Source organism: Streptococcus sanguinis (assembly GCF_050234405.1).
GTDB lineage: Bacteria > Bacillota > Bacilli > Lactobacillales > Streptococcaceae > Streptococcus > Streptococcus sanguinis_W.
Genome location: NZ_CP092117.1, coordinates 2,017,460 through 2,074,228, shown reverse-complemented (window position 1 = coordinate 2,074,228; position 56,769 = coordinate 2,017,460). Strand labels below are relative to the sequence as shown.

Annotated in this window: 54 protein-coding genes, 1 pseudogene and 1 riboswitch (2 of these 56 only partly in view); of the genes and pseudogenes, 41 read left to right on the top strand and 14 right to left on the bottom strand. The window is 45.2% G+C overall.

What is annotated here, in order from left to right; all coding sequences use genetic code 11:
• From tsaB to MFP28_RS10035, 7 genes are all read left to right on the top strand, one after another.
• Positions 1–199, top strand: the 3' portion of a protein-coding gene (gene tsaB / locus MFP28_RS10065; RefSeq protein WP_002907340.1) for a tRNA (adenosine(37)-N6)-threonylcarbamoyltransferase complex dimerization subunit type 1 TsaB. It extends 488 nt beyond the left edge of the window; the window shows 199 of its 687 coding nt (coding positions 489–687); the start codon falls outside the window, past its left edge; its stop codon occupies positions 197–199.
• Positions 196–648 (top strand): ribosomal protein S18-alanine N-acetyltransferase, encoded by a 453-nt coding sequence (gene rimI / locus MFP28_RS10060; protein WP_002907339.1) that lies wholly within the window; start codon positions 196–198, stop codon positions 646–648. Before tsaB ends, rimI begins: the two co-directional genes overlap by 4 nt.
• Complete coding sequence (gene tsaD / locus MFP28_RS10055; protein ID WP_002907338.1) at positions 638–1,648, top strand: tRNA (adenosine(37)-N6)-threonylcarbamoyltransferase complex transferase subunit TsaD; 1,011 nt, start codon at positions 638–640, stop codon at positions 1,646–1,648. The genes rimI and tsaD overlap by 11 nt, the downstream gene beginning before the upstream one ends.
• 9 nt (positions 1,649–1,657) lie before the next feature.
• A complete protein-coding gene (locus MFP28_RS10050) occupies positions 1,658–2,353 on the top strand; it encodes an AzlC family ABC transporter permease (protein WP_002907337.1) in 696 nt (231 codons plus the stop codon).
• Positions 2,343–2,681, top strand: coding sequence for an AzlD domain-containing protein (locus MFP28_RS10045; RefSeq protein ID WP_002907336.1), 339 nt, complete (start codon positions 2,343–2,345; stop codon positions 2,679–2,681). Before MFP28_RS10050 ends, MFP28_RS10045 begins: the two co-directional genes overlap by 11 nt.
• 121 nt (positions 2,682–2,802) lie before the next feature.
• Positions 2,803–3,549 (top strand): class I SAM-dependent methyltransferase, encoded by a 747-nt coding sequence (locus MFP28_RS10040; RefSeq protein WP_002907334.1) that lies wholly within the window; start codon positions 2,803–2,805, stop codon positions 3,547–3,549.
• Positions 3,550–3,653: 104 nt separating this feature from the next.
• Complete coding sequence (locus tag MFP28_RS10035) at positions 3,654–4,394, top strand: MerR family transcriptional regulator (protein ID WP_002907333.1); 741 nt, start codon at positions 3,654–3,656, stop codon at positions 4,392–4,394.
• 108 nt (positions 4,395–4,502) lie between these two features.
• On the opposite strand, the gene MFP28_RS10030 is transcribed toward MFP28_RS10035, so the two are convergent.
• Entirely contained in the window at positions 4,503–5,678 is a 1,176-nt protein-coding gene (locus MFP28_RS10030; protein ID WP_002907332.1) for an NAD(P)/FAD-dependent oxidoreductase, read from the bottom strand.
• Between the two features lie 300 nt (positions 5,679–5,978).
• On the opposite strand from MFP28_RS10030, the gene MFP28_RS10025 reads away from it, so the two are divergent.
• A complete protein-coding gene (locus MFP28_RS10025; protein WP_002903414.1) occupies positions 5,979–6,473 on the top strand; it encodes a DUF536 domain-containing protein in 495 nt (164 codons plus the stop codon).
• Positions 6,474–6,563: 90 nt separating this feature from the next.
• Complete coding sequence (locus tag MFP28_RS10020) at positions 6,564–8,318, top strand: glycerophosphoryl diester phosphodiesterase membrane domain-containing protein (protein WP_002907331.1); 1,755 nt, start codon at positions 6,564–6,566, stop codon at positions 8,316–8,318.
• A 116-nt stretch (positions 8,319–8,434) separates the two neighbouring features.
• Here the strand turns inward: MFP28_RS10020 and MFP28_RS10015 are convergent, their stop codons facing one another.
• On the bottom strand, positions 8,435–8,734 hold the full coding sequence (locus MFP28_RS10015; RefSeq protein WP_002919734.1) for a YbaB/EbfC family nucleoid-associated protein: 300 nt from the start codon (positions 8,732–8,734) through the stop codon (positions 8,435–8,437).
• 169 nt (positions 8,735–8,903) lie between these two features.
• On the opposite strand from MFP28_RS10015, the gene MFP28_RS10010 reads away from it, so the two are divergent.
• Positions 8,904–9,317 carry a hypothetical protein gene (locus MFP28_RS10010; RefSeq protein ID WP_002907330.1) on the top strand — a complete coding sequence of 138 codons (414 nt, stop codon included), beginning with the start codon at positions 8,904–8,906 and terminating at the stop codon, positions 9,315–9,317.
• Between the two features lie 38 nt (positions 9,318–9,355).
• On the opposite strand, the gene MFP28_RS10005 is transcribed toward MFP28_RS10010, so the two are convergent.
• A complete protein-coding gene (locus MFP28_RS10005) occupies positions 9,356–11,644 on the bottom strand; it encodes a Xaa-Pro dipeptidyl-peptidase (protein ID WP_002907329.1) in 2,289 nt (762 codons plus the stop codon).
• Between the two features lie 104 nt (positions 11,645–11,748).
• Here MFP28_RS10005 and gla point away from each other — a divergent pair, with 104 nt between their 5' ends.
• The 8 genes from gla to fni all read left to right on the top strand — a co-directional run bounded on the left by gla (position 11,749) and on the right by fni (position 19,718).
• A complete protein-coding gene (gene gla, locus MFP28_RS10000; RefSeq protein ID WP_002907328.1) occupies positions 11,749–12,654 on the top strand; it encodes an aquaglyceroporin Gla in 906 nt (301 codons plus the stop codon).
• Between the two features lie 63 nt (positions 12,655–12,717).
• Positions 12,718–14,001, top strand: coding sequence for a hypothetical protein (locus MFP28_RS09995; protein WP_002907327.1), 1,284 nt, complete (start codon positions 12,718–12,720; stop codon positions 13,999–14,001).
• A gap of 95 nt (positions 14,002–14,096) precedes the next feature.
• Entirely contained in the window at positions 14,097–14,831 is a 735-nt protein-coding gene (locus tag MFP28_RS09990) for a CppA N-terminal domain-containing protein (protein WP_002907326.1), read from the top strand.
• Positions 14,828–15,763 (top strand): serine hydrolase domain-containing protein, encoded by a 936-nt coding sequence (locus tag MFP28_RS09985; RefSeq protein ID WP_002907325.1) that lies wholly within the window; start codon positions 14,828–14,830, stop codon positions 15,761–15,763. Before MFP28_RS09990 ends, MFP28_RS09985 begins: the two co-directional genes overlap by 4 nt.
• A 150-nt stretch (positions 15,764–15,913) precedes the next feature.
• Positions 15,914–16,792, top strand: a complete 879-nt coding sequence (gene mvk, locus MFP28_RS09980) for a mevalonate kinase (RefSeq protein ID WP_002907324.1) — start codon at positions 15,914–15,916, stop codon at positions 16,790–16,792.
• Positions 16,774–17,721 (top strand): diphosphomevalonate decarboxylase, encoded by a 948-nt coding sequence (gene mvaD / locus MFP28_RS09975; RefSeq protein ID WP_002907323.1) that lies wholly within the window; start codon positions 16,774–16,776, stop codon positions 17,719–17,721. Before mvk ends, mvaD begins: the two co-directional genes overlap by 19 nt.
• Positions 17,711–18,730, top strand: a complete 1,020-nt coding sequence (locus MFP28_RS09970) for a phosphomevalonate kinase (protein ID WP_002907322.1) — start codon at positions 17,711–17,713, stop codon at positions 18,728–18,730. Before mvaD ends, MFP28_RS09970 begins: the two co-directional genes overlap by 11 nt.
• Complete coding sequence (gene fni / locus MFP28_RS09965) at positions 18,711–19,718, top strand: type 2 isopentenyl-diphosphate Delta-isomerase (protein ID WP_002907321.1); 1,008 nt, start codon at positions 18,711–18,713, stop codon at positions 19,716–19,718. The genes MFP28_RS09970 and fni overlap by 20 nt, the downstream gene beginning before the upstream one ends.
• Positions 19,719–19,757: 39 nt before the next feature.
• Here fni and MFP28_RS09960 read toward each other — a convergent pair whose 3' ends face one another.
• From MFP28_RS09960 to pflB, 5 genes are all read right to left on the bottom strand, one after another.
• Positions 19,758–21,032: a hydroxymethylglutaryl-CoA reductase, degradative gene (locus MFP28_RS09960; protein WP_002907319.1), complete on the bottom strand. Its 1,275-nt coding sequence runs from the start codon at positions 21,030–21,032 to the stop codon at positions 19,758–19,760.
• Positions 21,029–22,207: a hydroxymethylglutaryl-CoA synthase gene (locus MFP28_RS09955; RefSeq protein ID WP_002907318.1), complete on the bottom strand. Its 1,179-nt coding sequence runs from the start codon at positions 22,205–22,207 to the stop codon at positions 21,029–21,031. The genes MFP28_RS09960 and MFP28_RS09955 overlap by 4 nt, the downstream gene beginning before the upstream one ends.
• 144 nt (positions 22,208–22,351) lie before the next feature.
• Positions 22,352–22,819 (bottom strand): threonine/serine exporter family protein, encoded by a 468-nt coding sequence (locus tag MFP28_RS09950; RefSeq protein ID WP_002907317.1) that lies wholly within the window; start codon positions 22,817–22,819, stop codon positions 22,352–22,354.
• Positions 22,820–22,823: 4 nt separating this feature from the next.
• Complete coding sequence (locus MFP28_RS09945) at positions 22,824–23,600, bottom strand: threonine/serine exporter family protein (protein ID WP_002907316.1); 777 nt, start codon at positions 23,598–23,600, stop codon at positions 22,824–22,826.
• 159 nt (positions 23,601–23,759) lie between these two features.
• Positions 23,760–26,075 carry a formate C-acetyltransferase gene (gene pflB, locus MFP28_RS09940; protein WP_002896602.1) on the bottom strand — a complete coding sequence of 772 codons (2,316 nt, stop codon included), beginning with the start codon at positions 26,073–26,075 and terminating at the stop codon, positions 23,760–23,762.
• 369 nt (positions 26,076–26,444) lie between these two features.
• Here pflB and dinB point away from each other — a divergent pair, with 369 nt between their 5' ends.
• From dinB to MFP28_RS09920, 4 genes are all read left to right on the top strand, one after another.
• On the top strand, positions 26,445–27,509 hold the full coding sequence (dinB, locus tag MFP28_RS09935; RefSeq protein WP_002907315.1) for a DNA polymerase IV: 1,065 nt from the start codon (positions 26,445–26,447) through the stop codon (positions 27,507–27,509).
• Positions 27,510–27,723: 214 nt separating this feature from the next.
• Positions 27,724–28,038 carry a hypothetical protein gene (locus tag MFP28_RS09930; protein ID WP_002907313.1) on the top strand — a complete coding sequence of 105 codons (315 nt, stop codon included), beginning with the start codon at positions 27,724–27,726 and terminating at the stop codon, positions 28,036–28,038.
• Between the two features lie 329 nt (positions 28,039–28,367).
• Positions 28,368–29,114 carry a CPBP family intramembrane glutamic endopeptidase gene (locus tag MFP28_RS09925; protein WP_032916292.1) on the top strand — a complete coding sequence of 249 codons (747 nt, stop codon included), beginning with the start codon at positions 28,368–28,370 and terminating at the stop codon, positions 29,112–29,114.
• Positions 29,115–29,189: 75 nt separating this feature from the next.
• Positions 29,190–29,828, top strand: coding sequence for a TetR/AcrR family transcriptional regulator (locus tag MFP28_RS09920; RefSeq protein ID WP_002907310.1), 639 nt, complete (start codon positions 29,190–29,192; stop codon positions 29,826–29,828).
• A gap of 51 nt (positions 29,829–29,879) precedes the next feature.
• Here the strand turns inward: MFP28_RS09920 and recD2 are convergent, their stop codons facing one another.
• The 3 genes from recD2 to rnhC are packed head-to-tail and all read right to left on the bottom strand — an operon-like array spanning position 29,880 to position 33,829.
• Positions 29,880–32,246 carry an SF1B family DNA helicase RecD2 gene (gene recD2, locus MFP28_RS09915; RefSeq protein WP_002907309.1) on the bottom strand — a complete coding sequence of 789 codons (2,367 nt, stop codon included), beginning with the start codon at positions 32,244–32,246 and terminating at the stop codon, positions 29,880–29,882.
• Positions 32,247–32,305: 59 nt separating this feature from the next.
• Positions 32,306–32,935 (bottom strand): signal peptidase I, encoded by a 630-nt coding sequence (lepB, locus tag MFP28_RS09910; RefSeq protein WP_002907308.1) that lies wholly within the window; start codon positions 32,933–32,935, stop codon positions 32,306–32,308.
• Between the two features lie 3 nt (positions 32,936–32,938).
• On the bottom strand, positions 32,939–33,829 hold the full coding sequence (rnhC, locus tag MFP28_RS09905) for a ribonuclease HIII (RefSeq protein WP_002907307.1): 891 nt from the start codon (positions 33,827–33,829) through the stop codon (positions 32,939–32,941).
• A gap of 188 nt (positions 33,830–34,017) precedes the next feature.
• Here rnhC and MFP28_RS09900 point away from each other — a divergent pair, with 188 nt between their 5' ends.
• From MFP28_RS09900 to MFP28_RS09875, 6 genes are all read left to right on the top strand, one after another.
• Positions 34,018–34,308: a hypothetical protein gene (locus tag MFP28_RS09900; RefSeq protein WP_002896593.1), complete on the top strand. Its 291-nt coding sequence runs from the start codon at positions 34,018–34,020 to the stop codon at positions 34,306–34,308.
• Positions 34,309–34,318: 10 nt separating this feature from the next.
• Positions 34,319–34,870 (top strand): CvpA family protein, encoded by a 552-nt coding sequence (locus MFP28_RS09895; protein WP_002907306.1) that lies wholly within the window; start codon positions 34,319–34,321, stop codon positions 34,868–34,870.
• 54 nt (positions 34,871–34,924) lie between these two features.
• Complete coding sequence (locus MFP28_RS09890; RefSeq protein WP_002907304.1) at positions 34,925–37,258, top strand: endonuclease MutS2; 2,334 nt, start codon at positions 34,925–34,927, stop codon at positions 37,256–37,258.
• Between the two features lie 78 nt (positions 37,259–37,336).
• Positions 37,337–38,755, top strand: a complete 1,419-nt coding sequence (locus MFP28_RS09885; RefSeq protein ID WP_032916090.1) for a C69 family dipeptidase — start codon at positions 37,337–37,339, stop codon at positions 38,753–38,755.
• 84 nt (positions 38,756–38,839) lie between these two features.
• Positions 38,840–39,154 carry a thioredoxin gene (trxA, locus tag MFP28_RS09880; protein WP_002907302.1) on the top strand — a complete coding sequence of 105 codons (315 nt, stop codon included), beginning with the start codon at positions 38,840–38,842 and terminating at the stop codon, positions 39,152–39,154.
• Between the two features lie 165 nt (positions 39,155–39,319).
• Positions 39,320–39,412: riboswitch (glycine riboswitch) on the top strand.
• An 85-nt stretch (positions 39,413–39,497) separates the two neighbouring features.
• Positions 39,498–40,835 (top strand): alanine/glycine:cation symporter family protein, encoded by a 1,338-nt coding sequence (locus tag MFP28_RS09875; RefSeq protein WP_002907301.1) that lies wholly within the window; start codon positions 39,498–39,500, stop codon positions 40,833–40,835.
• A 64-nt stretch (positions 40,836–40,899) separates the two neighbouring features.
• Here the strand turns inward: MFP28_RS09875 and sstT are convergent, their stop codons facing one another.
• The gene (gene sstT, locus MFP28_RS09870) at positions 40,900–42,117 is read right to left on the bottom strand and encodes a serine/threonine transporter SstT (protein ID WP_002907300.1); all 1,218 of its coding nucleotides are present in this window, start codon (positions 42,115–42,117) and stop codon (positions 40,900–40,902) included.
• A gap of 143 nt (positions 42,118–42,260) precedes the next feature.
• On the opposite strand from sstT, the gene MFP28_RS09865 reads away from it, so the two are divergent.
• From MFP28_RS09865 to MFP28_RS09850, 4 genes are all read left to right on the top strand, one after another.
• Positions 42,261–43,124 (top strand): mechanosensitive ion channel family protein, encoded by an 864-nt coding sequence (locus MFP28_RS09865; protein WP_002907299.1) that lies wholly within the window; start codon positions 42,261–42,263, stop codon positions 43,122–43,124.
• A gap of 21 nt (positions 43,125–43,145) precedes the next feature.
• Positions 43,146–43,799, top strand: a complete 654-nt coding sequence (locus tag MFP28_RS09860) for a DUF4352 domain-containing protein (protein WP_002907298.1) — start codon at positions 43,146–43,148, stop codon at positions 43,797–43,799.
• Positions 43,800–43,950: 151 nt separating this feature from the next.
• Positions 43,951–44,853: a DUF2268 domain-containing protein gene (locus tag MFP28_RS09855; protein ID WP_002907297.1), complete on the top strand. Its 903-nt coding sequence runs from the start codon at positions 43,951–43,953 to the stop codon at positions 44,851–44,853.
• Between the two features lie 62 nt (positions 44,854–44,915).
• The gene (locus MFP28_RS09850) at positions 44,916–45,284 is read left to right on the top strand and encodes an EXLDI protein (RefSeq protein WP_002907295.1); all 369 of its coding nucleotides are present in this window, start codon (positions 44,916–44,918) and stop codon (positions 45,282–45,284) included.
• Positions 45,285–45,494: 210 nt separating this feature from the next.
• On the opposite strand, the gene MFP28_RS09845 is transcribed toward MFP28_RS09850, so the two are convergent.
• Entirely contained in the window at positions 45,495–45,980 is a 486-nt protein-coding gene (locus tag MFP28_RS09845; RefSeq protein WP_002907294.1) for a GNAT family N-acetyltransferase, read from the bottom strand.
• 31 nt (positions 45,981–46,011) lie between these two features.
• The gene (gene gdhA / locus MFP28_RS09840) at positions 46,012–47,358 is read right to left on the bottom strand and encodes an NADP-specific glutamate dehydrogenase (protein ID WP_002907293.1); all 1,347 of its coding nucleotides are present in this window, start codon (positions 47,356–47,358) and stop codon (positions 46,012–46,014) included.
• A gap of 352 nt (positions 47,359–47,710) precedes the next feature.
• Here gdhA and MFP28_RS09835 point away from each other — a divergent pair, with 352 nt between their 5' ends.
• The 9 genes and pseudogenes from MFP28_RS09835 to MFP28_RS09795 all read left to right on the top strand — a co-directional run.
• Positions 47,711–48,649: a dihydroorotate oxidase gene (locus MFP28_RS09835; protein ID WP_002907292.1), complete on the top strand. Its 939-nt coding sequence runs from the start codon at positions 47,711–47,713 to the stop codon at positions 48,647–48,649.
• Between the two features lie 177 nt (positions 48,650–48,826).
• Positions 48,827–49,216, top strand: coding sequence for a DUF1310 family protein (locus MFP28_RS09830; protein ID WP_032916089.1), 390 nt, complete (start codon positions 48,827–48,829; stop codon positions 49,214–49,216).
• Between the two features lie 220 nt (positions 49,217–49,436).
• Positions 49,437–49,826 (top strand): DUF1310 family protein, encoded by a 390-nt coding sequence (locus MFP28_RS09825; protein ID WP_002907290.1) that lies wholly within the window; start codon positions 49,437–49,439, stop codon positions 49,824–49,826.
• Between the two features lie 199 nt (positions 49,827–50,025).
• Entirely contained in the window at positions 50,026–50,961 is a 936-nt protein-coding gene (gene msrB / locus MFP28_RS09820; RefSeq protein WP_002907289.1) for a peptide-methionine (R)-S-oxide reductase MsrB, read from the top strand.
• Between the two features lie 158 nt (positions 50,962–51,119).
• The gene (locus tag MFP28_RS09815; protein WP_002907288.1) at positions 51,120–51,992 is read left to right on the top strand and encodes a MetQ/NlpA family ABC transporter substrate-binding protein; all 873 of its coding nucleotides are present in this window, start codon (positions 51,120–51,122) and stop codon (positions 51,990–51,992) included.
• 247 nt (positions 51,993–52,239) lie between these two features.
• Positions 52,240–53,307 (top strand): annotated as a pseudogene (locus tag MFP28_RS09810) (methionine ABC transporter ATP-binding protein).
• Positions 53,307–53,999, top strand: a complete 693-nt coding sequence (locus MFP28_RS09805) for a methionine ABC transporter permease (protein ID WP_002898357.1) — start codon at positions 53,307–53,309, stop codon at positions 53,997–53,999. The pseudogene MFP28_RS09810 and the gene MFP28_RS09805 overlap by 1 nt, the downstream one beginning before the upstream one ends.
• Before the next feature lie 139 nt (positions 54,000–54,138).
• Complete coding sequence (locus MFP28_RS09800) at positions 54,139–55,410, top strand: TRZ/ATZ family protein (RefSeq protein ID WP_002907285.1); 1,272 nt, start codon at positions 54,139–54,141, stop codon at positions 55,408–55,410.
• Between the two features lie 216 nt (positions 55,411–55,626).
• Positions 55,627–56,769: the 5' portion of a CapA family protein gene (locus MFP28_RS09795; RefSeq protein WP_002907283.1), read on the top strand. The gene runs 240 nt beyond the window's last position; 1,143 of the gene's 1,383 nt are visible here — the first part of the coding sequence; the start codon lies at positions 55,627–55,629; its stop codon lies off the right edge, out of view.

The following is a 56,769-nucleotide window of genomic DNA, read 5'->3' as shown; positions in this document are numbered from 1 at the left end:
GCAGATTGAAGCTGCTCTTCCTGGGGTATCGGTTCAGCCGACTTTACCAGATGCGGCAGCTATTGGTCGTCTCGGTTTAGACCTGCCAGCCCAGTCTATTCATGACTTTGTTCCTAACTATCTCAAGCGGGTAGAAGCCGAGGAAAATTGGCTCAAGACCCACCAGGAATCCAGTAATTCTTACATTCAGCGCCTATGATTAAGTTGAGAAAATGGAGCGACAGCTCGGATGTGGACGTGGCAGTTCTAGCAGAAGAGCTGGAACAGCTCTTACTTGCAGTCTATGCGGTCAGCCCTTGGACTGTGGGTCAATTGGAAGAGATCCTGCTCTCGAATGTGAATAGATGTGCGCTAGCAGAAGATGTGAGTCAGCTTGTCGGCTTTTTAGTCTGGCAGGATACAGACTTTGAAGCAGAAGTTCTGCAGATTGCTGTATTGCCTAACTATCAGGGGCAGAAAATCGCGACAGCCTTGTTTGACTTTTTGCCTTCCGACAAGGAAATATTCCTCGAAGTGAGAGAGTCAAACAGGCCAGCTCTGCTATTTTACAAAAAAGAAAGATTTGAAGAAATTGCGCGGCGAAAGGCCTACTACCATGCGCCGGTGGAAGATGCGATTGTCATGAAAAGAGAGATCCATGAAAGATAGATATATTTTAGCTTTTGAGACTTCCTGTGATGAGACCAGTGTGGCGGTTCTGAAGAATGAGACGGAGCTTTTGAGCAATGTCATTGCCAGCCAGATTGAGAGCCACAAGCGTTTTGGCGGAGTGGTACCGGAAGTGGCCAGCCGTCACCATGTGGAGGTCATTACGGTTTGCATTGAGGAAGCCTTGGCAGAAGCAGGGATTAGCGAGGAGCAAGTCACAGCGGTGGCGGTCACCTATGGTCCTGGTCTAGTCGGGGCGCTTCTGGTCGGCTTGGCAGCGGCTAAGTCCTTTGCTTGGGCTCATGATATTCCCTTGATTCCGGTCAATCATATGGCTGGACACCTGATGGCAGCCCAGAGCGTGGAGCCCTTGGAATTTCCCTTGCTGGCTCTCTTGGTCAGTGGCGGCCATACTGAGCTGGTCTATGTCAGTCAGGCTGGTGACTATAAGATTGTGGGGGAGACCCGCGATGATGCGGTCGGTGAAGCCTATGATAAAGTCGGGCGAGTCATGGGCTTGACCTATCCAGCAGGTCGAGAGATTGATCAGTTAGCTCATGAGGGACAGGATATTTATGATTTTCCGCGGGCTATGATTAAGGAAGACAATCTGGAATTTTCTTTTTCCGGCCTCAAGTCGGCCTTTATCAACCTGCACCACAATGCCCAGCAAAAAGGAGAGGTCTTGTCTAATCAAGACCTGTCAGCAAGCTTTCAGGCGGCGGTCATGGATATTCTCATGGCCAAGACTAAAAAAGCGCTGGAAAAATATCCAGTCAAGACTCTGGTCGTGGCGGGCGGTGTTGCGGCTAATCAAGGCCTGAGAGAACGCTTGACAGCTGAGATTCAGGATGTGAAGGTGGTTATTCCGCCTCTTCGCCTCTGCGGTGACAATGCTGGTATGATTGCCTATGCTAGTGTCAGTGAGTGGAATAAGAAGAATTTTGCCAGTTTGGACCTCAATGCTAAGCCGAGTCTGGCTTTTGAAACGATGGAGTAAGGGAGAAGAATGCGCGGACAGACATTTAAACAGGGAGCACAGGCGGCAGTGCCAACGGCTCTGGGCTATATTGGGATTGGTCTAGCCTGCGGCATCATGGCGGCGCCCTATATGAATCCTTTGGAGATGGGACTGATGAGTATTCTGGTTTATGCCGGCAGTGCCCAGTTTGCCATGATTGGTTTATTTGCTCAGCAGGCGCCTGTCTTGGCCATCGCACTGACTGTTTTTCTTATTAATATCCGACATCTTTTGCTCTGTCTGCATGCATCGACTCTTTTTCGTAAGTCTAGCTTGACTCAGAATATTGTCATTGGTTCTTTTTTGACAGATGAATCTTACGGAGTCTTGATGGGAGAGCGGGCACATACAGAGGAAATCGCTGCTAGTTGGATGATGGGCAATAATTTCATGAGTTACGCTTCCTGGATTTTGGGTACTGTTTTGGGAACAGCCCTCGGTGCCCTTCTGCCCAATCCTGAGAGCTTCGGCCTGGACTTTGCCCTAGTCGCCATGTTTATCGGCATTTTCTCTTCTCAGTTTACAATCATGCTGCGCCGGGTCAAGATAAAGAAGCTCTTTTTGGTCTTGGGCGTGGTGGGTCTTGCCTACTTGCTCCTGACCATGCTGCTTCAAAATTCGCTGGCGGTGCTTTTTGCAACCTTGCTAGGCTGTACAGTGGGGGTGATTTGGGATGATAAGTAAGTATATTTTACTGGCTATTCTTTTGTCAGCCCTAGTCACTTGGATTCCGCGGGTTTTACCCTTTATCCTAGTCAAGTACAAGGGCCTTCCGCCCATGGCAGAGCGTTTCCTCAAATATCTTCCAGTTTCCATTATCTTTGCCCTTATCCTGTCCAGTGTCACCAATGCTAAAACAGGTCAGCTGCCGAGTTTTAAATGGCTGGATTTAATGGTCGTTTTTCCGACTAGCTATGTGGCTTTTAAGTATAAAAACTTGATTGCAACTGTTGTGTTTGGTGTAGTCTTGGTGGCCTCGCTGCGCTATCTGGTTGGATTTCTTGGCTTGTAAATAAGATACAAGACAGATTGAATCGGTCGATTCGGTCTTTTTTTGCTAAATTCTAAGAATTATCTGAAAATACAATATTTTATGCTATAATGGAAGCAATCAAAATCATGGAGGTTCGGAAATGGCAGAAGCAGGTCATAAATTTTTAGCAAAATTAGGAAAGAAACGTCTTCGTCCCGGTGGTAAGCTGGCAACAGACTGGCTGATTGAGCAGGGACAGTTTTCCAGCGACAAGAAGGTTCTGGAAGTCGCCTGCAATATGGGGACCACAACAATCGAGCTGGCTAAAACATATGGCTGCCAGATTACTGCAGTTGATTTGGATAAGGCTGCGCTGGCTCAGGCTAAGCTTAATGGAGACAAAGCTGGTGTTAGTGAACTTGTCACATTTGAGCAGGCTAATGCCATGAAGCTGCCTTATGATGACAATTCTTTTGATATTGTTATCAATGAAGCCATGCTGACCATGCAGACGGATAAGGGGAAGGCCAAATGTATGGATGAGTACTACCGGGTGCTGAAGCCAGGTGGAGTGCTCCTCACACATGACGTCATGCTCAAACAAAAAGATGAGAATGTCCGGGAAGAGCTATCTCGTGCGATTAATGTCAATGTGGGGCCTCTGACAGAGGGTTCTTGGATTCAGCTAGCGCGCTCTCACGCTTTTGATCGTGTAGACACCTTTGTCGGCGAAATGACCTTGATGAGTCTTCGAGGTATGATTTATGACGAAGGACTGGGCGGCACACTGAAAATCTGCTTCAATGCCCTTAAAAAAGAAAACTACAGTCAATTTATGAAGATGTTTAAGATGTTCCAAAAGAATCAGGAAAAACTGGGCTTTATTGCCATGGTTTCTCGCAAATAAATACTAGCCGCTTTGGAAACTCTAAGGCGGTTAAAAAAATTTCTAAAAAAGCTTGACCCTGACCTTAGGTCAGGGCTTATACTATAGTGGTAAGGAGGTCTATCATGTACCATATCAAAGAAGCTGCGCAGCTTTCAGGCGTCTCTGTCAAAACCCTGCATCATTACGACAAAATCGGACTTTTAGTACCCGCCAAATCAGAAAATGGCTATCGGACGTACAGCCAAGCTGATTTAGAGCGGTTGCAGGTTATCCTTTACTATAAGTATCTGGGTTTTTCTTTGGAGAAAACAGCAGAGCTACTGAGTCAGGACGATCAGGCCTTATTGCCGCATCTGGTTAGGCAGTTAGAGTATTTGCAGCAGGAAAGAGAGCGCTTGGATATCTTGATTTCCACCTTACAAAAAACCATCCAAGAAGAAAAAGGAGAAAGAAAGATGACAATGAAAGAAAAATTCGTAGGCTTTACCTACGAAGATAATCACAAATACCATCAAGAAGCTGTCGAAGAATACGGTCAGGAAGTCATGTCGGAAGCATTGACTCGTCAAAATGGACGGGAAGAAGAATCTGCTGCAGCCTTCAATCAAGTTTTTCAAAGTCTAGCAGAGAATATGCAGCAAGGCTTGCCAGTTGAAGCCGTAGAAAATCAAGAGCAGGCAGCGCGTCTCTTACAAGCCATTCGCACTTACGGCTTTGACTGCTCACTGCAAGTCTTTGCCCACATCGGTCAGGGCTATGTCCACAATCCAGAATTCAAGAAGAATATCGATCAATTTGGATCAGGAACTGCCCAGTACACAGCAGATGTGATTGCTGCTTATGTTCGGACAAATGCAGAATAAAAACTGGTGAGAATATTCTGCACTGCACCCCAAAAGTTAGTTAACTTTTAGGGTGCAGTGCAATGTTCCTCGACCAGTTTTTTCAATTACTTTAAAATATTTTTCTAATCACTCATAATGCAAGCTTCCTGCCACCCAGCCGGTGCAGAGGGCGGAGGTGATGTTAAAGCCGCCCGTGTGAGCATTGATGTCTAGGACCTCTCCAGCGAAGTGGAGGCCGGGAACCAGCTTGCTTTCCAGAGTTTTAGGATTGATTTCTTTGAGGCTGACACCGCCCTTGGTGACAAAGGACTTGGCCAGGGACATTTTGCCAGTGACAGGGATGGGCAGTTCTTTGACTTGCATGATGAGGTCCTCTTTTTCACTGATATGGAGTTGTTTGACTTTCTCGGGAAAGGGCTGGGCAAAAAAGTCTGCCATTCGTTCGGGTAGGAGGATTTTCAGACAGTTCTTCAGAGATTTTTCCCGATGTTCTTCTAAAAAATCTGCCAAATCCTGCTTCCTCATCTGCGGCAGAAGATCCAGATAGATAGTTTCGCCGCCTTTGACAAAGCTAGACAAGCGCAGGGCTGCCGGACCTGATAGGCCAAAGTGGGTAAAGAGCAGGTCGTGGGTAATGACATGCTTTCCGTAGCTCAGGGTCACATCGTCTAGCGAAATCCCCTGAAGCGCTTTGTGAGGAAAGTCAGTCAGAAGAGGACTTTCAGCAGCTTCCAGGTCAGTCACTGTGTGCTTGAAGTGTCGGGCAATATCGTGGCCAAATCCTGTCGAGCCAGTTGAAGGGTAGGACTTGCCGCCAGTCGTCACAATCAATTTCTGGCAGGTCCAAGTCTGGTCGCTGGATCTGACAGTAAAAAGCTCATCAGTTTTTTTGACGGAGACAATTTCAGTATTGGTGATGACAGTGCCGCCCAGCTCTGCAATTTTCTTTTCCAAAGATTCGATAATGGTGCGGGACTTGTCTGTCGCTGGGAAAACACGGCCGTGGTCTTCGACCTTGAGTTTGACACCGTTTTCTGTAAAGAAGTTGATGATATCATGGTTGTTAAACTGGGAAAAGACGCTGTAAAGAAAGCGCCCGTTACCGGGAATTCCGGCCATGAGGTCATCTAGGTTTCCGTTGTTGGTCACATTGCAGCGCCCGCCACCTGTACCAGCTAGTTTCTTGCCCAGTCGTTTATTTTTTTCGAGGAGCAGGGTCTTCTGCCCGTGGAAAGAACTGGAAATGGCAGCCATCATGCCAGCCGGTCCTCCTCCGATGATGATTGTGTCGAAATACTTCATTGGTCTTTTCCTTTCGTGGAGAGTGGTTTCTATCAGTTAGTCAGAAATCTTGTGCTTCCTTGGTGAGCAGGATTTGCTATCTTGTAGACGTTCTTGGAAGGTTGTAGCTGAACATCTCTAGGCTTCTAAATTCATTTGATTTTTTCATTTCTTTTACTAGACTAATTTGTCTCATTGTATCATAAAAAAGGGCTAAAAAGATAGGAGTCAGGCTCAAAAAATATTGTGAAATTTGACAGTTAAGGCTTGATATGATAAGATTTAGGTATCTACAAACTAGAAAAAGTTTTTGAGGAAATTATGGCAATTGAAAAGACAGTCAGCGAGTTAGCCGAGATTCTTGGAGTTAGCCGCCAGGCGATTAACAATCGTGTCAAGGCACTGCCGCCAGAAGATACGGAAAAGAATGAAAAAGGAGTCACGGTGGTGACCCGCAGCGGCTTGATTAAGCTGGAAGAGATTTATAAGAAAACTATTTTTGAAGATGAACCTGTCAGTGAAGATGTGAAGCAACGCGAGCTGATGGAAATCTTGGTGGACGAAAAAAATGCTGAGATTGTGCGTCTCTATGAGCAGCTTAAGGCCAAGGACGGCCAACTGGCTAAGAAAGATGAGCAGCTGCGCATCAAGGATGTCCAGATTGCTGAAAAGGACAAGCAGTTGGACCAGCAGCAGCAGCTAACAGCTAAGGCTATGAACGAGCGTGAAACCTTGCTGTTGGAGTTGGATGAAGCCAAGGAAAAGGTGCAGGAGCAGGAAAGCAAGGGCTTCTGGGCACGTTTATTTGGAAAATAAAAATAAGGTTGGGACATCTGTCTCAACCTTGTTTTAAATAAGAATCGCTTTTTAGTAAGCTTTGTATTGTTCACAACATAAAGGAGGAAAATGAAATCACAAAGACTGGGACTTTTACGTCTCTATCGCAATCTTGATAAAATTCTGCTGCTCTTTTTCACGGTCTTTATGCTCATGGAGCTGGCCTGGGTGCCTTTCAACTCCTTTGCAGCAGAGACTCTGCTCAAGCAGACAGGCTACCTCTTCTTGTCTTATACGAATGCCCTGAAGGTTCTGACTTCAAATGTCTGGGTTGGCTTAGCCTTTCTAGCGCTTTTTGCAGCTAATCTCTTTGTCGCTTATTTTCAGATTGGACTGATATTTATGGGTCTCCGCAATCTTCTGGACGAGGAAGAACGCAGCGCCTTTCAGTTTATTAAGAAAAGTTTCAAAGACAGCGGCTCGCTGATTCGCTACGCTAGACCCAGCAAGGTCCTCTTTATTGCACTGTATATGGGCTTTATCTTTCCCTTTCTGCGGCAAATTCTCAAAATCTACTACTTGAATAAAATTCTGATTCCAGAATTTATCGTGACCTATCTCAAGACGGTCTTATGGATGAAATTATCAATCTATGCTTTAGGTTTTCTGTTTTTTTTGATAGCTGTCCGCCTGATGTTTGCCCTGCCAAAGCTCTTTTTTGAGCATTTCCGCCTACGAGATGCGATTAGGTATAGTTTGGAGAAGACCAAGGGGCACCTGATTCGCTATACTTGGCAGCTCTTTTGGATACTGGCTAAGAGCTTTCTCTTCTTTCTTTTAAGCAGCATTCCGATTTTAGTGTTGCAGCAGTATGCGGATGGCCAGTCCAATCAGATAGCCTTGACAGCAGCGGTTGTCAATTACTGCCTCATCAAGCTGGTTTATTACTTCATGGTAGCCTACTTTTTGATTAAGTTTGTGGCTTTTCTGACAGATAGCAAGCTATCTGAGTATCGCTACAGGAAAGGCCTGCCTCTCATGCGCTGGTTTATCCTTTTGGTCACTAGCTCTGCCTTTGCCCTTGAAGGATTTGTCTATCTCAATCTGCCCTTGGAAAATGTCCCTCTGACCATCTCTCACCGTGGAGTTTCGCAGGGAAATGGTGTCCAGAATACGGTTGAGTCGCTAGAGAAAACAGCCTTGCTCAAGCCAGATTATATCGAAATGGATGTACAGGAGACCAAGGACGGCCAGTTTGTCATGATGCACGATGCCAATCTAGAAGTCTTGGCCGGCGTTGATGCTAAACCGCAAGAGCTGACTCTGAAAGAGCTGACGGCTTTAGATATTTCAGAAAATGGACACACCGCCAAAATTTCCAGCTTTGATGCTTATATCAAACGAGCCAATCAGATGGGGCAGCGACTCTTGATAGAAATCAAGACCAGCAGCTTGGACTCAGACGATATGATGGACCGTTTTCTGAGTCAATACGGAGCCAATATCAAGGTTTATGGCCACCAGATTCAGTCTTTGGACTATCAGGTTATTGACAAGACAGTCCAGTATGATGAGAGCATACCGACTTTCTTTATCCTGCCCTACAATACTATTTTTCCACGGACACAGGCTTCTGGCTATACGATGGAGTACTCGACCCTCGATGAAAACTTTGTCGATAAGCTATGGATGACGGATAAGAAGCTTTATGACTGGACCATCAATGATGCAGACAGCATTGGCAAATCCTTCCGTCTGGGTGTTGATGGCATGATAACTGATGATTTGGAGCTGGTGCAGAGCTCTATCAAGGAACTGCAGAACAATCCCGACTATGCCCTGCTTTTGATGAGTAAGGCAGCAGATTTGCTTAATTTTGTGTAGTGGACTAGTGAGGAAACGACTATAAATCAAAAAAGACTGAGATTCTTCAGTCTTTTTTGCTGGTTCGAGTAGCTCTTGACTTATGTTTAGTCAAGAGGTAAGGTTATTTATCTTGCTTAAAAAGGCAATTTGCCTGCGAAAGCGCCCATTTTCTTCTGAGTAGCATCATCAATCTGAGCCAGCGCGTGATTCAGGGCCTGCGCAGTCATCTCTGACAGAGTTTCCAAATCTTCAGGATCAACAACGGCTGGATTGAAGTCAATGCTGACTACCTTTTTATCGCCTGTCAGCTTAGCAACGACTAAATCTTGGGCTGATTTGCCGGTAAATTCTGTTGCAGCTAGTTCCGCTTGGCCTTTTTCCATTTGCTTTTGAAGCTTTTGCGCTTGCTTCATCATGCTTTGCATGTTCATCATAAGATTTTCTTTCCTTTCTCTCGCAAGGGCTAAGCCCTCGGTAATCTTCACTCTTCAAATTATATCATTTTTTGGAAAAGTGGCAAGAAGAACATTTCTAAGAGGTTTGACAAAAATTTAGCATTTATAGTAGAATGGTCATGAATCTATATATCAAGGAGAAGACAACTTGAAAAACAAGAAGATAAAAGGTTTGCTGTTGGTAGTGCTCTCATCTCTCTTCATCCTAATTGGCTGCAGCGGCAGCCCAAAAATTCAGGGAAAATGGAATGTACAGGATGCTAGCGGTGAACAAAAGACCATTGAAATAAAAGACAAGACTATCATTGTCAACGAAGAAGAGTATGAGTACACTCAAATTGCAGTTGGTTTTAAGAATGGGGTGAGTTATTATGGCCTGACTCGGAAAGATAATGGCGGAACATTTTCTATCGTCTTTCCTGAGAAAGATAAAAATATTGCTATTATGCTAATTCCTGATTCAGACGATGACTATCTCACAGGCAGTATGCTCTTTGCTATGAACCGCAAGGAAAAGCCAGATTATAAAAAATATGCAGAGGAATATCTCAATCTACGATAAAAGAAAAGGCGCTGAATTTCAGCGCCTTTTAGGTTTTATTAATGTGATGTCATGGTCGGCAAATCCAGACTAGATTTCTTCAAATCTACCGTCAGCTGATAGTCGGTTTTATCACGAACGGTATGCTCAAAGTCCGTAGTGTAGAGGACGAGGCGCAGTTGGTCGCCTTTTTTCATCTTATAGATGGTTGGTTGCAATTCAAAGGAAAATTCCAGCCATTGGTCAGGAGTGACTTCTTCGACTGTCAGTAGATTGGTTCGATTTTGCAGATTGAGAAAACCTTTGGTGATGACGCGATGAGGCGTTTCGGCAAAGGGCAGCTCAAGCAGATTGTCCAGCATATAGTAGCGGCCGTTGTCCATGACTCTAGGCTCAATAGGCGTAGGAATCGGTGTGAGACGCTTAGCTGGTCCGAAGTCCAGTAATTGAGCAGAAATCAGTCCCTTATCGGTGCTGGATTTGAGGCGAAGATTGAGCTGGCTCGCTCCGTTGAGGAAGAGGTCTTTTTCCAAGGTCCAGTCCAGAGTAATCTGGTTGACCTTACCGTCAAAGAGCTCAGTCTTAAAGCTTTGGTAGTTTTTGGCAAAACGATTATAGTCTTCTTCTGGATATTGATTTTGGATAGATTGGCAGTCTTGGCCTAGTTGGAGCTGAAGTTTCTGCTCTTGTCCACCGAAGTCTTCCAAGGTCAGCCAGCTTTGAGCCTGGCTGTTGTCCTGCCAGATGACTGCTGGAAGTTCAAAGTCTGATTCATACCCCAGCAGTTTCTTGCTCAGCAGAGCATTGATAGACTCACGGAAGTCGATGGACTGCCAATTGTTTATGTAAACATGGGCACCGTTATGGAAGAAGAGATGTTTTTTGATGTGGTGCGGTAAGGCTCGAAACATATTATAGACATGGAGGGGCTTGACATTCCAGTCTTGAGAGCCATGGGTGAAGACGACTTCGGCCTTGACCTTATCTGCATGGAGCAGGTAGTTGCGGTCATGCCAAAATTGGTTGTAATCTCCGGTTTGCCGGTCTAGTTCTTTGCGCTGTTGCTCTAGGCTTTGCTGATAAGCATCATTATGACGCAGGTAGTCACCAGCCCTCAGGTTGCGGGAGTAGGTCAGTTCGGTCAGGGATTCAAAATCCTCTCCTGGATAGCCGCCAGGACTAGTGACAAGGCCGTTTTCGCGGTAGTAGTTGTACCAAGAAGAAATCCCAGCTTCAGCGATGATGACTTCCAGACCATCTACACTGGTTGTTGCCAGTCCGTTGGACATGGTGCCCAGATAGGAGATACCGGTCGTAGCTACTTTTCCGTTGGACCAACTAGCCTTGATTTCCCGTTGGCGGGTGTGGTCGGTGAAGGCTCGGCAGCGGCCGTTGAGCCAGTCAATAACGTTTTTATAAGCCTCAATCTGCTGATAGTCACCGCTGGTCATCAGCCCTTCAGAATCTTTGGTTCCTACACCAGACACATAGAGATTGGCAAAGCCGCGGGGCAGCAAGTAATCATTGAGCGTGTAGGTACCGATATGGCCTAATTTTTCCTCGGATTCAGAGACTTCTTGGGCAGAATCCGGCGAATCAAGCTGGAGCAATTTGAGCTCAGGATTTTGGACTGTGATTTGATGAGGCTCTTTTTTTACTAAGTCCACATTCATATCGTGGAGAGCCTTGTCGCTGGCGGGGTCATTGGTTCCTTGATGATAAGGAGAAGCGGTCATGACAGCAGGGACTTGTCCTTGATAGCGGGGCCGAATAATGCTGACCTTGATGAGATCCGGACGACCGTCTTGATCAGTATCCACGCGTGATTCCACATAAACCACCTCTCGGATAGCATCATGGCTGGAAAAGGTTGCCAGGCTCTTACCGTTGAAGTAGTGGTGGGTATTGTCCTCAGGAATCAAACCCTCGCTGACTAGCTTATCAATCAGCAAATTACCATTTTTTGTTCGAGTGTTGAGCAGCTGGTAGAGGTTTTCCAACAAGTCTCCAAATGTAATGGGAAAGCCTGTTTCTTTGCGAAAGGCCTCAACATCTGTAAAATCAATAAAGGGCGAGAACTCAAGCAGCTGAAAGGCCACAGTGTAAAAGACAGACGCCGTCAGTTCTCTGTCAGACTGGAAAAAGCTCAGCAGGTCTATTTGGCTGTCAGCAGCCAAGGATTTCAAGGGATAATCTGTATTTTTATAAGTGAAAAAGCTGGTGCGGAGAAAATCTTCAAGATTTTCCTTATCAGAGCGATTGCTGTCATAAAAAAAGCCTAATTCCGCTAATTCTGTCAACATATTTTCCCGTTTCGTTCTTGCATAACTATACTGATTAAAACGCATATTCTTCCCTCTTTTTCTTATTTTTATTAAAAATGACCTTTACATTATCCATTATACTTGATAAAATAGACTTTGTCTAAAAAATATTTAAGGAGTATCACTAAATGGATTTCGAATGGGTCGTTAAATACGCCACAGAATTTTTAGGAACAGCTATCCTCATTGTCTTGGGGAACGGAGCTGTTGCCAACGTTGAATTAAAAGGAACTAAGGGACACCAGAGCGGTTGGTTAGTCATCGCTGTCGGATACGGTATGGGGGTTATGATTCCAGCTTTGATGTTTGGTAATGTGTCTGGCAACCATATCAACCCTGCCTTTACTTTGGGACTTGCTGTCAGCGGTTATTTCCGTTGGGAACAGGTTGCACCATACATTGCAGCCCAGCTTTTAGGAGCTATTTTCGGACAGGCCTTGGTCGTTGCGACTCATCGCCCTTACTATTTGGGAACAGAAAATCCTAATAATATTTTGGGTACTTTCTCTACCATCTCTAGTCTAGACCATGGCACGCCTGAATCACGTAAAGCAGCCTTGTTCAATGGTTTTATCAATGAATTTGTTGGTTCTTTTGTTCTTTTCTTTGCTGCTATGGGTTTGACCAAGAACTACTTTGGGGCAGAATTGTTGAGCAAAGCTGAAGCAACTATCAATTCGCAAGCTGCTCAGATGGCAGCACAAGGGACTTCAGTTCCTAAAGAACAGATTGCTGCTGCAATATCTCAGGCTAAAGACCAAGTTGCACCATTCCAAGTTGGTAGCCTTTCAGTCGCTCACTTGGCACTTGGTTTCTTGGTAATGGCTTTGGTAACCTCACTGGGAGGCCCTACTGGACCAGGACTGAACCCAGCTCGTGACCTCGGACCTCGTATCCTCCACTTCATCCTGCCAGAATCTATTTTGGGCAAACACAAGGGTGATTCAAAATGGTGGTATTCTTGGGTTCCAGTTGTGGCACCGATTCTTGCAGGTATCACAGCGGTCCTCTTGTTTAAAACAATCTACGGATAAGCACATAAAATCAGAGTTGGGGGATTTCCCCAACTCTTTTTTCGAACGATAGAGAAGGTAAAGATGGAGATGCAAGTATCAAAATATCATAAGATCAGTGGCCGCAGAACCTTACTCTTTGGTTTTTTAGCCCTTATTTTCGGCCTGATTATCATTGTCAATGGCTTCAGATTTACCAAGCTGGCCTTCGATTTTATTTCGCTTTATCTTACAGTTGTTGGCTTGGTAAATATTGTTCTTCATGTTTTTACGCGCAAGAAAGAAGGGGCTGTCTGGCATAGTCTGCTTCAGATTGCAGTCGCTATGGGTATCAGCTGGCTCAACCGAATCAGTGATGTGCCTGTCAATATCGTGATTATTAGTTTGGGTAGCTACCAGCTCTTGACGGCCGGTATTTACGGAATGACCTATCTGCTTTATCGGCAAAATCATGTCAAGGGCGGCTTGCGCTATCTATTTGATACCGTTCTCTATGGTGGAATTGGGCTGACCAGTATTCTTTCGCCTGCGACTGACGGACACTTGCAGTTTTTGATTTTGGGAATCTATTTGATGATGCTGGGAATGTCCAATATCCGGGATGGCCTCTTTTTTGATAATGACCGTGAAAAACATCGGCTGCGTAGGCAAATTCGTATTAACCTCCCTATTATTTTTGCAGCCTTTATTCCGGTAGAAAATCTGGAACACTTTAATCGATTGATTCAGGGAGATACAGCTTCTGATCGTAAAAATGTTTATAGTCTTGTTAAGAATAGAGAGAAAAAGGCAGACTTAGAGGTCTTGGTCCATACTTCAAAGACAAGTTTATTAGGTGGCATTGGTCATGTAGATATTTGTTATCAGGGACAAGTGATTTCTTATGGCAGCTATGATGTTTTTTCTGAGCGATGCAAGGGCATGATTGGAGATGGTGTTCTCTTCAAGGTTCCTAAAGACGCCTATATTGAGCTTTGCAAAAAAGAAAGCAAGAAAACACTCTTTGGTTATTCTCTGGCTTTGACAGATAAGGAGAAAGAGGCGGTTGAGAAGCGCCTAGCTGAAATTGATCAGCTGTTAGTAGAATGGGAGCCGCCAGCAGAACTGAAAAATGGCCAGCCAACATACTCCTACAAGTTGAAGCATGAACTAGGAGCGCAGCTATATAAGTTTAAAACCAGTCGTTTCAAGACGTATTTTGTCCTGTCGACCAACTGTTGCCTGCTAGCAGATTCGATTGTTGGACAGGCTGGGACAGATATTCTGGATATTCGCGGGATTATCGCGCCCGGTACCTACCAGTCTTATCTGCAGTACGAGTTTGAGTCCGCTAGAGGCTTGGTCATTGCTCAGACTGTTTACCAATAAATCTAAGGCCTTCTTGTTTTAAAAATTGTTTATTTGCGCATAATTTCTTGTCAAAAAGATGAAAATCCATTACAATAAAATGGTTTGGAGGAATTATGAGCGCGAATCATATTATTAGAATTATCCCTGTATTAAAGATCAATAATCGTCATTTAAATCAAGAGTTTTTTGTAAATCAGCTGGGCATGAAGGCCCTTTTAGAGGAAGCTGCTTTTCTGTCCTTGGGAGATCAGACTAAGACAGAGAAACTGCAGCTGGAAGAATCACCCAGTATGCGGTCGCGGCGAGTCAAGGGGCCTAAAAAATTAGCCAGAATCGTTGTCAAGGTTGCAGATGCTAAAGAAATCGAGTCTCTATTGGCTCAAAAGCCTGCTTGGACAAAGCTGTATCAAGGAGAGAAAGGATATGCTTTTGAAGCCCTTTCGCCAGAAGGCGACCTAGTTCTCCTGCATGCAGAAGAGAATAGAGCAAGTCTGCAAGAAGTCACGGCAGCGCCTGAATTTGAAAAGCAAGAGGACTTCATCGGCCTTAGCCAATTTGAGATAGAGACAGTAGAAATTCGTGTGCCTGATGCCAATGCAGCCCAAGAATTTTACAACAAGATTGAAAATGCGCTGGATTTTCTGACCTTTACAGAAGCAGAGGGACAAGACTTGCAGGCAGACAATGCCCTGACTTGGGACTTGACCATGCTCAAAGCTCAGGTCAATCGTTTAGAAACCGCTGCCCTGCGTCCTATCTTTAAAGAACAAGAGGTCTTTGTACCCAAGTCAGATAAGTTCCTGTTGAGTCAGGATTCTAGTAAGATTGAATTGTGGTTTGAAGCATGACTCTAGAAAAAATCATCAATAAAATCAAAGAACAGCTGAAAGACGGTATCTATCCCAGTGCTAGTCTAGCCTTGTATCAAGCTGGCCGGTGGCAGGAATTCTACTTTGGCCTAGCTGCTCCGGAAGATGGGAAGGCCACTCAAGCGGGTTTGGTCTATGACTTAGCTAGCGTCAGCAAGGTGGTCGGAGTTGGTACTCTGGCAGCCTTTTTGTATGAGCAGGGCAAGCTGGAGCTGGATTTGCCCTTGCAGCACTATTATCCGGCCTTTCATCGAGAAGATGTGACCTTGCGTCAGCTCTTGACCCACACATCTGGGCTGGATCCCTTTATTCCCAATCGTGACCAGCTGACAGCTCCTGAGTTGAAAGCAGCACTCAATCATTTGACAGTGCTTGAAGATAAGACCTTCCGCTATACGGATGTGAATTTTCTGCTCTTGGGCTTTATGCTGGAAGAGATCTATGGTCAGTCCTTGGATCAGATTTTTCAAAGTCAGATTTTCCAGCCTTGGGGTTTGACTGAGACAGGTTTTGGACCAGTTCCAGGGGCTGTGCCGACCGTTCGCGGTGTCCAGGATGGTCAGGTTCATGATCCCAAGGCGCGTGTTCTAGGCATCCATGCTGGCAGTGCAGGCTTGTTTTCAACCCTAAGGGATTTAGAAGTTTTTCTGGAGCATTATCTGCAGGATGACTTTGCGGACCATCTGACCCAGAATTTTTCCAAGGAGTCAGGCAAAAGGCGCAGTCTAGCTTGGAATCTGGAGGGCAGCTGGCTGGATCACACTGGCTACACAGGAACCTTTATCATGTATAATCGTAAGGAGCAAAAGGCGGCTATTTTCCTATCCAACCGGACCTATGAAAAAGACGAGCGGGCTCAATGGATCTTAGACCGTAACCAGCTGATGGACCTGATAAGAAGAGAACTTTAAAAGACTCCGGCTGCAAGCCCCGGAGTTTTATCGTGTCTGCCTATATAAATATCGGTCTCTAGCCCCAGTGATTTTCTCTTAATAAAAATCGCTTTTTTTGCCAAAGTATATTAAAATAAGATAGAGAGAATCTACAGACAAGAGAAGAGTATGACAAAAGAAATCGGTGTCGGCAAGGCACATAGTAAAATTATTTTAATGGGAGAGCATTCGGTGGTCTACGGCTATCCGGCCATTTCCCTGCCCCTTAATCGTATTGAAGTGACCTGTCAGGTCTTTCCGTCTGAGCGGGCCTGGACCCTCTATGCCGAGGATACGCTGTCTATGGCTATTTTTGCCTGTCTAGAACATCTCGGCCAGCAAGGGGCTAAGATTCGCTGTCAGGTGGAGTCCATGGTCCCTGAGAAGAGGGGAATGGGTTCTTCAGCCGCGGTTAGTATTGCGGCTATTCGGGCGGTCTTCGACTACTTTGAGGAAGAACTGGATGACCAAACACTGGAGATTCTAGCCAATCGGGCAGAGATGATTGCCCATATGAATCCCAGTGGCCTTGATGCCAAGACTTGCCTTAGCGATGTGGCTATCAAATTCATCCGCAATTTTGGTTTCAGTGAAATAGAGCTGGATCTGGATGCCTTTTTAGTGATTGCAGATACGGGCATTCACGGTCATACCCGCGAAGCTATCCGAGCTGTAGAAAGTCAGGGTCAAAAGGCTCTGCCCTTGCTGCAGGAATTGGGGAATTTAACGAAAATCCTTGAAAAGGCTATTTCTATCAAGGACCTGATGACAATGGGACAAGCTATGACCAAGGCTCATGAGAAGCTAGCCAAGCTAGGGGTTTCTTGCCAGAAAGCAGATGAGCTGGTATCGGTAGCTCTTGAAAACGGAGCTTTGGGAGCTAAGATGAGCGGCGGCGGTCTGGGTGGCTGTGTCATTGCTCTTGTAGGAGAAAAAAGTCAGGCGGAGGCCTTAGCCGCCTTATTGAGAGAGAAAGGGGCCATTAACACATGGATCGAAAGCCTGTAAGTGTCAAATCCTATGCCAATATTGCAATTGTCAAATATTGGGGGAAGAAAGATGCAGAAAAGATGATTCCGTCTACCAGCAGTATCTCGCTGACACTGGAAAATATGTATACCGAGACGCAGCTGAGTCCTTTGCCGGATTCAGCGACTGGAGATGAGTTTTATATTGACGGTCAGCTGCAAAGCCCGGCAGAACATGCCAAAATTAGTAAGATTATTGACCGTTTCCGCTCTCCAGAAGATGGTTTTGTCCGCGTTGATACCAGCAATAATATGCCAACTGCAGCAGGGCTGTCTTCCAGCTCCAGCGGTCTATCTGCTCTAGTCAAGGCCTGCAATGCTTATTTTCAGACGGGCTATCAGACGCAAGAGCTGGCCCAGCTGGCTAAGTTTGCTTCAGGATCATCTGCTCGGTCTTTCTTTGGTCCGCTAGCGGCCTGGGATAAGGACAGTGGGGCCATTTATCCAGTCAAGACGGATTTGAAACTAGCCATGATTATGTTGGTTCTGCACGATGAGAAAAAGCCCATTTCCAGCCGCGACGGCATGGAGCTCTGTGCTAAAACTTCCACCATTTTCCCAGATTGGATTGCCCAGTCTGCCTTGGATTATCAGGCTATGCTGGGCTATTTACGAGATAATAATTTTTCCAAGGTTGGTCAGCTGACGGAAGAAAATGCTCTTCGGATGCATGCTACGACAGAAAAAGCTTATCCGCCGTTTTCTTATCTGACAGAGGAGTCTTACCAGGCTATGGATGCTGTCAGAAAGCTGCGGGAGCAGGGCGAGCGTTGCTACTTTACCATGGACGCGGGGCCCAATGTCAAGGTGCTCTGCTTGGAGGAAGACCTAGACCATCTGGTGGCTATTTTTGAGAAGGACTACCGGCTTATCGTCTCCAAAACAAAGGACTTGTCAGATGAAGACTAGTGCAAGAGTCCAAACCTGCGGCAAGCTCTATCTGGCGGGTGAATATGCAGTGCTGGCGGCAGGTCAGCCGGCCATTATCAAGGCCATCCCAATCTATATGACGGGAGAAATCCAGACAGCGCCTGACTATCACTTGACATCAGATATGTTTGAACACAGCTCTAACCTAGAGCCAGATCCTGATTATGCCTTGATTCAGGAGACGATAGGAGTTATGAACACTTATTTATTGATCTTAGGCTTCCAACTTCAGCCTTTTTCTCTAAAGATTAGTGGCAAGATGGAGAGAAAAGGCAAGAAGTTCGGGATTGGCTCCAGCGGTAGTGTTGTTATTCTGACCATCAAGGCCATGGCAGCCCTTTATGAGCTGGACTTAGAGCCAGAGCTACTCTTTAAGCTGGCTTCTTACGTTCTCCTCAAGCGCGGGGACAATGGTTCCATGGGAGATCTAGCCTGCATTGCTTATGAAGACCTGATTTACTACCGATCTTTTGATAGAGAGCTGGTCCGCAAGCGTATGGACAAAGTTGATTTACAGCAATTACTAGCAGAGGATTGGGGTTTTGAAATTCGCAGTATTAAGCCTTGCTTAGCCATGGATTTTCTAGTTGGCTGGACCAAGCAGCCGGCTATCTCTAAGGACTTGGTCAATCAGGTCAAGTCAGCTATTTCAGAGTCCTTTTTGACAGGCAGTAGGACGCAGGTTGATGCTTTGGAGAGAGCTTTATTAGCAGGAGAGCAGCCCGTTATTCAGTCCAGTTTGGAAAAGGCTAGTCAGCTATTAGAAACACTCAGTCCGGTTATTTATACAGACAGGCTGAAAGTCTTAAAAGAAGCGGCAGAGGGACTGAACTGTGTGGCTAAGAGCAGTGGTGCCGGCGGTGGTGACTGCGGGATTGCTCTCAGCTTTGATGCCGCATCTAGCAAGCAACTAATTCAAGCCTGGCAAGAAGCTGGCATTGAGCTATTATACAGAGAAAGGATGGGTCATGATGAGCCAGAATCGTAAGGACGACCATATCAAATACGCTTTAGAGCAGCGTCCGGGTTACAACAGTTTTGATGAAATGGAATTGGTTCACCGTTCTCTGCCCAAGTATGATTTGGCAGAGATTGACCTATCTACTCACTTTGCTGGTCGTGATTGGGACTTTCCTTTTTATATCAATGCCATGACTGGCGGCAGCCCAAAAGGCGGTCAAATCAATGAAAAGCTAGCTCAAGTAGCTGAAAGTTGCGGCCTTCTTTTTGTAACTGGCTCTTACAGCGCAGCCTTGAAAAATCCTTCTGATCCTTCCTATCGGGTGGCGACTGGTCGGCCTAATTTATTGCTGGCTACCAATATCGGCTTGGACAAGCCTTTTCAAGCCGCCCAGCAGGCTGTAGCAGATTTGCAGCCCCTCTTTTTGCAGTTTCATGTCAATCTCATGCAGGAATTGCTGATGCCAGAGGGCGAGCGGGAGTTTCGTTCTTGGCGCCAGCACTTGACTGATTATAGTCAGCGGCTGGATCTTCCCCTAATTCTTAAAGAAGTTGGCTTTGGCATGGATCGCTCTACTGTCGAAGAAGCGCGCTCCTTGGGGATTCAGACTTTTGATATTTCAGGACGTGGTGGAACTAGCTTTGCCTATATTGAAAATCAGCGGGGTGGCAATCGTGACTACCTCAATGATTGGGGGCAATCTACTCTGCAGAGCCTGTTGGCGCTTCAGCCACTTCGCGATGAGGTCGAACTCTTGGCTAGTGGAGGTGTCCGCCATCCTTTAGACATAATCAAAGCTCTGGTCTTAGGAGCCAAGTCGGTTGGCCTTTCTCGCGCCATATTGGACTTGGTGGAAAATCACTCAGTGGAAGAGGTTATTGATATTGTAGAGGGCTGGAAATCGGATCTGCGCCTCATCATGTGCGCCCTGTCCTGTCGAAATTTGCAAGAATTAAAGAGTGTATCCTATCTACTTTATGGGCGGCTGAAAGAAGCTCAGGAACAGATTAAATAAATAGCATAAAGACATACAAAAAAGGCCATTAAGGCCTTTTTACTTGTCCTGTTTTCGTAAGTCAGCTAGGATTTCCTGAGCAGTAGCTAGGTTGAAAGTCTTCTTGGCTGTTAAGCGACTGGCTACAACAGCGATTTCTTCGTCCTGGGCTCCAGCTTGTAATGCTAAAGATTTGGCTTGCAATTTCATATGTCCGGCTTGGATACCAGTGCTGACTAGGGCTTTGAGGGCAGCGAAGTTTTGTGCCAATCCGACCGATACGATGAGGGAAGCCAAGTCCTTGGCCTGAGGCTGCCCTAGCAAGTCAAAGCTGGCTGTCACTGCGGGATTGAGGCCGATGGAGCCTCCCTTAGTTGCAATGGGCATGGGCAGGGTCATCTGACCATGAAGCTGGCGTTTGTCTGGGTCCGCCGTCCAAGTAGAGAGGCCGCGGTAGCTTCCTTCTCGGCTGGCATAGGCATGAGCGCCAGCTTCTATAGCCCTCCAGTCATTTCCAGTAGCCAGCACCAAAGCATCAATACCATTAAAGATACCTTTATTGTGGGTAGCTGCTCGGTAAGGATCGACCTGGGCTAGCTTGCTAGCCAGCTGCATTTTATCCGCAAGAAGTTCCGCCTCGGCCTTATCCCGACTGAGAAAGCGATAGTCGATGACACAGCGGGCTGTTACGAGACTATCTGTTGCATAGTTTGACAGGATAGCCATCAGACTCTTACCGCCAGTCAGATCTTCCAGAGGAAGGGTGAGGGCCTCCAGCATAGTGTTGAGCATATTGGCTCCCATGGCTTCTTGCGTATCCACAGATAGATAAAAAATGAGGAAGTCATCCTTTTGCTCCAGCCAAAGATCTCTAGCACCGCCACCACGGGCAACAATCGATGGATAGGCTTGGTTGGCCTGCTCCAGCAACTCTTTCTTTTTTTTGAGAATATCTTTGATGGCTTGGTCGACCTTTTCGACCTGATAGAGGGCAATTTGCCCAATCATCTGGCGTTTGTGAACCTCCGTCTCAAATCCGCCTGAACGTTTGATAATCTTAGCGGCAAAGCTGGCTGCTGCTACCACAGATGGCTCTTCTGTCACAAAAGGAACTTGATAGGTCATACCATCCACCAGAAAGTCTGGCACCAGAGAGTAGGGCAGAGCCAGAGTGGCCAGTACATTTTCACTCATCTGGTTGGCCGTTTCCAGAGGCAAAGTCTGCTGACTGTCTAGCAGCTGCCAATGTTCATCTTGTAAAAGTTCCTTTTCTTTCAACATCTGCAGCCGTTCAGCAGGAGTTTTTTTGGAAAATCCAGTCCAGTTTACTTTCATGATGATTTCTCAACTTTGATGTACTTACGCTGGTGCTCTGCAATTTCCGCCAGAGCAAAGCTTTGGTCTTCATAGCCAGAGAAGCGGGCATTGCCCTCCGCATCCAGCTTAGCTTCTTCAAAAAAGATGCGCTCGTAATCCGGGATGGAAAGAGCCTGACGCTGGTCTAATTCCTCTAGGCGTGTCTGGGATAGCTGCTTTTCATAGCCTTCTACCAAATTGGCACTGAAGATTTCAGAGACAGCTCCGCTGCCATAGCCGAAGAGAGCAATCCGATCGCCAGCCTTGAGGTTGTCAGAGTTTTCTAAAAGAGACAGGAGGCCTAGGAAGAGGGAGCCTGTATAGATATTTCCAACTTTTTGGCTGTAGAGAATAGAGGCTTCAAAGTTCTTTCTAAGCTGGTCTTGCTGCTCTTGAGGTAGGCTTTTATCCATGATTTTATTGAGGCCTTTAAGAGCCAGTTTTGGATAGGGCAAGTGGAAGCAGTAGGCCGCAAAATCTTTGAGAGCTAGCTTGTGGCGCTTCTGGTATTCCGTCCAAGTTGTCTTTAAGCTATCCAGATATTGCTGGGTTGAATAGAGGCCGTTGACATAAGGGGTTGTCGAGTAATTTGGGCGCCAAAAATCCATGACATCGCGTGTCTGAGCTACATTATCATCATTGAAAGCGAGGATACGGGGATTGCTGCTAATCAGCATAGAAATAGCTCCCGCTCCCTGAGTTGGCTCGCCTGGTGTGTTAATGCCATACTTGGCAATATCGCTAGCTAACACCAAAACTTTGCTGTCTGGATGTTTTTCGATATGGAGTTTGGCATAGTCCAGTGCTGCAGTAGCTCCATAGCAGGCTTCCTTGATTTCAAAGCTGCGGGCAAAAGGCTGGATGCCCAAAAGGTCGTGGACAAAAACGGCTGCCGCCTTGCTTTGGTCGATCCCTGACTCAGTAGCCACGATGACCATATCAATCTTTTCTTTGTCCTCTGTTGTTAGGATGGGTTCTGCTGCCGCCGCTCCCAAGGTAACAATATCCTCAGTCAGAGGAGCAATGCTTAGTTCTTTGAGTAGGAGCCCCTTGCTAAGCTTGTCTGGGTCAGTCCCACGGGCTGCCGCTAAATCATTTAATTTTAAGACATAATTACTGGTCGCAAAACCGATTTTGTCGATTCCGATTGTCATTATAAGACCTCTTTAAATCCTTTTATTCTAGTATATTCCGAAAACTATTTTACCATACTTAGGAATAAAACTCTTACAAAAACATCTAATCTCAGCTAAATCAGGCTTAAGATGTATTTTCCAAAATAAAAACAGCAGATGGCTCTACTGTTTGTTTGCTGTGAGTTTGGTTTGGCGCTTTTTTAAATAGTGATAGAGCTTGAGTACGACAGTGCCACTGGCCATGCCAATCGAGATAACCAAGGCCAGAATGACCACCAGAGTGGCGTGAATCATAGCCTGGCTGTAGTCACCAGTGACAAAGAAAGCAGTCGTCCGATAGGAAATGTAGCCTGGGACCAAAGGCGCTAGAATGGCCAAAACAAAAACAACAGCGGGCGTTTTATAGATGATGCTGAGAATTTGGCTGACGCAGGAACCGACTATAGCAGCCACAAAGGTTGCTATGATGACGTTGGTCGGTCCTTTGAGCAGGAGATAGAGTAGCCAAATAGCCATGCCCAGCACTCCGCCAGGAATCAGCATACTACGCTGGACGTTTAGAACGATTAAAAAAGTAATGATAGCCAGCAGGCTAGCAACTGCTTGCAGTAAGAAAGTCAAGATTGTCATAGGCTTATTTCATAATAAGGAGGGCAACAGAGGTACCTGCACCGAGAGCAAGGGTAATGAGGAGCGATTCAAAGAGCTTGCTCATCCCAGAGTTGATATGGTTGGTCATGATGTCACGCACAGAGTTGGTCAGAGCAATGCCGGGCACAAAAGGCATGACAGAACCTGCAATAATCAAATCATCTGTGGAGTTAAAACCGGAATAGCGCGTCCATACATGAGCCAGTAGTCCGAAGACGAAGGCTCCAGCAAAAGCTGTCACAAAAGGAATGCGGATATATTTGTCAACATACAAAGAGAAAGCAAAGCCAAAGAAGGTGGCAATAGCAGCCCCCAAAGCATCGTAGAAGTTTCCGCCAAACATGATGGAGAAGAAGGGAGCACTGAGCGTTGCGGCAGCAATCAGTTGCTTGTTGTTATAGGGCAGCTCCTTAACTTTGAGGCAATTCAGCTCATCAAAAGCCTCTTGAAGGCTGATTTCTCCTGTTACCAACTGACGGGAGACCTGATTGACGTCGCAGACCTTCTCGATATTGTAGTTGGTCTTGAGATTGCGCTTCATCCGTGAGACATTTGTATTTTCAATCGAAAAGAAAATAGCTACTGGCATTGCTAAGGCATTGCAGTCGATAATCCCTTGCGAATGAGCGATACGAATCATGGTGTCTTCCACCCGATAAGTCTCGGATCCGCTCTGCAGCAGCAGTGTCCCAGCCAGCATGATGACATCTACCGCCAGATTGAAATCTTTGGCTTCTTCCCTGATACCTTTCTCTGTCATTTCCCCAGTCCTTTTCCTAGTATAGCAATAGAACCATTATACCATAAAGCCTCTAAAAAATATCATCAAGTTGGCAGTCACTCGAAGTCTGAAATACAAAAAAGAAGATTGGAGATTTCCAATCTTCTTTCAAATGGTTTGTAAGTCTTTAGTTGTTTATTAGCTCAAAGCATCGTCCATAGAGAGTACTTCGTGGAAGACACGTTGAGTCAATTCAGTCTTTTGCTCTGGAGTCAAGTACTTAGTATTTACACAGTAACCTGAGATACGAACGATAACATCTTCGCCAGACATAATCTTGTCGTAAACATCCTTCAAGTCCATAACGTTCAAGTTAACGTGCTGACCACCGTTTTCGAAGTAGCCATCCAGGATAGTAACCAAGTTGTCTACTTGTTCGTCGTGAGTCTTACCAAGCGCACGAGGTGATACTTGAGTTGTCAATGAGATACCGTCAGCTGCGTAACTGAAGTCCAAGCTAGCAAGTGAGTTCAAGTTTTGCAACCAGCCACCTTTTGCCTTGTTAGATGGGTTGGCACCTGGTGAGAAGAATTCCAATTTAGACAAGTTTACGCTACCATCTTCGTTGAGGTAAACTCCTTTGTGGACTGGTGAGTTACCAGTTTGTTTAGAGTAAGCAACGTTAGATGTGATAGTCAAGAGTGATACTGTTGCTTCAGCGTTCTTGTAAAGTTTGTGGCTGCGCAGACGAGTTGTGTAAGCTTCAACCAACCATTCAGCCAGTTCATTTGAGCGAGGGTCATCTTCACCCCAACGTGGGTATTCTCCGATTGTTTCATAGTCGTAGATATAGCCGTTTTCGTCGCGGATTGGTTTAACAGTTGCGTACTTGATAGCAGACAAGGTATCAACAGTGTTGGCAAATCCACAGATACCGAATCCCATGTTAGCGCGTTGGTAAGTTGGCAAGAAGGCCATTTGAACAGCTTCGTAGTTGTACTTGTCAGTCATGTAGTGGATGATGTTCAAGGCATCTACGTAAGTGTCAGTCAACCAGTCAAGTGATTTTTCAAAGTTCGCTTTAACTGATTCGAATTCAAGAACTTCGTCACGGATAGGCTCGATGTCAAATACCTTGTAGTCTTTATGAACATCGTCGTAACCGCCATTGAGACCTGTCAGAAGGGCTTTCAGCACGTTTACACGGGCACCAAAGTATTGGATGTTGTGGCGTTGTTCTTCGTTTTCAGGGTCAAGTGGAGACACACAGCAAGAGATACAGCTCATTTCACCGTAGCCGTCTTTAGCCATTGTTGTTACACCTTCGTATTGGATAGAAGAGTGCTTGTGGCTCATGTGCATACAGTAGCGACGGAATGAGTATGGAAGTTTATCAGTCCAGAGAACGGTTAAGTTTGGCTCTGGAGAGTTACCAATGTTGTCAAGTGTGTTAAGGAAACGGTAGTCCATCTTTGTAACACGGTGACGGCCGTCGTTCCCCATACCTGCCATAGAAGTAGTGATGAAGGTTGGGTCACCAGAGTAAAGTTGGTCATAAGCTTTCGTACGAGCAAACTTCACTGTACGAAGTTTCATAACGAAATCATCAACAAATTCTTGGATTTCTGATTCAGTGTAAGTACCGCGAGCCAAGTCACGTTCTGCGTAGATGTCAAGAACGATAGGCACACGTCCGAGAGAAGTAGCAGCACCATTGATGACACGGCAGACAGCCATGAAGGCGATGTTAGTCCATTGGATAGCTTCTTTAACGTCAAAGGCAGGACGGCGAACGTCAACTCCGTAAAGGTCACCCAATTTTACAACTTCACCAAGTGCTTGGTATTGCAGGTTGATTTCTTCGCGCAGACGGATTGTTTCTTCGTCAATATCAGTCAAACCATTCCAGTCGCGAACTTTTTCAGCCATGAGGTAGTCAGCTCCATAAAGAGCAAGACGTGCGTAAACCCCGATGATACGTCCGCGTGAGTAAGCATCTGGAAGACCAGTTACAGTGTGGGCGTGGCGAGCACGGCGGATGTTAGAAGTGTAGGCACGGAAGATACCGTCATTTACTGTAGTAACATATTTAGTAAAGATTTCATGAACAGCAGGATCTGGTTCGTATCCATTTTCTTTCAAAGTAGTTTCAGCCATGCGGATACCGCCTTTTGGCATGAAGTTCAATTTGAAGAGTTCGTCGTTTTGGATACCGTAAATCAGTTCGTTGTCCTTGTCAATGTAACCAGCGTCAATATCAGCGATAGATGCTGGACGAGTGTCCATTGGGAAACGAGTTTCTTCGTAGTGAGCTTTTGTTTCTTCTACGATTTTCTTGATGTGGAGTGAGCGCTCAGTAGGACCTGCCAAGAAGCTTTCATCTCCATCATAAGGTGTGTAGTTAGCTTGAACGAAGCGAGAAACACTTGCTTTCTCTTTCCAGTCTTCACCTTTGAAGCCTTCCCAAGCTTTGTCAAAAATATCTTGAGCTTCAACAACTGTTTTTACAACCATTTGATTTTCCTCTTTATTCTAGCAACATAAACTGTTACATTTATAAGTAAAGTATATCATACGGTAATCGGTTTCACAAACCATTTTCGGCAGAAAGAAAGACTTTCTTTTATAATACAGAAAGTAAAAAGTCTCGGATGTGTACTATAGATTTGAAAAACATAACTCTTTTCAAATATTTTGGAAAAATGGGTAAAAAAGTTATAATAAAAGTAATTAAAATGTCATATAAAAATTACTGGCGAAGAATCTTACGTTTAAAATACTTTTTACAAGAATGAAAAACTGTTTCAGATTTATTTGAGCAAAAAGGGCCGACTTTGTGAAAGCCTGTAAGCTGAGATTGATGGCAGGAGAAAGGAGGAGGGCATGCTGATTTTTCCACTGATTAACGATACATCTCGGAAGATTATCCACATTGATATGGACGCTTTTTTTGCTTCGGTGGAAGAGCGGGATAATCCTAAGCTAAAGGGACATCCGGTCATTATCGGCAGCGATCCCCGTTTGACTGGTGGTCGTGGTGTCGTCTCCACCTGCAATTATGAGGCCAGAAAGTTCGGAGTTCATTCGGCTATGAGCTCCAAGGAAGCCTATGAGCGTTGCCCGCAGGGCATTTTTATCTCGGGGAATTACGAAAAATATCAAGCAGTCGGCTTGCAGATCCGAGAAATTTTCAAACGTTATACGGACTTGATTGAGCCAATGAGTATCGACGAGGCTTATCTGGATGTGACAGAAAACAAGTTAGGAATTAAATCCGCAGTCAAAATAGCCAAGCTGATTCAGCACGATATCTGGAATGAGCTGCATCTGACGGCTTCAGCGGGCGTTTCTTATAATAAGTTTCTGGCCAAGATTGCCAGTGACTATGAGAAGCCTCATGGTCTGACTGTCATTCTTCCTGAGGAAGCAGAGGCCTTTCTGGCGCCTATGGATATTGCCAAGTTTCATGGAGTTGGTAAAAAGAGCGTTGAAAAACTACATGACATGGGTATTTATACCGGCGCAGATCTGCTCAAGGTACCAGAAATGACCCTGATTGATAAGTTTGGTCGCTTTGGTTTTGATCTCTATCGTAAAGCGCGTGGCATCAGTAATAGTCCAGTCAAATCCAATCGTATTCGTAAGTCGATCGGGAAGGAGCGGACCTATGCCAAACTACTCTATAGTGAGGAGGATATCAAGAAAGAGCTGACCTTGCTGGCTCAGAAGGTAGAAAATAGCTTGACTAAGCATGACAAGAAAGGGCGAACCATCGTTCTGAAAATCCGCTATGCTGATTTCTCCACCTTGACTAAAAGAAAAAGTTTGCCTCTAGCCACTCAAGACAAGGAGCAAATCGAGCGAACGGCTCATGAGATTTACGATAGCTTGGAAGAACAACCACGAGGTATCCGGCTGCTAGGACTGACAGTGACGGGGTTTGAATAAAGATAAAGGCTTGGTTCATTACCGAGCTTTTTTAGATATAGTTTTTAGTATGAGAGAGTTGCCTGTGACGATTTTCTAAGTTGTCTGATGATTTTCATTGACTAAAAATAATCTTTTTTGAAAAAATACTGGACAAAGTTTTCTGTGTCTGTTATACTAGGTCTATAAAATAAAAAAACCGTCTGGTCGGTTTTTTGAAAAGAAAGGAGCAGAAATGAAGAAATCTGTAGTAGAAAAAACAAGCGAGCACATCCTCAAGTTGAATCAGGAGATGGATCGGCAGCTGGAAGGTCAGAAAGAGTTTTTGCAGCAGCATGCAGAAAAGCTGAAAAAGATGTCACAGGGTGAGAATGGCATACGCTATTCTAAGTGGGGAGTCAAAGCTGGATATGCTGTCCTTGCTGGTGGCTTGCTGACTTCTGTCTTTAGCCCATGGCGAGGACTGGGTATTATGGCAGTAGGGGGTCTGAGCATTGCCTCCAATCTCTGGCAAATTCGGCGATTGCAAAATAAAGAAAGGAGCAAGTAGCAGAGAGATGACCTGTTTTAAGCATCAGAGTCAGGACAACTTAGAAACTAAAAGCAGCAGGCAGCAGCTAGACGTTGTTGACATAGCTTTTAGCATCATTTAGTCTATCTTTGCTTTTTATTTTAGGCAAGGACTAAAAGACTATGTTTTCTATTTGGTGCAGGTCTTTATTTTTTATAATAAAACAAACCGAATGGTCGGATTTTAAAATCTGCGTTTCAAAACAGGAAATCATCTGAAAGACTGAGAGTAAAGGATGCCTTTGTCCAGTTTTCGGATGCCTTTTCACTATTCTACATTTGATAAGGAGTAATCATATGAAAACACAAATGAAAACACAAACACATGTAGAGCCAGAGACAAGGCATATCCTGCCCTTTCTGGCCTGGACCTTTGTTATCAGCTGGTCTGCCTGGCTGGCTTCGGCTTTCCTGAGAATTCCTATTATTTCCCAGGTTCTAACCATCGCTGGTGTTTTTGGCCCGGCCATTGGAGCCAAACTGGTCTTAGGAAAATCGTTCAAGGAGCTCTTGGCTTCTATCGGATCGGCCCGAAAAAGGACTTGGGTCCATCTCTTGATTTTGACAATTCTTTATACCCTTTCCATAGTCTTTTGGAGCCCGCTCCTGCCTGGTTTTAGCCCCCTCAGGATTGCTCTGCTTTTTCTCATGACGACTTTTCTGACAGGCGGCAATGAAGAGATTGGCTGGCAGGGCTTCCTGCAGCCAAGTCTGGAGAAGATCCTGCCCTTCCCTTTGGCAACTGTAACAACTGGGTTAATCTGGGTTGTCTGGCATCTGCCCCTCTTCTTTACCCCCGGCAGCAGTCAGGCGGGGACCTCTCTTCTGCTCTTTACAGCGGGTTGCCTGCTCGCCCGTTTCTGGCTGGCGGCTCTTTACAAGGTCAGTCAGTCCATCCTTTACTGTGTTCTTTTCCACGGGGCCATCAATACCATTGGCGAAGGCATTTTCCTGGGCAAGGGGACGGAAAATCCGCTCTTTTTCCTAGGCTATATCTTGATGGCGGCTTACAGTATCTATCTTTGGTATCAAAGGGATCAGCAAGACAAGGCTTAAAGATATTTTTATGATTTTGTATTTCTCCGGCTTTTTTGGTAGAATAAAGCTATACTAGAAACAAAGGGGAACAGAATGGCGCAGCGAAAAGACAAATCCCAGGCCATGAGAGAAAAAATTTTAAATACAGCAACCCAGCTCTTTATCCAAAAGGGGTCCGAAAAGACCAGTATGCAGGATATTGCTCAGACGGCGGGCATCTCCAAGGGGGCTATCTATCATCATTTCAAGTCAAAAGATGAGATTGTCCTGGCGGTGATGAGGAGCCGGCAGGAGCTGATGGAAGAAGAGATGAAGCAGTGGCTCAAGGCTACGGAAAATCTGACTGGCAGAGAGCAGCTGCAGACCATCCTCAAGTCTAATCTGGAAAGTCAGACAGCCCGGGCTACGGACGGCATTTTGGGTGAGTATGAGAAGGACGCGGGCTTTATTTTGACCATGATGCGGGACAATCTGTGGATAAGCGCCCCTCTGGTCAGTGACATTATCAAAAAAGGGATGGCAGATGGCTCCCTTCAGACCCAGTATCCGGACCAGGCTGCGGAAGTCTTTCTGCTGCTGGTGAATTTTTGGATGCATGGGACCGTTTTTGAAAGCGATCCTGAAAAACTGCCAGAACGCTTCCATTTTCTGCAGTTTATGATGACCTCGGTCGGTCTGGATATCTTTACTGACGAGCTCCTGCAGCTCTTTAGCCAGAAAAATAAGGCATAAAAAAAGGCTGGGACAGAACTAAAAAATTTAATTCTGTCCCAGCCTTTTTATTTATGTGCTGAATATACTGTGGATATCTTCCTCGGTCAGGCCGATTAGGGGGTCGATTTTCAGGAAATTTTCCTCAGTCAGGACATAGTTTTCCACAGCTTTTTCCAACCTATCCACAGGAGTGTGGGCAAGTTCTGGAGGGGACTTAAGGTCTTCAAAACGCTCTCTCAGATAGGTTTTGCGGGCGGTGCCAGTGTTTTTTGCAGCATAGTCAAAGGCTGCTTTTTCCCCAAGTAAGATCAACTTGCTCTTGGCGCGGGTGATAGCGGTGTAGATGAGGTTGCGCTGCAGCATCCGATGACTGCTCTTGGTGATGGGCAAGATGACCACGGGAAATTCACTGCCCTGAGACTTGTGGATACTCATGGCGTAGGCCAGGCGAATCTTGTACCACTCGCTACGCTGATAAACAAGTTCATTGCCATCAAAGTCAATGGTCAGCTCGTCCTGCTTGGAGTCGGTGTACTTAGCAGGCAGCAGGTCGCTGATATATCCTAAGTCACCGTTAAAGACATTGCTTTCAGCATCATTGACCAAGTGAATAACCCTGTCTCCTTGGCGATACTGACAGTCGGGAGCTTCAAAGGTCAGTTCATCTTTCTCGACAGGATTGATGAGATTTTGCATAAGATTATTAATCTGGTCAATGCCGGCTGGCCCCCGATACATAGGTGCCAATACTTGAACATCTTGAGCTGGGATACCGCTGCGAATGGCTGCGCTAGCGATTTTCTCAATCATAGGCGGGATATGCTCATTTCTAGCTTCAAAATATGAGCGGTCCGCTTTTTTCTCTGTAAAATCTGCTGGTAAAATGCCCTTCTGAATCTGGCTGGCCAGTGTGACAATTGTAGACTCCTCGCTCTGCCGATAGATGGTTTCCAGCTTGGTCTGTGGAATAGTCGGTATCTGCAGCAAATCTGCCAGAACCTGACCGGGACTGACAGAGGGCAGCTGGTCTGCATCTCCGACAATCAAGAGTTTGGTCTGAGAGGAGATATTGCTGAGCAGCTGATTAGCCAGCCAAGTATCCACCATGGAAAATTCATCCACAATGATAAAATCAGCATCTAGATAATCATCCAAATGACTGGTATCATCATCTCCAGTCATCCCCAAGTGGCGGTGGATAGTGGCACTAGGAAGACCGGTCAATTCGTTCATGCGACGAGCAGCACGTCCGGTAGGAGCTGCAAGCAGAATAGGCAAATCATTGACCTTTCGAAGATCCAAGCCACGAAGCTGGGCGTAGACTGCGATGATGCAGTTGATAACAGTAGTTTTTCCAGTTCCCGGTCCGCCGGTTAGGATAAAGACCTTCTGATTGATAGCCTGACGGATGGCTTCTTTTTGGATACTGTCATAGGAGATACCAGATCTTTCCTCCACTTGCTGGATAGCCGCAGTAATGTTATCTGTGTCAAAGCAGTCTTGCTCTCCTTTTTCCAACAGACGGACCAGATTACTTTTTATTCCTTCTTCAGCAAAAAATAGGCTGTTTTCAAAAATCTTGGTCTCTACATTTTGGACCTTATCTTCCTCAATCAGATGGGCCAGCTCATCAGCGACTAGACTAGGGTTCAGCTCCACTTGACGTGAGCTTTCTAAGAGCTCGATGGTATGCTCAAGTAAATCACGAGCTTCAACATAGGTATCTCCCCGCTCCATAGACTGGGTCAGCAAGGTGTGGACAAGGCCAGCCCGAAAACGCTCAGGGGCATCACTTTGGATGCCCAGTTCTTCTGCCAAGTGGTCAGCGATTTTAAAGCCGATTCCCTGAATATCCTCTACCAGCTGATAGGGATATTTTTCGACAATATCCAGCGTTTCTTCCTTGTAGGTATCCTGGATTTGAAAAGCCAGCTTATTGGGAATGCCGTAGGCTGCCAGCTTGGCTAGTACCATCTCCGTTCCGTAGTTGAGTCTGAGCTTGGCGACAAAGGCCTCGCGGTTCTTAGCTGCTAATCCGTTTATCTGGGATAGCTTTTCCGGCTCCGCTAAAATCTTGTCAATGGTGTCCTCGGTATCTTCTCCGTAGAGTTGGACGATTTTTTGAGCAGTCTTGACCCCGATGCCCTTGAAATGGTCACTGGAGAAGTATTTTACTAGGCCTTTGCTGCTGGGTTTTGCTCGCTCATAGCGGGAGATTTTCAGCTGCTGGCCATATTTGGGGTGCTGGACGAGACTGCCCCAGAAGGTGTAGTCTTCGCCTTCCATGACATCTGCCATGGAGCCGGTGACAATGATTTCAAAATCTTCAAAATCCTCGGCATCCGTATCCTCAATATCTAAGAGCAGAATACGGAAAAAGTTGCTGGGATTTTCAAAAATAATGCGTTCAATCGTTCCTGAAAAGTAAAATTCCATAGTTTATAGGTTCTTCTTTTAAAACGAACCCAGCTGACGTTCAACTGAGTTCGGTATGCTTAATAGGTCTTAAAAGGCAGCAGTGGCCAGAAGCGGAACTTGGCTTCGCCCTGGATTTGTTCTTTTTGGAAGGTACCGACTTGGCGACTATCCTTGGAAACAATTCGGTCGTCACCCAGAAGCAGGTATTCATCATCCAGAAGCTTGATGGTGAAGACAGGGCTGCCTTCACTATCAACAGTGAAAGCTTGAGCCTGAGCAGCGAGTTTTCTGAAAAACACACCATTGTCATCATAATCATCCCCAGTATAAGTGGATTGGAGCTTGTCTTCTTTGAATTTTTTGATGTAGTCCGTCAGGTAAGGCTCGTCTGTTTTTTTGCCGTTGATGTAAAGAGTATCATTTTCATACTGAATAGTATCACCCGGCATACCGATAACCCGCTTGACAATCTCCTTGGTCGTTCCATCTTTATCTGTTTCAGTGGCAACAACGATATCAAATCGGTCAATAGACTGATGTTTGAGGACAAGCAGGTATTCCCCATTAGCTAGCGTAGGGTCCATAGAGTGGCCATCTACCTTTACAGGGGACCAGAGATAGAGTCGTGATAGGATAATGACAGAGATAAAGATGATAAAGAGTCCCCATTCTTTGAGAATGACAACGGCAGTATTTGATTTTTTCATAGGTTACCTTTCTAGAAGTTTTTGAGCTTTTTCAGTATTTTTAAAGTGGAGTTTAGCAGAATGCTGCAGGCCGGCCATTCCATAGGCTTGAAGAATCTGGCTGGCAACGTGATCGCTCTTGCTTCCGGCTCCGCTGGGCAGGGTATAGCCTAACTCTTGACTGAGATTTTCTAGATTTTCCAGAAAGAGGTCACGAGCGATAATAGAGCTGACTGCAACAGCTAGGAACTTTCCTTCAGCCTTTTCAATCAGACTTACCGGATTTGGAAAATGATTCTTTTCCTGCTTTAGGTATTTATTGTAGTTTTGCTGGCTGGTAAAGGCATCGATGACGATTTTTTCGGGATTGATGCCTTTCTGCAGCAGTAGGTAGATAGCTTGATTGTGCAGAGCTACCTTGACAGAGACGGCATTGTAGCCAGAAGCGATGACTTCATTGTACTTCTCTGGCGATAGGAGCAGAGCTTGATGAGCAATCTTTTCTTTTAAGACCGGCGCCAGTTGGCGAATCTTGCTATCGTTCAAGGTTTTAGAATCACCGACACCCAGTTTTCTCAGAAAGTCGTGCTGGTCTGGAGTGACGAAAGAAGCTACGACGGTTAGACCTCCAAAGTAGGAGCCGTTGCCGACCTCATCCGTCCCAATGAGGGCAAAATTCTGAGAAGCAGGACTAGAACTGGATTTTTCTGGTTGATGGCCAAAAAAGCCAGCGTAGTGAGCAGCTTTTGCCCCTTGAAAGAGAACTTTTCCGGAGCTAAAGACACTGACCGTCGCCTGATCCAGCCTGAAGAAGTATTGAATATGCGGGTTCTTACTGGGAGCCAGCTGACTCTGATATTTCTCAATAAAAGCCTGAATTTCTTGCTGTTTGGGACTGAGGGTGATACTTTCCATACCCCCTATTGTACCATAAAAAGGAAAAGTCTAAAGTCATAAGATTGAAAATCCTACAAAAATTTTGTAGGAGCGCATCGCTGTTTGCTATGTCAAAAAAGATGAAAAAGAAAGTCCCTGTCTAGTTCTAAGTGTTTTTATAACTGACAAAGGGCTTCTTTTTTGATATAATACAATGAGGTGATTTTATGGCAAATTTGAATCGATATAAATTTACATTTGGAAACAAGACCTTAACTCTAACAACAGAACACGATAATCTCTTTATGGAAGAAGTAGAACGGGTAGCAAAGGAAAAATACAAGGCTATCAAAGAGCAGATGCCTGCGGCAGATGATGAAGTCCTGGCGATTTTGCTGGCTGTCAATAGCCTGTCTACCCAGCTCAGCCGCGAGATTGAGTTTGACGACAAGGAAAAAGAACTAGAAGATTTTCGTCACAAAATGCTCAGTGATTTGAGAGAAAAGTCGGGTAAATAGAGGAGAAATAATGCTTTCTATTATTATTTTACTAATATTGGCCTGGAGCTTTTATATTGGCTACTCGCGTGGCATTGTTCTGCAGGGCTATTATGCCGCTGCGACCATGGTTTCTATGTTGGTAGCTGGAGCTTTTTATAAGAGTTTGGCTAAGTTTATCAGCCTTTGGGTGCCTTATGCCAGTGCGACTCAGGGCTCTTCGACCTATTTTTTCCCTAGCTCCCAGCTCTTTCAGTTGGACCAGGTTTTTTATGCTGGTTTGGCCTATCTCATTATTTTTACGGCTGTCTACATCCTTGGGCGCTTTTTTGGGATTTTTGCGAATCTGATTCCCTACTCCAATAAGCTGGATACCAAATGGTACAATGTGACCAGCGGAGCTATCGCTGTTTGCATCTCTATTTTTGTTTTGGGAATGTGCCTGACTATTTTAGCGACGGTGCCGATGGAGATGGTTCAGGAGCGGCTCAACAGCAGCTTTATGATTCGCTTTATTGTCAAGTATACCCCTATCACATCCAATATCCTCAAAGATCTCTGGGTGAATCAAGTTATCGGATAAAAGACGACTCAGTTGGCCTGCTAGCTGGGTTCTTTTTTACTAGAAAAGAAAATTATGAACACAAAAATTTTAGAAACCTTAGAATTTAAGAAAATAAAAGAACTTTTTGCTCCCTATCTTTTGACAGAGCAGGGGCAGCTGGAGCTGGGCCTGCTTTTGCCGACCAGCAAGAAGGAGACGGTGGCCTCGGCTTTTCTGGAAATGACAGATATGCAGCAGATTTTTGTGCAGCATCCGCACTTTAGTCTAGCTGCGACTCAGGATATTACTGCCTTGACCAAGCGCTTGGAGCTGGAGAGCGACTTGAATATTGAGGAGTTTTTGGCTCTCAAGCGCGTCTTGGCTGTGACTCAGGAACTCAAGTCCTTTTATGAGGACTTGGAAAATGTGCACTTGGAAAAGCTGGACCGTCTGTTTGAGAATCTAGCTGTTTTCCCTAAGCTACAAGGAAGTCTGCAGGCTGTGAATGATGGCGGCTTTATCGAAAGTTTTGCCAGCGAAAGTCTGAGCCGTATCCGCCGAAAAATTCAAGAAAATGAAAATCAGGTGCGGGAAATCCTGCAGGAGATTCTCAAAAACAAGGGAGAGATGCTGGCGGATCAGGTAGTGGCCAGTCGGAATGGCCGCAATGTGCTGCCTGTGAAAAATACCTACCGCAACCGCATTTCTGGTGTGGTTCACGATATTTCAGCCAGCGGCAATACCGTCTATATCGAGCCTAGAGCAGTTGTCAATCTCAACGAAGAAATCGCCAGCAGTCGGGCGGATGAACGATATGAAATTCAGCGGATTTTGCAGGAATTATCGGACCTATTCCGTCCCCATGCAGCTGAAATTGCCAACAATGCTTGGATTATCGGACATCTGGATCTGGTGCGTGCCAAGGTCCGCTTCATGCAGGAGACGGGAGCAGTGGTGCCAGACCTGTCGGAAGAGCAGGATATCCAACTGCTCAGTGTCCGTCATCCCCTGATTGAAAATGCAGTGGCCAATGACCTGCATTTCGGGCCAGACTTGACAGAGATTGTCATTACTGGGCCTAATACGGGTGGTAAGACCATCATGCTGAAGACCTTGGGCTTAGCTCAGATCATGGCCCAGTCAGGTTTGCCGATTCTGGCAGACAAGGGAAGTCGCGTCGGGATTTTCAGTCAGATTTTTGCAGACATTGGTGATGAGCAGTCCATTGAGCAGAGCCTGTCGACTTTCTCCAGTCACATGACCAATATCGTCTCTATTTTAGAGCAGGTTGATAGCGAGAGTCTGGTTCTGCTGGATGAGCTGGGAGCTGGGACTGACCCGCAAGAGGGTGCAGCTCTGGCCATTGCTATCTTGGAAGACTTGCGGCTAAGACAGATTAAAACAATGGCGACGACCCACTATCCTGAGCTCAAAGCCTATGGGATTGAGACGGACTGGGTGGAAAATGCCAGCATGGAGTTTGATACAGATAGTTTAAGACCGACCTATCGCTTTATGCAGGGTGTGCCTGGCCGCTCCAATGCCTTTGAAATTGCTCGCCGTTTAGGCTTGTCTGAACTTATCGTTAGCCATGCCCAAGAGCAGACTGACACAGACAGTGATGTCAATCGGATCATTGAGCGCCTAGAGGAGCAGAAGCTGGAAAGCCGCAAGCGCTTGGATAATATCCGCGAGGTGGAGCAGGAAAATCTCAAATTTAATCGAGCCCTCAAAAAGCTATATAATGAGTTTAACCGAGAAAAGGAAACCGAGCTGAATAAGGCGCGATTGGAAGCCCAGGAAATCGTTGATTTGGCTTTGTCAGAGAGTGAGAGCATTCTCAAAAAACTCCATGATAAGTCCAGCCTTAAACCGCATGAGATTATTGAAGCCAAGGCTCAACTTAAAAAGTTGGCACCAGAAACGGTTGATTTATCAAAGAATAAGGTGCTCAAGCAGGCCAAGAAAAATCGGGCACCCAAGGTGGGAGATGATATCCTAGTCACCAGCTATGGTCAGCGGGGAACCTTGGTCAAGCAGCTCAAGGACGGCCGTTGGGAAGCTCAGGTCGGTCTTATCAAGATGACTCTAGAAGAGCAGGAGTTTAACTTACTCAAGGCTGAAAAGGAGCAGCAACCTAAGCGCAAGCAGGTCAATGTGGTCAAGCGGGCTAATACTGCTGGACCGAAAGCCAGACTGGATCTGCGCGGCAAGCGCTACGAAGAGGCCATGGAAGAGCTGGATGCCTTTATTGATCAGGCCCTCCTCAATAACATGGCTCAGGTGGATATTATCCACGGTATCGGGACCGGCGTCATCCGTGAAGGGGTGACAAAATACCTCCGCCGCAACAAGCATGTCAAGTCTTTCGGCTATGCTCCACAAAATGCTGGGGGGAGCGGCGCAACGATTGTGATCTTTAAGTAAGAAGGATAAAGAAAAATGGCTGGTTAAGCCATTTTTTGTGCTATAATGTAGGCGTATAATAGATTGGAGGAAGAAGCCATGAGATTAAAACACGCATCAGATTCTTGCACGACTATTTTGGTAGGCAAGAAGGCCAGTTACGACGGTTCAACCATTGTGGCTCGTACAGAGGATTCACAAAACGGGGTCTTTACGCCCAAGAAATTTGTCGTAGTGGAGCCACAAGACCAGCCACGCCATTATCAGTCAGTTTTGACATCTTTTGAGATGGAGTTGCCAGATAATCCAGTCCGCTATACGGCAGTGCCAGATGCAGTTCCCAAAGATGGGATCTGGGGAGCTGCTGGGATTAACAGTTATAATGTTGCTGTCAGCGCAACGGAAACGATTACAACCAATAGCCGCGTGCTGGGGGCTGATCCGTTAGTCGAGTCAGGTATCAGCGAGGAAGATATTCTTACGCTGGTTCTGCCCTATATCAAAACAGCTCGCGAAGGGGTTCTACGCTTAGGGAAAATCCTAGAGGAGTACGGCACTTATGAGTCCAATGGGATTGCCATTTCAGATGTCAATGAAATCTGGTGGCTGGAAACCATTGGGGGGCATCATTGGATGGCGCGGCGCGTTCCGGATGATGCCTATGTGACCAACCCCAATCAGCTGGGTAGTGATTATTTTGAATTTGACAATCCTGAGCACTTCCTCTGTCATCCAAATCTTAAAAACTTTATCAAGGAAAATTATCTCAATCTGAATTACTCGGATGAGGGCTTCAATCCGCGCTATGCTTTTGGCAGCCAGAAGGATAAGGACCGCCATTACAATACGCCGCGAGCTTGGGATATCCAGCGATTTCTCAATCCAGAGGTGGAGCAAGATCCAAGGAGTTTCTTCATACCTTGGTGCCGCAAGCCTTACCGCAAGATTACGATCGAAGATGTCAAGTATGTCCTGAGCAGTCACTATCAGGATTCACCTTATGATCCTTACGGAGCAGAGGGGGACCACCACAGCAGACGGGCCTTCCGGACTATTGGGATCAATCGGACCAGCCAGACAGCTATCTTGCAGCTACGCCCTAATCAACCGCAGGAAACGACTGGGATCCAGTGGCTATCCTACGGCTCCATGCCTTACAATACAGCTGTTCCTTTCTTTACTCAAGTCTCGACAACGCCAGACTACTTTGCCAATACGACGGACAAGGTTTCGACAGATTCTTTCTACTGGGCTAATCGACTCATTGCTGGGTTGGCTGATGCTCATTTTAGCAGTCATGTCGGAGACTTGGATGATTATCAGGAAAAGACCATGGCCTGGGGTCATGAAATGATTGGTCGGGTAGACCGAGCTCTGGCCAAGGGCGAGGATGTGGACTTTGAAGCTGAAAATCAAGCCATGAGCGACAAGGTGCAAGAAGCGACAGACCAGCTCTTGGAGAAAGTTCTCTTGGATGCCAGCAATCTCATGACCAATCATTTCTCACTGAGCGACTAAGGGCTACCCGTAGCAAATATTTTTCTTTCTCTGGCTTTTGGTGTAAAATGTTATCAAAAGTAAGCTATTCAAAGGAGAAAATTTATGGTAGCAGCAGTTACAGATGCAACATTCGCAGAGGAAACAAAAGATGGACTAGTTCTGATTGACTTTTGGGCAACTTGGTGCGGTCCATGCCGTATGCAGGCGCCTATTCTGGAGCAGTTAGCAGGGGAAGTTCCTGAGGACGAATTGAAAATCCTTAAAATGGATGTGGATGAAAATCCAAATACTGCCCGTGAATTTGGCATTATGTCCATTCCGACCCTTCTGTTCAAGAAAGACGGTCAAGTCGTTAAGCAAGTCGCAGGTGTTCACACCAAAGACCAGCTCAAGGCTATTATCGCGGAATTAAGCTAAGAAAGAAGCCTTTGGGCTTCTTTTTTGTATCAAAAAACGTTTACATCCTTAAAAATTTTTATAAAATGTTGACAAAAGGCGAATGTTCTTTTAGAATAATAGAAAATTAATAATCAACACCGAACGAAGTTTTTCAGAAAGAGGCGGGGCCTCTGACTGTGAAATGGACGGAACTCTGGAGAGACCATGAATGGCACCGAAGGGGCAAGGCGGTTTAGAACCGCTCAAACTCTCAGGTAAAAGGACAGAGCTAAGAGGCAGGGATTTCCCTACTCCAGCACATCCAGAGTACATGTTTTGCATGTGCTCTTTCTTTTTCTCGGTGTGAAAAGGAGCTTATATCATGTTGGAAATATTGAATCAATTGGATTCTTTTGTTTGGGGTCCTCCCCTGCTCATTTTGCTGGTTGGTACTGGTATCTATCTCAGTCTGCGTCTGGGCTTGCTGCAGATTTTTCGTCTTTCGCGTGCCTTTCGGCTAATTTTTGTATCGGACGAGGAGCATCAGGGCGATGTCTCGAGCTTTGCGGCTCTCTGTACGGCTCTGGCCGCGACTGTGGGAACGGGAAATATCATTGGAGTGGCAACTGCCATTAAAACTGGTGGGCCGGGGGCACTCTTCTGGATGTGGGTGGCTGCTTTCTTTGGGATGGCGACGAAGTATGCCGAAGGCCTCTTGGCTATCAAGTACCGCCGCAAGGATGCTCATGGCGCTATGGCGGGCGGTCCCATGCACTATATCTTACTAGGAATGGGCGAGAAGTGGCGTCCGCTGGCCATCTTTTTTGCGATAGCTGGTATCTTGGTGGCTCTCCTGGGGATTGGGACCTTTACGCAGGTCAATTCCATCACAGAGGCCATGCAGAATACCATTCAGCTGCCTCCAGCTGTGACAGCTTCTATCTTGGCTATTTTGGTGGCTCTGGTTATTTTCAGCGGCATCCAGTCTATTGCCCGAGTATCGACCAAGGTTGTGCCCTTTATGGCAGCGATTTATATTTTGGGAACTGTGACTGTCTTAACGGTCAATCTAGATCGCCTGCTGCCAACTCTCCAGCTAGTCTTTAGCTCAGCATTTAGCCAGACGGCTGCTGTCGGTGGCTTTGCCGGTGCGACCATCCAGATGGCAATTCAAAACGGGGTTGCGCGTGGAGTTTTCTCCAATGAATCTGGCTTGGGATCAGCACCCATTGCAGCGGCGGCAGCTCGGACTAAGGAACCGGTAGAACAAGGCTTGATTTCCATGACCGGAACCTTTATCGACACCCTGATTATCTGTAGCCTGACAGGATTGACGATTTTAATCACAGGAGTCTGGGATGGCAATCTCAATGGTGTGTCTCTTACCCAAGCAGCCTTTGCGAGTGTTTTTGCTAATTTTGGTCCGGTTCTGCTTTCAGTCTTTCTAGTTCTGTTTGCCTTTACGACTATCTTGGGCTGGAATTACTATGGTGAGCGCTGTTTTGAATTTCTCTTTGGGGTGCGCTATATCCGCGTTTATCGCTTGCTATTTGTCCTTATGATTGTTCTCGGTGGCTTTGTGGGTCTAGAGGCGGTCTGGATTCTTGCAGATATTGTTAATGCCCTCATGGCCTTGCCGAATTTAATCGCTCTCCTAGCACTTTCTCCTATTGTCATCAGTGAAACAAAGAAATACTTTGACAAGCATAAAAAGAACTAACTTGTTCACATAAAAAAGCCTCTAGCTTTCTGTAATGATGGAAGTCTAGAGGTTTTTTGTCGAATTAATAACGTTTTTCTTTTGGCCAGCTGCTCATCTCGGCCACAGCTGTAAAGAGAACGTCAGTAGAAGAGTTGAGGGCTGTCTCGCAGGAGTCCTGAATGACACCGATAACGAAGCCGACGCTGACTACCTGCATGGCCAAATCATTGGAAATTCCAAAGAGGCTGCAGGCGACCGGAATGAGTAGGAGAGACCCGCCAGCTACGCCGGAAGCTCCGCAGGCAGAAATTGCTGCTACAATACTGAGAACTAGAGCTGTGCCAAAATCAACTCTGATACCCAGCGTATTGACAGCAGCCAAGGTCAGGGTATTGATAGTAATGGCAGCCCCTGCCATATTGATAGTGGCCCCAAGAGGAATAGAGACTGAGTAGGTCTCTGGATTGAGCCCCAGATCCCGACAGAGTTTCATGTTGACGGGGATGTTAGCCGCTGAGCTGCGCGTGAAAAAAGCAGTCACACCACTGACTCGTAGACAGCGCCAGACCAAGGGATAAGGATTTTTCCGCAGCATGATAAAGCTAATCAAAGGATTGATAATCAGAGCGACAATCAGCATGCTGGCTATCAAGGCCAGCAGCAGGATACCATAGCTTTTTAGAGCCTGAAAGCCCTTGCCGGAAATGGTCGTGTAGACCAGGCCTAAAATGCCAAGAGGGGCTAGATTGATAATCCACTCGACAATCTTAGAAGTGATATCTGCCAAGGTCTGCAGCAGTTCCTTGCTGTGGTGGCTGGCTTCCCGCATGGCAATTCCAAAGATGACAGCCCAGGACAGTATACCAATGTAGTTAGCGGAGCTGAGGGCGTTGACGGGATTGTCCACCAGCTGAAGCAGAAGATTGCTGAGGACTTGTCCGATTCCGTCTGGCGGAGAAACTTTTTGGGAGGACGAAGCCAACTCTATGCTAATTGGAAAGAAGAAGTTGACCAGAACCGCGACCAGGGCAGCCGCAAAGGTTCCCAGAAGATAGAGCAAGATGACTGTTTTCATATTGCTCTTTTGCCCTTTTTGCTGCTGCAACAGGGCGTTTGCCACCAGAGCGAAGACTAGGAGCGGAGCGATGGCCTTGAGGCCGCCAACGAAGATTTGGCCCAGAAGTCCGATGGCTTGTGCTTGGGGGAAGACGACAGCCAGCAGGACACCAAAGCTAATACCGATGGAAATCCGCTTGATTAGATTGGTTTTATTCCAAATAGTGATGAAGCGATGGACCATGTAAGTTCCTTTCTTGTCTTAGATACTTATTTTATTATACGATAGAAAGGAGGTGAAAGCAATGTTAGGTCGGGCTATCCATTCTATGTTCGTGCAGAGTGGTCTTTGTGGTATAATGGTAGTAATCTTTTTGGAGGTGGCCTATGTCTAAGACCGGAAATGTCTTTTCCCGTTATATCCAGCAGTTTGACTGGAGCAAGATTGCAGATGACCTTTTTTCCAAGCTGGTCTCTTTACTTCTGCTTTTTATCTTATTTTACATCGTTAAGAAAATCCTGCATTTGTCAGTGACCAAGATCATTGCCCCCTCTCTCAAGCTATCCAAGCAGGATGTAGCCAGACAGAAAACCATTACTCGGCTGATTGAGAATCTGCTTAATTATGTCTTGTATTTCCTCTTGATTTACTGGGTTTTATCCATCTTGGGTCTGCCGGTTTCCAGTCTTTTGGCTGGTGCAGGGATTGCCGGGGTAGCCATCGGGATGGGAGCCCAGGGCTTCCTGTCGGATCTGGTCAATGGCTTCTTTATCCTTCTCGAGCGGCAGTTAGATGTCGGTGACAATGTTCGACTGACTAACGGCCCTATCAACATCGCTGGAACAGTAATCAGTGTAGGGATTCGGACGACGCAGGTACGGGACGCGGACGGAACGCTTCATTTTGTGCCCAACCGCAATATCATGGTTGTCAGTAATCTGTCTCGTGGAGATATGCGTGTTCTGATTGACATTCCCATTTATGCCCAGACGGATTTGGACGAGATTTACCGCATCATTTCTAAGGTCAATGAAGAAGCAGTGCCAGAACATCCAGAGATTCTTAAAGAGCCGAATATCTTGGGGCCGCAGATGGCTTCAAATGGCCAGTTCAACTTCCGTATCAGTATGATAGTGCAGGGAGGCATGCAGATTTCTATTTACCATATCTTCTACCGTCTTTACCATGAGGCGCTTTTACGAGAGGGGATTGAGCTTCCGACGCTTGGCCCCCTTTCAAAAGGCAAGTAATTATTGATTAGAAAGGTCCATATGAATCAGCGAATTCAGCAGGAAATTGTCAGTGAGAACAATCTTGTTTACCGTTTAAAACGTCCTCTCCACAAGCAGGGTCTCTTTTGGGCAGCTCTGGTGTCGGGTATTATCATCTTTCTTCTGGCCTTGCTCAGCATTCTCCTCGTCATCACCACGATTGGCCTCATGGAGGAAAATGACCATCTTAAGTCCCTCACAGGCTACCATAACTCGCCTTTAGAGACCTATTCCAGCCATGCTTTTGAGAAAACAGTTGAATTTTCCAGCGGACTCAAGGTGACAGTTCATTCAGCCGTGGAAGACAGCAAGAGAGTCATGAGCGATGAGTCAACAGGAGTAGCTGTCGTTGCGACTATCACGGTTGAAAACACTTCTAAAAAGCCCATTCTGGTCAGTCCTTATGACTTTGGACTTTATGACAAGAAGGAAAATGTCTATATTTTGGACGGCTCAACTTTTGACAATACACAAATCGGCACCAATCTGGCGCCAGGTAAGTCTATCCGCTTTAACTTGGTTTTTGACGGGGAAGGCGGCGATGAGGATAACTATACCGTGACCTACGACAATGCTAAGTGGCAAAAGGAGAAAAGCAAGCCAAAGCAAGAGAAAAAAGCAGAGGCAATAGGGGGTCACAGCCCATCACTTTAGTGTCTTTTCTAATTTCTAAACACAACTTCATAGGTGGAAGCAATTCATTTTATAAATAAAAGAAGATTTGAGACAAATGTTTCAAATCTTTTTCTTGACTCTGACCTTAGAGGAGGGTGTATACTGGTGAAAATTAGAAAAGGAGATTACCATGAAAATCAATATCATTCGTTCTGATAAGGTTTATCAAGAGATGCTCGAGCTGCCTTTAGAAAAGAGAGAAGGTTGTTTTCGCGCTAAAATATTAGCACCTTTTGCAACAAAATATCGAACACAACACATTCCTCTGAAAGCGAAGTATCCCGGAGGGTTTGATGCTCTTTTCCTACTTGGCTTTATGAATCATCTCCCTGCTACTCTGTCAGAAAAGGATAGACCGGCTATTGATGCTCTGAGCTCTGATCAACTCTGGCAAAATTGTCAAGATACCATCAAGAGGAGTATCGGTCTTTTTGAGCAAGCTGGCTATGATTTAGAGGTTGAGGATTACTATTTTACTATTTTGTTAGGCAATCCAGAAAAGCCCATGCTACAGCTCAATAAGGGTTACAGTGGAGATGGAGGAATTCCAGGCTACCTCATGCTTAGTCTGCTACCGAATGACTATACTTTGCCACGTGTGCAGGCTGCGTTGGCTCACGAGTGCAACCATAATGTCCGCTTCCAATTTATCAAATGGAACCAGCAGACGACACTAGCAGACTGGGTAGTTAGTGAAGGATTGGCAGAGTCTTTTGCTGCTGAGCTCTATGGCAAAGATCTCATTGGGCCTTGGGTTACTTCAACCAGTCCAGAGCAGTTAGAAGAGATTAAGCCCATCATCTCCAGTCAGCTTCAGCTAACAGGGATGGCGGAAATGGCTCCTTATCTCTACGGTGATGAAATTGCAGAAATACAGGGGCAAATACCAGTCGGTATGCCTTATGCTGCAGGCTATGCTTATGGCTATCATCTGATACAAGCCTATCTGAAAAAGACTGGCAAGAGCATTATTGAGGCCACAGTAACACCGACAGAAGAAATTTTAGAGGCGACTAAAGACTTTTGGAAATGACACTTTTACTTGAAAATCTGTCAAAACTTGATATAATGTAGGTGATTTCTGGAGGTATCAGTATGCATTATAAAAGAATTGAATTAAAAGTCACAAATCAAGGTATCCATGAGCGTAAGATTTTTCAAGGTGTCAAAATTTTCAGCCGTAGCAAGCTGTCCAAAGATCAGAAAAGCATTCTGACGCAGAAGATTTACCTGACACCGAAGCAAAACATTGTTTACTATCAACGGATAGATGTCAACTATGACCAGAACTGGCATCCTAAGAAGGATTATTATGAACTAGCTTATGGCCAGTTGGACAGAGAGACTGTTTTTAAGGTTTACCAAGATTTTGACGAACTAAGTCCTGTCCTGGAGAATGAGCTGCTGGAGAAGCTAAAAGAAAAGCAGGCAGCAGGCAAATTTTTTGAAAAATTAGATATATAAAAATCCGGCTGCTTTGATAAGCAGTCGGATTTCTTAGAATTTTAGTTTGATAGTGCTTATACCACACCTTGCGGCGCAATTATGGCATCTGCCACGTTTTCGAAGACAGGGATATTAGCACTAGCCAGGTAGTCTTTGCCAAGTCCGTAATTTCAGCTGTGTTGAGGGTGTTGGTCATGATGTCTTGAGACGGTCAGAGTATACTGACATCTATTCATCTGATAAGAGAGATTTTATCATCCAGATACTCATAGCTGGGTGTCCGGCAGCGTTAGAAAGTGGTTGTTGCAGTGATGTAAAACCATAGTGTTGATAGACGGCCACGGCTGTAGCCAGTTCAGTAGTGGTTTCTAGATAAAGCTGTTCATAACCTGCTAGGCGGGCTTCCTGGAATATCCGCTTTATCAACTGGCTGGAATAACCTTTGCCACGACAGTTTTTAGTGACATACAGTTTTTGTAATTCAGCAATCTTATCAGACACAGGTGCAAAGCCGCCACAGCCGACGAGCTGGCCTTCGTCTTCCAAAACAAAGTAAGCTGCTCTCTCTTGCTGTTGATAATAGTCGGCCAAATGATCTAGATGAGAATCAAAGTAGACAGTTCCTGGTTTGTCAAGCCCGAATTCTTCTAGGCTGGCTCGAATGAGCTGCGCTACAGCAGGATTGTCTCTCACTTCCATTGGCCGTAAGTTCATGATTTGTCCTCCGATAGGATGTATAGACTAGTTAAACAATACCTTGAGCAATCATAGCGTTGGCCACGTTTTCGAAAGCAGCAATGTTAGCACCAGCCAGGTAGTCTTTGCCAAGTCCGTAAGTTTCAGCGGTAGTTTTAGCTGTGTTGAAGATGTTTATCATGATGTCCTTGAGACGTCTGTCAACTTCTTCGCGAGTCCATGACAGACGAAGACTGTTTTGGCTCATTTCCAGAGCAGATACAGCTACACCACCAGCATTGGCAGCTTTGGCAGGTCCGTAGAAGATACCATTCTCTTTGTAAACTGCGATAGCATCCAGGTCGCTCGGCATGTTGGCACCTTCAGATACACAGATAACGCCCTGAGCAACCAAACGTTTAGCTGCGTCACCATTGATTTCATTTTGAGTCGCACATGGCAGAGCGATGTCATATTTCTCAGCGTAAGTCCATACAGAACCTTCATGGTAAGTAGCAGTTGCTTTTTCAGCAGCATATTCTGTCAAGCGAGCGCGGCGTTTTTCTTTGACATCAACCAAAAGATCAAAGTCAATACCGTTTTCATCGATAACATAACCGTTTGAGTCAGATACAGAGATAACAGTTGCACCAAGCTCAGTTGCTTTTTGAAGAGCGTATTGGGCTACGTTACCAGAACCAGAAATAACCACCTTCTTGCCAGCAAAGCTTTGGCCGTTAGCCTTGAGCATTTCTTCGGTGTAGTAAACCAAGCCGTAGCCAGTTGCTTCTGGACGAATCAAGCTGCCACCAAATCCAAGGGGTTTACCAGTCAAGACACCAGCATCGAATTGGTTAAGGCGTTTGTATTGGCCATAGAGGTAGCCGATTTCACGTCCGCCGACACCGATATCACCAGCTGGAACGTCAAGAGATGGGCCTATGTGTTTTTGCAATTCTGTCATAAAGCTTTGGCAGAAGCGCATCACTTCAGCATCAGTCTTACCTTTGGGATCAAAGTCAGATCCACCTTTACCACCGCCGATTGGCAGGCCAGTCAATACATTTTTAAAGATTTGCTCAAATCCGAGGAATTTTAAGATACCTTGGTTTACAGTTGGGTGGAAACGAAGTCCGCCTTTATAAGGACCAACTGCTGAGTTAAATTGCACGCGGTAACCGCGGTTGACTTGTACGTTACCTTCGCGGTCTACCCAAGGAACACGGAAGCTGATAACGCGCTCAGGCTCAGTAATACGCGCTAGGATGTTTTCTTCAATGTATTCTGGGTGTTTTTCGAAAACGGGCTCCAGAGTATTGAGAAACTCTTCAACAGCTTGGAGGAATTCTGCCTCGTGTCCGTTGCGGGCTTTTACGGTCTCGAAAGTGCTTTGGATATATTCTTTAGCAGTTTTCATCTGTCATTCTCCTTTAAATAAAATAGTAAACCATCCTGTCAAAAGCTGCTTGCAGCTTGTGTGACGAGGATGTGTTTAATTTTTTAAAATAGGCATCTTTTAGATGTCATATTTTATTACATGGAACATTATAGCAGACTTTTTTTCTCTTGTAAAGAAAAAAGTTGAATTTTCTAAAAATTTCCACAATTTGTTTTCTGAAATATTCCAGAAAATAGCTGAGCGAACTGGATGTTTTCCGAACGTTAGTCAGGAATTGCTGGTTTAAAAAACGAAAAAGCAGGCTTTGGTGATATAATAGGGGAAATGAGCTAAAGGCACTCGCCTTCAGAAGAAAAAGGAGCGTTTTACTATGGTTTCGACATCTACACAGATTGCTGGTTTTGCATTTGACAACTGCCTGATGAATGCAGCTGGGGTTGCCTGCATGACAAAAGAGGAACTGGCAGAAGTCAAAGATTCTGCTGCGGGAACATTTGTGACCAAGACAGCGACGCTGGAATTTCGTCAGGGAAACCCAGAACCGCGCTATCAGGATGTTCCGCTGGGGTCTATCAACTCCATGGGCCTGCCCAACAATGGTTTGGACTACTATCTTGACTACCTGCTGGAACTCCAGAAAAGCGAATCGAATCGTACCTTCTTCCTCTCTTTAGTCGGTATGTCGCCAGAAGAAACCCACACCATTCTTAAGAAAGTTCAGGCAAGTGACTTTAAAGGCATTACTGAGCTCAATCTTTCCTGTCCCAATGTCCCTGGCAAGCCGCAGATTGCCTATGACTTTGAAACGACAGAAAAGATTTTGTCAGAGGTTTTTGCTTATTTCAAAAAGCCCCTAGGCATTAAGCTGCCTCCTTATTTTGATATCGTGCATTTTGATCAGGCTGCTGTGATTTTTAACAAATATCCGCTCAAGTTTGTCAATTGTGTAAACTCAATCGGAAACGGTCTTTATATAGAAGATGAGTCAGTGGTCATTCGTCCGAAAAATGGTTTTGGAGGTATCGGAGGTCAGTATATCAAGCCGACCGCCCTAGCCAATGTCCATGCTTTTTACCAACGCCTTAAACCGGAAATCCAAATCATCGGAACTGGTGGTGTTCTGACGGGGCGTGATGCCTTTGAGCATATCCTCTGTGGTGCCAGTATGGTGCAGGTAGGAACAACCCTTCATAAAGAAGGAGTAGCAGCTTTCGAGCGCATTACCACAGAACTCAAGGATATTATGGAAGAAAAAGGCTATGAAAGTCTGGAAGATTTCCGAGGAAAATTGAAGTATATTGAGGGGTAATTAAAATACGACTGTCTAAGATTGAAGAAAGCTCCATATTTGAAGACTTTCTTCAATCTTTTTTAGAGCACTGGAAATATCTGGGGACTACTAACCTCCACCTTTTAAATGATAACCTAAAACTGTGTTATACTATGAGTAAAATAAATTGATAAGATATTTGAAGAGGAAATTATGATGAATAGAACATTCTTATGGAGTGTACTCAGTATTTTAGTGCTTATGGGACTGGTTATCATAGGATTTAGTATGCACCAACACCAGAAGAAACAAGAGATGATACGCATTGCGACTAGTAAAGAAGCAAGAAAGGTTTATGAAGAACATATGAAAGCGAATGATCCTAATGCTTTAACAAGAGAAGGAGTTATTCAATCTTATGAAATTGATACTGAGACGTTAGAATATAATCCGACGGGGGGACTGATGGTTCGATTGTATTTTAATAACAATAAAGAGTTGGACTTTCATTTTGGATTGATAAAAAAAGACAATGGAGACTATGAAACATATGGATATACCGTATCACCTAAATTATCAGCTTTGTTAAAGGAAAACGTTAAATGAGCAAAAAATATGTGAATGAATAAAATCTTCAGACAGTTGTGACTGAGGATGATGATAATTCTCTTAATAGTGAAGTAAAAGATCGATATAGCTAAAAAAGTGAGGCCAGTTGTCGGTGAGCAAACACACATGATATTATGCTAGAATTTTGTTTCAATGTAGAATGGTGTCCTATTAAATCATTTTGTAGTATAAATGAGGTAAAGAAGGATATGTAGAAATGAAGAAATTACTATCTATTTTGGGAGTTTTTGGAATTATTATTTTTAAGGGAGGTTGTAGTATGAATAAGCAAACGCAAGAAGATAAGAAAAGGGAAGAGATGCTTAAAGTTGTAAGAAGTGAAGAAGTAAAACAATTAATTGAAGAAGGGATAAAGAATTTAGATAGTCAGTATTTAACTGAAACGGGTATTATAAAGTCATATAAAATTGATTATAATTCCGCAGAATTTCATCCAATGGGTGGTATTGTGATTACTACATATATTAACAATGACAAAGATTTGTATATTAAAGATACTATCAATGAAGATTATGTATCAAAAAAATTAGAAATTGGTGGTAGTGTTGTATCAAAAAAACTAAGTGATTTACTAAAGGGTGAATGATTATGGTGTATTCTACTGATAAACAAAGACTAAATATTGCTAAACAACAATATGTTGACACTGAAATTGATGGACATTTCTGGGTTGATGTTGATTGAAACCCAGCTTTTTCATATCAATTTGAAGAAAGTTCAAATCAAATTGCTATAATTTCGACTCCTTTTATGAGAAAATAGACGCAAAGAAATGAGGTGTTTTTATGTCAGAAATTTATTTAGCAGGAGGATGCTTCTGGGGATTGGAAGAGTACTTTTCCCGCATTGAGGGGGTTGAGGAAACGACAGTAGGATACGCCAATGGACAGGTGGAATCAACCAACTACCAGCTGATTCACCAGACGGACCATGCAGAAACGGTTCATCTAATCTATGATGAAGAGCGGGTCAGCCTGCGAGAACTCCTGCTCTATTATTTCCGAGTTATTGATCCTCTGTCGGTCAATAAGCAGGGAAATGATGTTGGCCGTCAGTATCGGACGGGCGTTTACTATACCAATCAAGCCGATAAGACAGTCATTGAGCAGGTCTTTGCTGAGCAGGAAAAGCAGCTGGGCCGAAATATTGCTGTTGAGCTAGAGCCTTTGCGCCACTATGTCCTAGCTGAGGACTATCATCAGGATTATCTCAAGAAAAATCCTGGTGGCTACTGTCATATCAATGTCAATGATGCCTATCATCCCTTGGTCGATCCTGGCCAATACGAGAAGCCTACAGATGCGGAACTAAAAGAGCAGCTGACGGAAGAGCAGTACCAGGTGACCCAGAACAGTGCGACAGAGCGTCCTTTCCATAATGCCTACAATGCTACTTTTGAAGAAGGAATTTATGTTGATGTGACGACTGGTGAGCCCCTCTTTTTTGCTGGAGACAAGTTTGAGTCTGGCTGCGGCTGGCCTAGCTTTAGCCGGCCGATTGCCAAAGATGTTCTAAAATACTATGAAGACAAGAGTCATGGCATGGAGCGGATTGAAGTGCGCAGCCGTTCTGGTAATGCCCATCTGGGGCATGTCTTCACAGACGGTCCAGAAGCAGCAGGCGGCCTACGTTACTGTATCAACTCAGCAGCTCTGCGATTTATCCCAAAAGAGAAAATGGAAGCAGAAGGATATGGCTATCTGCTGACCTTCATGCAGTAAAAGGGCATAAAATCAACTCAAATGCTTCAATCAGTCATATAAATTTTTTATCACGGCGATAAATTATTTATATAAGCCAAGTCTTCTTTAACATGGTAAAATGAGAAGTAATCTTATAAAATAGAAGATTTAGAATTTTATCCATCAAAGGAGAATAAATGATGAATTTGAAAAAAATTTTTTCAGTAGGCTTAGTAGGTCTTGCAGCCTTGGGTTTGGCAGCTTGTGGAGGCTCTTCTAGTAAGGAGAGCAAGTCTGCAGACGGACCTGTAACCGTTAAGGTTGGAGTGATGAGCCTGAGTGATACAGAAGAAGCGCGCTGGAACAAAGTTCAAGAGATTCTTGACAAAGAAAATGCAGGCGTTAAATTAGAATATACGCAGTTTACCGACTACTCTCAGCCTAACCAAGCTTTACTTGATGGTGATGTGGACATCAATGCCTTCCAACATTATAATTTCCTTGAAAACTGGAACAAAGAGAAGGGAGCAGACCTTGTGTCTGTTGCGGATACTTATATCGCACCGATTCGTCTCTACTCTGGTACAAAGGACGGCAAAAATAAATATACAGATGTGAAAGACATCCCAGAAAATGGAACAATTGCTGTTCCAAATGATGCGACAAATGAGAGCCGTGCTCTTTATCTTCTCGAATCAGCTGGCTTAATCAAGCTTGATGTTAAAGGTAACGAGCTTGCGACTGTTGCCAACATCAAAGAAAACAAGAAGAATCTGACAATTTCTGAGTTGGATGCTTCTCAAACTCCAGCTTCTCTGACTTCAGCAGATGCTGCAGTTGTCAATAATACTTTCGTCCGCGAAGCAGGTATTGACTACAAGAAGGCCCTCTTCAAAGAAGAAGCCAATGAGAACTCAAAACAATGGTATAACCTGATTGCAGCGAAACCAGATTGGAAGAAATCAGACAAGGCTGACGCGATTGAAAAAATTATCAAGGCTTACCACACTGATGAAGTGAAAAAAGTTATCGAAGAATCATCAGATGGTATGGATCAGCCAGTTTGGTAATTTTTATCAGCAGAAGGTCATTGTATTGAATAAATGAAATGATTAAGAAGGGCGGAGATTAGCTTCTCCAGCCCTTTATCTGCTATTATGGTCATTTAGTTTGATCATTATCTAGCTTTGAGCTAGGTCGGTATAGATTGTAGCTTATGATTTTACATTTCCCTAGTCAAGCGACAGGCGAAATCAAACTAAGAGACTATAGTGGCTAAATCTCATATTGGACAAATCAAGGAGTGAATCGGAAATTATGGGCAAAGAAATTATCAAATTGGATCACATTGATGTCGTTTTTAATCAAAAAAAGCAAGACATTAGGGCCGTAGAAGATGTGACCATTCATATTAATCAGGGAGATATTTATGGAATTGTAGGCTATTCTGGTGCCGGGAAATCTACTCTGGTCCGTGTCATTAACTTGCTGTAGGTGCCGTCTGCCGGTAAGATTACGGTGGATGATACGGTTTTCTATGATCATCATCAGGTTCAGCTTACTGCAGCTCAGCTGCGCCAAAAGCGTAAGGATATTGGGATGATTTTCCAGCATTTTAACCTCATGGCTCAGATGACAGCCAAGGAAAATGTTGCCTTTGCGCTCAAGCATTCACCTTTATCAGCTGCTGAAAAAGAGAAGAAAGTTCATACGCTTTTAGACTTGGTAGGCTTAGCGGATCGGGCGGACAATTATCCTGCCCAGCTGTCTGGCGGTCAGAAGCAGCGGGTTGCCATTGCACGGGCCTTGGCCAATGATCCCAAAATCCTAATCTCGGACGAGTCTACATCTGCTCTGGATCCTAAGACGACCAAGCAGATTCTGGCTTTATTGCAGGATTTGAATCAAAAATTGGGTCTGACTATTGTCCTCATTACCCACGAAATGCAGATTGTCAAAGACATTGCCAACCGGGTAGCGGTTATGCAAAATGGTCGGCTGATTGAGGAAGGCTCAGTTCTGGATATTTTCTCTAATCCCAAGAATGAGCTGACCCAAGATTTCATTACGACCGCAACCGGTATCAATGAGGCTATGATCAAAATCAACCAGCAAAAGATTGTGCAAAACCTGCCGGAAAATTCCATTCTGGCCCACCTGAAATACTCAGGTGTGGTAACGGACACAGCCATTATAAACGACATTTACAAGCAGTATCAAATATCTGCCAATATTCTTCACGCCAATATTGAGATTTTAGATCATGTACCGGTCGGAGAAATGGTCGTTATCTTATCTGGAGAGACCAAGCAACTGGCGGCGGTGCAGGAAAGTCTGCGCGAAGCAGGAGTAGAGCTGCATGTTCTGAAAGAAAGGAGTAACTAATGCTACAGCTGATTCAACAATTTATGCCCAATGTTTATAGAATGGGCTGGTCCGGTCAGGCTGGCTGGGGAACAGCTATTTACCTGACTCTGTATATGACTATCATTCCTTTCTTTATCGGAGGGATTCTAGGCTTTATCGCTGGTCTCTTGCTCGTCTTGACAGGGCCGAGAGGTATTTTGGAAAATAGACTTGTATTTTTCGTCTTGGACAAGGTTACCTCTATCTTCCGGGCGATTCCTTTCATTATTCTCCTAGCCCTTATCAATCCTTTTACTCGGATTATAGTGGGAACTGGGATTGGACCGACTGCGGCCTTGGTGCCTCTTTCACTGGCTGTTTTTCCTTTCTTTGCCCGTCAGGTTCAGGTGGTCTTATCCGAATTAGACCGAGGAGTCATTGAGGCGGCGCAGGCTAGTGGAGCAACTTTCTGGGACATTGTCGGTGTTTACCTGCGGGAAGGTCTGCCGGACTTGATTCGGGTGACGACTGTTACGCTGATCTCTCTGGTTGGTGAGACCGCTATGGCCGGAGCGATTGGAGCTGGTGGACTGGGAAATGTTGCCCTGACTTATGGTTATCAGCGTTTCAACCATGATGTGACTATTCTTGCGACCATTCTTATTTTGCTGCTCATCTTCTTTATTCAGTTTGTTGGTGATTTCCTGACGCGGAAGATTAGTCATAGATAATGATTGACACCTAGGGCCTCAGCTGGGGCTCTTTTTTTACTAGTACAATTTTCAAAAAAGACTTGCGCAATTAGATTAGGCTTGTTATAATAGCTAAAATCTCTTGAAAGCAAGTGTTGGGAAAGTGAGGATAGGGCGTATGAAAGCTTATACAAATGTCAATCTGGTGACCTGTGACAGCGCATTTCATGTTTACCGGGAAGGGCTGCTAGTGGTTGAGGATGACCGCATTGCCTATTGCGGTCCCTATGATCAAGCCTGGTTAGGGAAATGCAGTGAAACAGTGGATTATGAAGGTGCTTGGATCATGCCAGGGCTGGTCAACTGTCATACTCACTCTGCCATGACTTTGCTGCGCGGGATTAGTGATGATAGTAATCTTCATGAATGGCTGGAGGACTATATCTGGCCAGCAGAAAGCCAGTTCACAGCGGATTTAACGACCCAGGCTGTCCAGCTGGCTCTGGCTGAAATGATGCTGTCAGGAACAACGACTTTTAACGACATGTATAATCCTCAGGGAGTGGATATTGACCGGATTTATCAGGCTGTGCGGCAGTCTGGTATGCGCTGCTATTTCTCACCAACCCTCTTTAGCTCAGCCGCGGAAACGGCAGAAGAGACTCTGGCTCGTACTCGTGCCATTATTGAGAAAATTCTCTCCTATAATGATGAAGATTTTCAGGTCATGGTGGCACCACATTCACCTTATGCCTGTGACGAAGTTCTGCTCAAGGGCAGTCTTGAGTTAGCGCGTGAGCTGGATTTGAAGCTTCATATCCATGTGGCGGAGACACAGGAAGAAAATAAAATCATTCTGGAGCGCTATGGCAAACGGCCTCTGGCTTTCTTAAAAGGCCTGGGCTACTTGGAGCGGTCAGCCATTTTTGCTCACGGAGTTGAACTGAATCCGTCAGAGATTGCGGATTTAGCGGCTTCACCAGTCAGCATCGCCCACAATCCTATCAGCAACCTCAAGCTGGCTTCCGGTGTAGCTCCGGTGACCGACTTACTAGCTGCTGGGGTGACCGTTGGCTTAGCGACGGACTCTGTCGCTTCCAATAATAATCTGGATATGTTTGAAGAAGGTCGGACAGCTGCCCTCCTTCAGAAGATGCAGGCAGGCGATGCGACCCAGTTTACGATTGAGCAGGCCTTGAAAGCTTTGACCATTGAAGGAGCAAAATCTCTGGGATTAGAGAAGAAAATCGGCAGTCTGGAAACGGGCAAGCAAGCTGATTTCATTGCCATTCAGCCTAAGGGACGACTTCATCTCTATCCTTTGGAAAATATGCTGTCGCACCTAGTGTACGCAGTCAAGGGCAGCGATGTTCAAGATGTCTACATTGCAGGGCGACAGGTTGTCCGAGACGGCCAAGTGCTGACCGTTGATGTTGGAAGTTTTGGGTAAGAATGAAAGCCGAGTTTCAGCTCGGCAATCAGCTCTTAGAATTGAAAAAATAGAAAATGAAGCAGGAGAGTGGGAGAGATTGCTACAATTTGAAGATTGTAGCATGCTTCTCCCACTCTCCTGCTTTTTGCTTTTCTTTTCTTTTGGTGATAAAAATAGTACAATATAGTAAAGATTGATGCGCTATTGTCAAGCAAGAAAAAGCGGAGAGATGCGATGGATAAAAAATTTCTTTGGGAGAAGATTCAGACTTCTTTTCAGGAACTTTGGAAAAAGATATCGGGTTTTGCTACGGAGCACACTCTTCTGACAGATGCCTACCAAGCTTGGCGTGATTGGATTAAGAAGTTGCCGCTTCCTCGTCCTAAGTTCTTTCAAAAACAGCTTAGCAATCGGCAATTTGTCGGAGTGCTTTTAACAGTTGTTGGACTGTCAGCCGGCTTAATTCTGCTGTCAGAGCATTTGCAGGATTTTACCTTTCTATCTCCTAGTAAGAAAGAGCAGCAGTCAGATTCCTCACAGAATCAAACGGTTCGTATCATGGCGACTGGGGATTTGCTTTATCACGACGGCCTTTATCTGAGTGCTCAAAAAGAAGATGGCTCTTACGATTTTTCTGAGAATTTCCACTATGCTAAGGAATGGCTTCAGCAGGGAGACTTGATCTTAGGAGACTTTGAAGGCACGATTCGGCCGGACTATCCCCTAAATGGCTATCCGCTCTTTAATGCTCCGGAAGCCGTAGTTCCAGCAATCAAGGATGCCGGCTATCAGGTGATGGACCTGGCTCATAACCACATTTTAGACTCTGGCTTGGAGGGAGTTTTTACTACAGCTCAGGCTTTTGAAAAAGAGGGAATCACTCCTATCGGTGTTTATCCGGATGAAAGCCGCAGTCAAGCACCGCTCTTGATAAAGGAAGTCAAAGGCATTAAGATTGCACTGCTGGCTTACTCCTATGGTTACAATGGTATGGAGGGGCTTCTCAGTCAGGAAGATTATGATAATCGCCTGTCCGATCTTGATGAAGAAAAGATGCGGGCGGAGATTGAGCGGGCAGAAAAGGAAGCGGACATCACGGTTGTTATGCCTCAGATGGGGGTAGAGTACCAGCTGGAGCCGGCAGAAGAGCAGATGACCCTTTACCATAAAATGGTTGACTGGGGAGCAGATATCGTCTTTGGAGGGCATCCACATGTGGTTGAGCCGGCAGAGATTTTAGAGAAAGATGGCCAGAAGAAGCTGATCATGTATTCTATGGGGAATTTCATTTCCAATCAGCGCATCGAAACCATGGAGGAAATTGAAAATGCCCATTGGACCGAGCGAGGAGTGCTGATGGACGTTACCATTGAAAAG

What these genes read in the sequence shown, in the direction of transcription:
- MFP28_RS10005 (WP_002907329.1), bottom strand. Translation starts at nt 11,644, where the DNA reads ATGCGTTTTAATCAGTATAGTTATGCAAGAACGAAACGGGAAAATATG.
- msrB (WP_002907289.1), top strand. Translation starts at nt 50,026, where the DNA reads ATGTCAGAAATTTATTTAGCAGGAGGATGCTTCTGGGGATTGGAAGAG.
- MFP28_RS10025 (WP_002903414.1), top strand. Translation starts at nt 5,979, where the DNA reads ATGGCAATTGAAAAGACAGTCAGCGAGTTAGCCGAGATTCTTGGAGTT.
- MFP28_RS10035 (WP_002907333.1), top strand. Translation starts at nt 3,654, where the DNA reads ATGTACCATATCAAAGAAGCTGCGCAGCTTTCAGGCGTCTCTGTCAAA.
- pflB (WP_002896602.1), bottom strand. Translation starts at nt 26,075, where the DNA reads ATGGTTGTAAAAACAGTTGTTGAAGCTCAAGATATTTTTGACAAAGCT.
- MFP28_RS09805 (WP_002898357.1), top strand. Translation starts at nt 53,307, where the DNA reads ATGCTACAGCTGATTCAACAATTTATGCCCAATGTTTATAGAATGGGC.
- gdhA (WP_002907293.1), bottom strand. Translation starts at nt 47,358, where the DNA reads ATGAAAACTGCTAAAGAATATATCCAAAGCACTTTCGAGACCGTAAAA.
- MFP28_RS09985 (WP_002907325.1), top strand. Translation starts at nt 14,828, where the DNA reads ATGACTCTAGAAAAAATCATCAATAAAATCAAAGAACAGCTGAAAGAC.
- fni (WP_002907321.1), top strand. Translation starts at nt 18,711, where the DNA reads ATGATGAGCCAGAATCGTAAGGACGACCATATCAAATACGCTTTAGAG.
- tsaD (WP_002907338.1), top strand. Translation starts at nt 638, where the DNA reads ATGAAAGATAGATATATTTTAGCTTTTGAGACTTCCTGTGATGAGACC.
- MFP28_RS09825 (WP_002907290.1), top strand. Translation starts at nt 49,437, where the DNA reads ATGAAGAAATTACTATCTATTTTGGGAGTTTTTGGAATTATTATTTTT.
- rimI (WP_002907339.1), top strand. Translation starts at nt 196, where the DNA reads ATGATTAAGTTGAGAAAATGGAGCGACAGCTCGGATGTGGACGTGGCA.
- gla (WP_002907328.1), top strand. Translation starts at nt 11,749, where the DNA reads ATGGATTTCGAATGGGTCGTTAAATACGCCACAGAATTTTTAGGAACA.
- MFP28_RS10015 (WP_002919734.1), bottom strand. Translation starts at nt 8,734, where the DNA reads ATGATGAACATGCAAAGCATGATGAAGCAAGCGCAAAAGCTTCAAAAG.
- MFP28_RS09855 (WP_002907297.1), top strand. Translation starts at nt 43,951, where the DNA reads ATGAAAATCAATATCATTCGTTCTGATAAGGTTTATCAAGAGATGCTC.
- recD2 (WP_002907309.1), bottom strand. Translation starts at nt 32,246, where the DNA reads ATGGAATTTTACTTTTCAGGAACGATTGAACGCATTATTTTTGAAAAT.
- MFP28_RS09930 (WP_002907313.1), top strand. Translation starts at nt 27,724, where the DNA reads ATGAAGAAATCTGTAGTAGAAAAAACAAGCGAGCACATCCTCAAGTTG.
- MFP28_RS09885 (WP_032916090.1), top strand. Translation starts at nt 37,337, where the DNA reads ATGAGATTAAAACACGCATCAGATTCTTGCACGACTATTTTGGTAGGC.
- MFP28_RS09850 (WP_002907295.1), top strand. Translation starts at nt 44,916, where the DNA reads ATGCATTATAAAAGAATTGAATTAAAAGTCACAAATCAAGGTATCCAT.
- mvaD (WP_002907323.1), top strand. Translation starts at nt 16,774, where the DNA reads ATGGATCGAAAGCCTGTAAGTGTCAAATCCTATGCCAATATTGCAATT.
- trxA (WP_002907302.1), top strand. Translation starts at nt 38,840, where the DNA reads ATGGTAGCAGCAGTTACAGATGCAACATTCGCAGAGGAAACAAAAGAT.
- rnhC (WP_002907307.1), bottom strand. Translation starts at nt 33,829, where the DNA reads ATGGAAAGTATCACCCTCAGTCCCAAACAGCAAGAAATTCAGGCTTTT.
- MFP28_RS09875 (WP_002907301.1), top strand. Translation starts at nt 39,498, where the DNA reads ATGTTGGAAATATTGAATCAATTGGATTCTTTTGTTTGGGGTCCTCCC.
- MFP28_RS09900 (WP_002896593.1), top strand. Translation starts at nt 34,018, where the DNA reads ATGGCAAATTTGAATCGATATAAATTTACATTTGGAAACAAGACCTTA.
- MFP28_RS09830 (WP_032916089.1), top strand. Translation starts at nt 48,827, where the DNA reads ATGAATAGAACATTCTTATGGAGTGTACTCAGTATTTTAGTGCTTATG.
- MFP28_RS09920 (WP_002907310.1), top strand. Translation starts at nt 29,190, where the DNA reads ATGGCGCAGCGAAAAGACAAATCCCAGGCCATGAGAGAAAAAATTTTA.
- MFP28_RS09890 (WP_002907304.1), top strand. Translation starts at nt 34,925, where the DNA reads ATGAACACAAAAATTTTAGAAACCTTAGAATTTAAGAAAATAAAAGAA.
- lepB (WP_002907308.1), bottom strand. Translation starts at nt 32,935, where the DNA reads ATGAAAAAATCAAATACTGCCGTTGTCATTCTCAAAGAATGGGGACTC.
- MFP28_RS09995 (WP_002907327.1), top strand. Translation starts at nt 12,718, where the DNA reads ATGGAGATGCAAGTATCAAAATATCATAAGATCAGTGGCCGCAGAACC.
- MFP28_RS09955 (WP_002907318.1), bottom strand. Translation starts at nt 22,207, where the DNA reads ATGACAATCGGAATCGACAAAATCGGTTTTGCGACCAGTAATTATGTC.
- MFP28_RS10050 (WP_002907337.1), top strand. Translation starts at nt 1,658, where the DNA reads ATGCGCGGACAGACATTTAAACAGGGAGCACAGGCGGCAGTGCCAACG.
- MFP28_RS09845 (WP_002907294.1), bottom strand. Translation starts at nt 45,980, where the DNA reads ATGAACTTACGGCCAATGGAAGTGAGAGACAATCCTGCTGTAGCGCAG.
- MFP28_RS09970 (WP_002907322.1), top strand. Translation starts at nt 17,711, where the DNA reads ATGAAGACTAGTGCAAGAGTCCAAACCTGCGGCAAGCTCTATCTGGCG.
- mvk (WP_002907324.1), top strand. Translation starts at nt 15,914, where the DNA reads ATGACAAAAGAAATCGGTGTCGGCAAGGCACATAGTAAAATTATTTTA.
- MFP28_RS09800 (WP_002907285.1), top strand. Translation starts at nt 54,139, where the DNA reads ATGAAAGCTTATACAAATGTCAATCTGGTGACCTGTGACAGCGCATTT.
- MFP28_RS09865 (WP_002907299.1), top strand. Translation starts at nt 42,261, where the DNA reads ATGTCTAAGACCGGAAATGTCTTTTCCCGTTATATCCAGCAGTTTGAC.
- MFP28_RS09860 (WP_002907298.1), top strand. Translation starts at nt 43,146, where the DNA reads ATGAATCAGCGAATTCAGCAGGAAATTGTCAGTGAGAACAATCTTGTT.
- MFP28_RS09895 (WP_002907306.1), top strand. Translation starts at nt 34,319, where the DNA reads ATGCTTTCTATTATTATTTTACTAATATTGGCCTGGAGCTTTTATATT.
- MFP28_RS09815 (WP_002907288.1), top strand. Translation starts at nt 51,120, where the DNA reads ATGATGAATTTGAAAAAAATTTTTTCAGTAGGCTTAGTAGGTCTTGCA.
- MFP28_RS09835 (WP_002907292.1), top strand. Translation starts at nt 47,711, where the DNA reads ATGGTTTCGACATCTACACAGATTGCTGGTTTTGCATTTGACAACTGC.
- MFP28_RS10020 (WP_002907331.1), top strand. Translation starts at nt 6,564, where the DNA reads ATGAAATCACAAAGACTGGGACTTTTACGTCTCTATCGCAATCTTGAT.
- MFP28_RS09945 (WP_002907316.1), bottom strand. Translation starts at nt 23,600, where the DNA reads ATGACAGAGAAAGGTATCAGGGAAGAAGCCAAAGATTTCAATCTGGCG.
- sstT (WP_002907300.1), bottom strand. Translation starts at nt 42,117, where the DNA reads ATGGTCCATCGCTTCATCACTATTTGGAATAAAACCAATCTAATCAAG.
- MFP28_RS10045 (WP_002907336.1), top strand. Translation starts at nt 2,343, where the DNA reads ATGATAAGTAAGTATATTTTACTGGCTATTCTTTTGTCAGCCCTAGTC.
- MFP28_RS10040 (WP_002907334.1), top strand. Translation starts at nt 2,803, where the DNA reads ATGGCAGAAGCAGGTCATAAATTTTTAGCAAAATTAGGAAAGAAACGT.
- MFP28_RS09960 (WP_002907319.1), bottom strand. Translation starts at nt 21,032, where the DNA reads ATGAAAGTAAACTGGACTGGATTTTCCAAAAAAACTCCTGCTGAACGG.
- dinB (WP_002907315.1), top strand. Translation starts at nt 26,445, where the DNA reads ATGCTGATTTTTCCACTGATTAACGATACATCTCGGAAGATTATCCAC.
- MFP28_RS10030 (WP_002907332.1), bottom strand. Translation starts at nt 5,678, where the DNA reads ATGAAGTATTTCGACACAATCATCATCGGAGGAGGACCGGCTGGCATG.
- MFP28_RS09950 (WP_002907317.1), bottom strand. Translation starts at nt 22,819, where the DNA reads ATGACAATCTTGACTTTCTTACTGCAAGCAGTTGCTAGCCTGCTGGCT.
- MFP28_RS09925 (WP_032916292.1), top strand. Translation starts at nt 28,368, where the DNA reads ATGAAAACACAAACACATGTAGAGCCAGAGACAAGGCATATCCTGCCC.
- MFP28_RS09990 (WP_002907326.1), top strand. Translation starts at nt 14,097, where the DNA reads ATGAGCGCGAATCATATTATTAGAATTATCCCTGTATTAAAGATCAAT.